Source organism: Streptomyces finlayi, from assembly GCF_014216315.1.
Lineage (GTDB): Bacteria > Actinomycetota > Actinomycetes > Streptomycetales > Streptomycetaceae > Streptomyces > Streptomyces finlayi_A.
Map to the genome: position 1 here is coordinate 620,081 of NZ_CP045702.1, position 56,982 is coordinate 677,062.

52 protein-coding genes and 2 pseudogenes (1 of these 54 running past the window's edge) are annotated in these 56,982 nt (G+C 70.6%); 25 read left to right on the forward strand and 29 right to left on the reverse strand.

The features are described from left to right. Positions 1-1,474: the 3' portion of an MDR family MFS transporter gene (locus tag F0344_RS03050; RefSeq protein ID WP_185297292.1), read on the forward strand. Its footprint begins 617 nt before the window's first position; 1,474 of the gene's 2,091 nt are visible here — the last part of the coding sequence; the start codon falls outside the window, past its left edge; its stop codon occupies positions 1,472-1,474. An 89-nt stretch (positions 1,475-1,563) separates the two neighbouring features. Here F0344_RS03050 and F0344_RS03055 read toward each other — a convergent pair whose 3' ends face one another. Together F0344_RS03055 and F0344_RS03060 are read right to left on the reverse strand one after the other, a co-directional pair. Continuing rightward, on the reverse strand, positions 1,564-2,169 hold the full coding sequence (locus F0344_RS03055) for a GNAT family N-acetyltransferase (protein ID WP_185297293.1): 606 nt from the start codon (positions 2,167-2,169) through the stop codon (positions 1,564-1,566). Between the two features lie 112 nt (positions 2,170-2,281). Further along, a complete protein-coding gene (locus F0344_RS03060; RefSeq protein WP_185297294.1) occupies positions 2,282-2,728 on the reverse strand; it encodes a YchJ family protein in 447 nt (148 codons plus the stop codon). Between the two features lie 77 nt (positions 2,729-2,805). On the opposite strand from F0344_RS03060, the gene F0344_RS03065 reads away from it, so the two are divergent. Next, positions 2,806-3,222, forward strand: coding sequence for a cupin domain-containing protein (locus F0344_RS03065; protein WP_185297295.1), 417 nt, complete (start codon positions 2,806-2,808; stop codon positions 3,220-3,222). A 25-nt stretch (positions 3,223-3,247) separates the two neighbouring features. After that, a pseudogene (locus F0344_RS03070) lies at positions 3,248-3,457 on the forward strand (membrane-associated oxidoreductase); the annotation flags it as partial. Positions 3,458-3,467: 10 nt separating this feature from the next. Here F0344_RS03070 and F0344_RS03075 read toward each other — a convergent pair. The 3 genes from F0344_RS03075 to F0344_RS03085 form a co-directional block, all read right to left on the reverse strand. Beyond that, positions 3,468-4,286, reverse strand: coding sequence for an SAM-dependent methyltransferase (locus tag F0344_RS03075; RefSeq protein WP_185297296.1), 819 nt, complete (start codon positions 4,284-4,286; stop codon positions 3,468-3,470). 73 nt (positions 4,287-4,359) lie between these two features. Then, a complete protein-coding gene (locus tag F0344_RS03080) occupies positions 4,360-4,596 on the reverse strand; it encodes a DUF397 domain-containing protein (RefSeq protein WP_185297297.1) in 237 nt (78 codons plus the stop codon). Then, on the reverse strand, positions 4,596-5,456 hold the full coding sequence (locus F0344_RS03085; protein WP_185297298.1) for a helix-turn-helix domain-containing protein: 861 nt from the start codon (positions 5,454-5,456) through the stop codon (positions 4,596-4,598). The genes F0344_RS03080 and F0344_RS03085 overlap by 1 nt, the downstream gene beginning before the upstream one ends. 206 nt (positions 5,457-5,662) lie before the next feature. Here F0344_RS03085 and F0344_RS03090 point away from each other — a divergent pair, with 206 nt between their 5' ends. From F0344_RS03090 to F0344_RS35365, 3 genes are all read left to right on the forward strand, one after another. Further along, on the forward strand, positions 5,663-6,121 hold the full coding sequence (locus tag F0344_RS03090; protein WP_185297299.1) for an ATP-binding protein: 459 nt from the start codon (positions 5,663-5,665) through the stop codon (positions 6,119-6,121). Further along, a complete protein-coding gene (locus tag F0344_RS03095) occupies positions 6,115-6,552 on the forward strand; it encodes a hypothetical protein (protein ID WP_185297300.1) in 438 nt (145 codons plus the stop codon). Before F0344_RS03090 ends, F0344_RS03095 begins: the two co-directional genes overlap by 7 nt. 224 nt (positions 6,553-6,776) lie before the next feature. Then, a complete protein-coding gene (locus F0344_RS35365; RefSeq protein WP_258049624.1) occupies positions 6,777-7,028 on the forward strand; it encodes a VWA domain-containing protein in 252 nt (83 codons plus the stop codon). Here F0344_RS35365 and F0344_RS03105 read toward each other — a convergent pair. From F0344_RS03105 to F0344_RS03130, 6 genes are all read right to left on the reverse strand, one after another. Then, the gene (locus F0344_RS03105; RefSeq protein WP_185297301.1) at positions 7,010-8,356 is read right to left on the reverse strand and encodes a 6-phospho-beta-glucosidase; all 1,347 of its coding nucleotides are present in this window, start codon (positions 8,354-8,356) and stop codon (positions 7,010-7,012) included. The two genes, F0344_RS35365 and F0344_RS03105, sit on opposite strands and share 19 nt — an antisense overlap. A gap of 66 nt (positions 8,357-8,422) precedes the next feature. Beyond that, the gene (locus F0344_RS03110) at positions 8,423-9,943 is read right to left on the reverse strand and encodes a cytochrome P450 (RefSeq protein WP_185297302.1); all 1,521 of its coding nucleotides are present in this window, start codon (positions 9,941-9,943) and stop codon (positions 8,423-8,425) included. Positions 9,944-10,104: 161 nt separating this feature from the next. After that, on the reverse strand, positions 10,105-10,719 hold the full coding sequence (locus F0344_RS03115) for a GTP-binding protein (RefSeq protein ID WP_185297303.1): 615 nt from the start codon (positions 10,717-10,719) through the stop codon (positions 10,105-10,107). Further along, on the reverse strand, positions 10,700-11,068 hold the full coding sequence (locus F0344_RS03120) for a DUF742 domain-containing protein (RefSeq protein WP_185297304.1): 369 nt from the start codon (positions 11,066-11,068) through the stop codon (positions 10,700-10,702). Before F0344_RS03120 ends, F0344_RS03115 begins: the two co-directional genes overlap by 20 nt. Continuing rightward, positions 11,065-11,472 carry a roadblock/LC7 domain-containing protein gene (locus F0344_RS03125; protein ID WP_185297305.1) on the reverse strand — a complete coding sequence of 136 codons (408 nt, stop codon included), beginning with the start codon at positions 11,470-11,472 and terminating at the stop codon, positions 11,065-11,067. The genes F0344_RS03120 and F0344_RS03125 overlap by 4 nt, the downstream gene beginning before the upstream one ends. Next, positions 11,469-13,106, reverse strand: coding sequence for a sensor histidine kinase (locus tag F0344_RS03130; RefSeq protein WP_185297306.1), 1,638 nt, complete (start codon positions 13,104-13,106; stop codon positions 11,469-11,471). The genes F0344_RS03125 and F0344_RS03130 overlap by 4 nt, the downstream gene beginning before the upstream one ends. A 459-nt stretch (positions 13,107-13,565) precedes the next feature. Here F0344_RS03130 and F0344_RS03135 point away from each other — a divergent pair, with 459 nt between their 5' ends. Beyond that, positions 13,566-14,363 (forward strand): IclR family transcriptional regulator, encoded by a 798-nt coding sequence (locus F0344_RS03135; protein ID WP_185297307.1) that lies wholly within the window; start codon positions 13,566-13,568, stop codon positions 14,361-14,363. A 27-nt stretch (positions 14,364-14,390) separates the two neighbouring features. Here the strand turns inward: F0344_RS03135 and F0344_RS03140 are convergent, their stop codons facing one another. Continuing rightward, positions 14,391-14,897 (reverse strand): MarR family winged helix-turn-helix transcriptional regulator, encoded by a 507-nt coding sequence (locus F0344_RS03140; RefSeq protein WP_185297308.1) that lies wholly within the window; start codon positions 14,895-14,897, stop codon positions 14,391-14,393. A 341-nt stretch (positions 14,898-15,238) separates the two neighbouring features. Between F0344_RS03140 and F0344_RS03145 the strand changes: the two genes are divergently transcribed. Then, the gene (locus F0344_RS03145; protein ID WP_185297309.1) at positions 15,239-16,003 is read left to right on the forward strand and encodes a VOC family protein; all 765 of its coding nucleotides are present in this window, start codon (positions 15,239-15,241) and stop codon (positions 16,001-16,003) included. A 178-nt stretch (positions 16,004-16,181) separates the two neighbouring features. Here the strand turns inward: F0344_RS03145 and F0344_RS03150 are convergent, their stop codons facing one another. Beyond that, positions 16,182-17,033, reverse strand: a complete 852-nt coding sequence (locus tag F0344_RS03150; RefSeq protein WP_185297310.1) for a phospholipid scramblase-related protein — start codon at positions 17,031-17,033, stop codon at positions 16,182-16,184. A gap of 71 nt (positions 17,034-17,104) precedes the next feature. Between F0344_RS03150 and F0344_RS03155 the strand changes: the two genes are divergently transcribed. From F0344_RS03155 to F0344_RS03175, 5 genes are all read left to right on the forward strand, one after another. Then, the gene (locus F0344_RS03155; RefSeq protein WP_185297311.1) at positions 17,105-17,533 is read left to right on the forward strand and encodes a hypothetical protein; all 429 of its coding nucleotides are present in this window, start codon (positions 17,105-17,107) and stop codon (positions 17,531-17,533) included. Positions 17,534-17,623: 90 nt separating this feature from the next. Next, on the forward strand, positions 17,624-18,286 hold the full coding sequence (locus F0344_RS03160) for a DUF3105 domain-containing protein (RefSeq protein ID WP_185297312.1): 663 nt from the start codon (positions 17,624-17,626) through the stop codon (positions 18,284-18,286). A 26-nt stretch (positions 18,287-18,312) separates the two neighbouring features. Further along, positions 18,313-18,936: a DUF305 domain-containing protein gene (locus tag F0344_RS03165; protein ID WP_185302486.1), complete on the forward strand. Its 624-nt coding sequence runs from the start codon at positions 18,313-18,315 to the stop codon at positions 18,934-18,936. 120 nt (positions 18,937-19,056) lie between these two features. Further along, on the forward strand, positions 19,057-20,313 hold the full coding sequence (locus F0344_RS03170; protein ID WP_185297313.1) for an ROK family protein: 1,257 nt from the start codon (positions 19,057-19,059) through the stop codon (positions 20,311-20,313). After that, positions 20,310-20,747, forward strand: a complete 438-nt coding sequence (locus tag F0344_RS03175) for a protein-tyrosine phosphatase family protein (RefSeq protein ID WP_185297314.1) — start codon at positions 20,310-20,312, stop codon at positions 20,745-20,747. The genes F0344_RS03170 and F0344_RS03175 overlap by 4 nt, the downstream gene beginning before the upstream one ends. An 89-nt stretch (positions 20,748-20,836) precedes the next feature. Here F0344_RS03175 and xylA read toward each other — a convergent pair whose 3' ends face one another. Continuing rightward, positions 20,837-22,006 carry a xylose isomerase gene (gene xylA, locus F0344_RS03180; RefSeq protein ID WP_185302487.1) on the reverse strand — a complete coding sequence of 390 codons (1,170 nt, stop codon included), beginning with the start codon at positions 22,004-22,006 and terminating at the stop codon, positions 20,837-20,839. Positions 22,007-22,222: 216 nt separating this feature from the next. Here xylA and xylB point away from each other — a divergent pair, with 216 nt between their 5' ends. From xylB to F0344_RS03200, 4 genes are all read left to right on the forward strand, one after another. Beyond that, positions 22,223-23,704, forward strand: coding sequence for a xylulokinase (xylB, locus tag F0344_RS03185; RefSeq protein ID WP_185297315.1), 1,482 nt, complete (start codon positions 22,223-22,225; stop codon positions 23,702-23,704). A 70-nt stretch (positions 23,705-23,774) separates the two neighbouring features. After that, positions 23,775-25,049 (forward strand): VWA domain-containing protein, encoded by a 1,275-nt coding sequence (locus F0344_RS03190; RefSeq protein ID WP_185297316.1) that lies wholly within the window; start codon positions 23,775-23,777, stop codon positions 25,047-25,049. After that, entirely contained in the window at positions 25,049-25,885 is an 837-nt protein-coding gene (locus F0344_RS03195) for a hypothetical protein (protein WP_258049625.1), read from the forward strand. The genes F0344_RS03190 and F0344_RS03195 overlap by 1 nt, the downstream gene beginning before the upstream one ends. Before the next feature lie 201 nt (positions 25,886-26,086). Continuing rightward, the gene (locus tag F0344_RS03200; RefSeq protein ID WP_185297318.1) at positions 26,087-27,475 is read left to right on the forward strand and encodes a cytochrome P450; all 1,389 of its coding nucleotides are present in this window, start codon (positions 26,087-26,089) and stop codon (positions 27,473-27,475) included. Between the two features lie 60 nt (positions 27,476-27,535). On the opposite strand, the gene F0344_RS03205 is transcribed toward F0344_RS03200, so the two are convergent. The 7 genes from F0344_RS03205 to F0344_RS03235 all read right to left on the reverse strand — a co-directional run bounded on the left by F0344_RS03205 (position 27,536) and on the right by F0344_RS03235 (position 40,264). Beyond that, the gene (locus F0344_RS03205; RefSeq protein WP_185297319.1) at positions 27,536-28,519 is read right to left on the reverse strand and encodes an ABC transporter substrate-binding protein; all 984 of its coding nucleotides are present in this window, start codon (positions 28,517-28,519) and stop codon (positions 27,536-27,538) included. A 1-nt stretch (position 28,520) separates the two neighbouring features. Next, a complete protein-coding gene (locus F0344_RS03210; RefSeq protein WP_185297320.1) occupies positions 28,521-30,503 on the reverse strand; it encodes an ABC transporter permease in 1,983 nt (660 codons plus the stop codon). Continuing rightward, positions 30,503-31,564, reverse strand: a complete 1,062-nt coding sequence (locus F0344_RS03215; RefSeq protein WP_185297321.1) for a quaternary amine ABC transporter ATP-binding protein — start codon at positions 31,562-31,564, stop codon at positions 30,503-30,505. The genes F0344_RS03210 and F0344_RS03215 overlap by 1 nt, the downstream gene beginning before the upstream one ends. Further along, positions 31,561-33,186: a GMC family oxidoreductase gene (locus F0344_RS03220; RefSeq protein WP_258049626.1), complete on the reverse strand. Its 1,626-nt coding sequence runs from the start codon at positions 33,184-33,186 to the stop codon at positions 31,561-31,563. Before F0344_RS03220 ends, F0344_RS03215 begins: the two co-directional genes overlap by 4 nt. Before the next feature lie 68 nt (positions 33,187-33,254). Continuing rightward, positions 33,255-34,757, reverse strand: coding sequence for an aldehyde dehydrogenase family protein (locus F0344_RS03225; protein WP_185297322.1), 1,503 nt, complete (start codon positions 34,755-34,757; stop codon positions 33,255-33,257). A gap of 324 nt (positions 34,758-35,081) precedes the next feature. Then, positions 35,082-37,370: an alpha-xylosidase gene (gene yicI, locus F0344_RS03230; RefSeq protein ID WP_185297323.1), complete on the reverse strand. Its 2,289-nt coding sequence runs from the start codon at positions 37,368-37,370 to the stop codon at positions 35,082-35,084. Then, entirely contained in the window at positions 37,367-40,264 is a 2,898-nt protein-coding gene (locus F0344_RS03235) for a glycoside hydrolase family 3 C-terminal domain-containing protein (protein WP_185297324.1), read from the reverse strand. The genes yicI and F0344_RS03235 overlap by 4 nt, the downstream gene beginning before the upstream one ends. 416 nt (positions 40,265-40,680) lie before the next feature. Between F0344_RS03235 and F0344_RS03240 the strand changes: the two genes are divergently transcribed. The 5 genes from F0344_RS03240 to F0344_RS03260 all read left to right on the forward strand — a co-directional run bounded on the left by F0344_RS03240 (position 40,681) and on the right by F0344_RS03260 (position 48,642). After that, positions 40,681-42,351, forward strand: coding sequence for an extracellular solute-binding protein (locus F0344_RS03240; protein WP_185297325.1), 1,671 nt, complete (start codon positions 40,681-40,683; stop codon positions 42,349-42,351). Position 42,352: 1 nt separating this feature from the next. Beyond that, a complete protein-coding gene (locus tag F0344_RS03245; RefSeq protein ID WP_185297326.1) occupies positions 42,353-43,375 on the forward strand; it encodes an ABC transporter permease in 1,023 nt (340 codons plus the stop codon). A gap of 2 nt (positions 43,376-43,377) precedes the next feature. Then, on the forward strand, positions 43,378-44,316 hold the full coding sequence (locus tag F0344_RS03250; RefSeq protein WP_258050233.1) for a carbohydrate ABC transporter permease: 939 nt from the start codon (positions 43,378-43,380) through the stop codon (positions 44,314-44,316). Between the two features lie 79 nt (positions 44,317-44,395). Further along, on the forward strand, positions 44,396-46,630 hold the full coding sequence (locus F0344_RS03255) for a sialidase family protein (protein ID WP_185297327.1): 2,235 nt from the start codon (positions 44,396-44,398) through the stop codon (positions 46,628-46,630). Between the two features lie 14 nt (positions 46,631-46,644). Further along, a complete protein-coding gene (locus F0344_RS03260; protein WP_185302489.1) occupies positions 46,645-48,642 on the forward strand; it encodes a beta-galactosidase in 1,998 nt (665 codons plus the stop codon). Positions 48,643-48,721: 79 nt separating this feature from the next. Here the strand turns inward: F0344_RS03260 and F0344_RS03265 are convergent, their stop codons facing one another. Continuing rightward, complete coding sequence (locus F0344_RS03265) at positions 48,722-49,735, reverse strand: LacI family DNA-binding transcriptional regulator (protein WP_185297328.1); 1,014 nt, start codon at positions 49,733-49,735, stop codon at positions 48,722-48,724. Between the two features lie 402 nt (positions 49,736-50,137). On the opposite strand from F0344_RS03265, the gene F0344_RS03270 reads away from it, so the two are divergent. Then, a complete protein-coding gene (locus tag F0344_RS03270) occupies positions 50,138-50,707 on the forward strand; it encodes an SMI1/KNR4 family protein (RefSeq protein ID WP_185302490.1) in 570 nt (189 codons plus the stop codon). 65 nt (positions 50,708-50,772) lie between these two features. On the opposite strand, the gene F0344_RS03275 is transcribed toward F0344_RS03270, so the two are convergent. From F0344_RS03275 to F0344_RS35370, 4 genes are all read right to left on the reverse strand, one after another. Beyond that, positions 50,773-52,020 carry a cytochrome P450 family protein gene (locus F0344_RS03275; RefSeq protein ID WP_374940059.1) on the reverse strand — a complete coding sequence of 416 codons (1,248 nt, stop codon included), beginning with the start codon at positions 52,018-52,020 and terminating at the stop codon, positions 50,773-50,775. Continuing rightward, positions 52,017-53,330 carry a cytochrome P450 gene (locus F0344_RS03280; protein ID WP_185297329.1) on the reverse strand — a complete coding sequence of 438 codons (1,314 nt, stop codon included), beginning with the start codon at positions 53,328-53,330 and terminating at the stop codon, positions 52,017-52,019. Before F0344_RS03280 ends, F0344_RS03275 begins: the two co-directional genes overlap by 4 nt. A 98-nt stretch (positions 53,331-53,428) precedes the next feature. After that, positions 53,429-53,692 (reverse strand): 6-carboxytetrahydropterin synthase, encoded by a 264-nt coding sequence (locus F0344_RS03285; protein WP_308460884.1) that lies wholly within the window; start codon positions 53,690-53,692, stop codon positions 53,429-53,431. A gap of 184 nt (positions 53,693-53,876) precedes the next feature. Next, positions 53,877-54,002: a hypothetical protein gene (locus F0344_RS35370; RefSeq protein ID WP_258049627.1), complete on the reverse strand. Its 126-nt coding sequence runs from the start codon at positions 54,000-54,002 to the stop codon at positions 53,877-53,879. A gap of 17 nt (positions 54,003-54,019) precedes the next feature. Between F0344_RS35370 and F0344_RS03290 the strand changes: the two genes are divergently transcribed. Beyond that, positions 54,020-54,388, forward strand: a complete 369-nt coding sequence (locus tag F0344_RS03290) for a hypothetical protein (RefSeq protein WP_185297330.1) — start codon at positions 54,020-54,022, stop codon at positions 54,386-54,388. Positions 54,389-54,712: 324 nt separating this feature from the next. On the opposite strand, the gene F0344_RS03295 is transcribed toward F0344_RS03290, so the two are convergent. Both F0344_RS03295 and F0344_RS03300 read right to left on the reverse strand, forming a co-directional pair. Then, positions 54,713-54,979, reverse strand: a complete 267-nt coding sequence (locus F0344_RS03295) for a DUF397 domain-containing protein (protein ID WP_185297331.1) — start codon at positions 54,977-54,979, stop codon at positions 54,713-54,715. Next, positions 54,976-55,855: pseudogene (locus tag F0344_RS03300) on the reverse strand (helix-turn-helix domain-containing protein). Before F0344_RS03300 ends, F0344_RS03295 begins: the two are co-directional and overlap by 4 nt. 148 nt (positions 55,856-56,003) lie before the next feature. On the opposite strand from F0344_RS03300, the gene F0344_RS03305 reads away from it, so the two are divergent. Continuing rightward, positions 56,004-56,519, forward strand: coding sequence for an ATP-binding protein (locus F0344_RS03305; RefSeq protein WP_185297332.1), 516 nt, complete (start codon positions 56,004-56,006; stop codon positions 56,517-56,519). 34 nt (positions 56,520-56,553) lie between these two features. Here F0344_RS03305 and F0344_RS03310 read toward each other — a convergent pair whose 3' ends face one another. Continuing rightward, positions 56,554-56,970 carry a hypothetical protein gene (locus F0344_RS03310; RefSeq protein ID WP_258049630.1) on the reverse strand — a complete coding sequence of 139 codons (417 nt, stop codon included), beginning with the start codon at positions 56,968-56,970 and terminating at the stop codon, positions 56,554-56,556. Between the last annotated feature and the right edge of the window lie 12 nt (positions 56,971-56,982).

The following is a 56,982-nucleotide window of genomic DNA, read 5'->3' on the forward strand; positions in this document are numbered from 1 at the left end:
AGCGGCCGGGCGGCCCGTCATCGACTACAAGGGCATCGCGCTCGTCGCCGTCGGCGCCAGCGCACTGATCCTCGCGACGAGCTGGGGCGGAAACGAGTACGCCTGGGGATCACCGGTCATCATCGGCCTGTTCCTGGGCGGCATCGTCGCACTCGCCCTGTTCTGCCTGGTCGAGGTGCGGGCCGAGGAACCGATGCTGCCGATGCGGCTGTTCCGGAATCCGGTGTTCACCGTCTGCTCGATCCTGAGCTTCATCGTGGGCTTCGCAATGCTCGGCTCCATGATCTTCCTGCCGACGTATCTGCAGTACGTGGACGGGGATTCGGCCACACTCTCCGGAGTGCGCACGCTGCCCTTGATCATCGGTCTGCTGATCGCCTCCATCTTCAGTGGCAACGTGGTGAGCAAGACCGGCCACTACCGGGTGTTCCCCATCGTGGGCTCACTGAACATGGCGCTGGGCCTGTACCTGCTCTCCCGCATGGGTCCCGACAGCGGCGTCTGGCTGGAGTCCGTCTACATGCTGGTGCTGGGGCTCGGCATCGGTCTGGCCATGCAGGTGCTGACGATCGCCGTACAGAACACCGTCGACTACGCGGACCTGGGCACCGCGACCTCGGGCGTGACGTTCTTCCGTACGCTCGGCAGCGCCTTCGGCACGGCGGTCTTCGGCACGATCTACGCCAACGCGCTGCGGCCGAACCTCGCCGCAGGCGTGGCACAGGCGGCGCGGGCCGGTGGGGATCCCGCCGTACTCGCGGCGGCTTCGCAGAACCCGCAGGCCGTGCACGCCCTGCCTCCCGAACAGTCCGCGCCGCTCGCCCAGGCCTACGCGGACACGCTCCACACCGTGTTCCTGTGGACCGTCCCCGTGGCCCTGATCGGCTTCGTCGTCGCCCTGTTCCTGAAGCAGGTGAAACTCCGGGACTCGGCGCGGGCCGGTTCGACGGACATGGGCGAGGGCTTCGCCCAGCCCGGTGCGGGGGACTCGGCGCGGCTGCTCGAGTTCTCCGTCGCCAGGGTCCTGCACGGCGCCGGTCCTGACACGGCGAGACGGATCGTCGCCGAATCGGACACCCGGCTCGACATGGCGGGGGCCTGGGCGGTCATGCAGGTGGACCTCTTCACGCGGATGGTCGGCCATGCGGGCCTCGGTCTGATCGCGACCCGGCACCGTATTCCGCCCGAGGTCCTGGTGCCGGTCTTCGACCGGATGATCGAGGAGGGATACCTCACCGGGGACGGCCGCCTCTTCGCCCACACCGCGGCGGGCCGGCGGGAGGCCGGGACGATCTCCGCCGCCTGGGCGAGCTGGCTCAACGAGCAGCTGGCCGAAGACGGCGCCCGCCCTGACGACCGTCAGCTGCGGGCGGCCGTCGACGTGATCGCCAAGCGGCTGCTGGCCGAGGACCTGGCCCAGGAGCTGTCACCCGCCCCGTCGGGAGGATCGAGGCGGGTGGGCGCCCCGGTCTGACCGTGCCTGACCGGTCGGGCGTGGTCCGCGTCATCAGGCCTGGGCGCGTGGCCGGCGTCGTGAGGCGTGGTCTGCATGGTCAGGCGTGGTCAGGCGTGGTCTGCGTGGTCTGCGTGGTCCCAGGACCTCGGGCGGTCCTGGGCCTCCCATTCGGGACGGAGCAGGGACAGGACCGCCATGTCGTGGCGGCGCCCCCGGTGCAGACAGGCGGAGCGGCGTACACCCTCGTGGACGAAGCCCGACCCGGCGAGGACCCGGAGGGCCGCGGCGTTGTCGGTGTGGGTCTGCGCCTCGACGCGCTGGACCGGCAGTTCACCGAAGGCCAGGTCCGTCAGGGCGTCGAGGGCGTCGGCGCCGTAGCCCCGGGCGCGGTGCTCGGGGGCCAGGACCAGATAGACATGCGCGGACCCCTCGGCCAGTTGCTGGTCGGTGAGGGCGGCGTGCCCGATCGGGGTGCCGTCCGGCAGGAGGACGAGGAAGTCGTCGCGGCCGCTGTCGTCGTGGTTGCGCTCGATGCGCTCGCGGAGCTCGTACAGCGAACCGGGCCAGCCGCCGGTCTCGTGGGCGTTCACCGGATCGAAGCGCCAGCGCTGGATCAGTTCGGCGTCGTCGGTCTCGACGGGGGTGAACGCGATACTCCGGCCGCGCCAGCAGGGCTCTCGTACGGTGTCCGGCTCATCCGTGTCCTCGGTCATGCGCGGAGCGTACGGGCCGGTGGGCGGTCCGCGACACCGGATTTCACCCGCCGGCGCTCATCCGGACGCGGTCACCCGGCTGCCGCCACTCGCGGGCCGCCACTCAGCGCTGTCATTCGACGAATACCGCCGCAGCGTAGACCCAGTCGCCCTCCTGGCGGACGAAGCGGCTCTTCTCATGGAGGGAGTCCGGGCGGCCGGCGTCCGTGTAGTGCGCGCGGAACGTGACCGTGCCCGTCGTGTGGAAGGGGCTGCCCTCCGTCGTCTCCAGGATCTCCAGGCCTGACCAGCGCATGCCGGGGTCGAAGTCGACCGCCGGCGGCCGGGTATCCGGGTGCCAGGTGCGGAGCAGGTACGCCGCGTCCTGGACGACGAACGCGCTGTACCGCGAGCGCATCAGCGCCTCGCAGGTCAGAGCGTTGCCACCGGCGTGCAGACGGCCGCAGCAGTCCGCGTACGCCGCGGGCAGGCCACACGGGCAGGGGGACTCCGCAGTGATCCGCGGTGCGGCTGGTCCGGTGCCGGTGGAGCGGCGCGGGCGGGGGGTGCGTCGGGACATGACTCCATTGTGACGTGCGGGCCGGCGGGGCCGGCCCCGCCTTCCCGGTTCGGGGACCAGGGCCGAGGATGGGACGCATGAGTGAAGACAACGCACAGACCCCGTCCGAACCGGTCCAGCTGGCCGACGCGCTCACGTCCTTCGACGCACTGTGGAGCCCGCGGGTCGTGACCCGGGTCAACGACTACGACGTACGCGTGGCCAAGGTCCAGGGCGAGCATGTATGGCACGTACACGAGGACACGGACGAGTTCTTCCTCGTACTCGACGGTTCCCTGGACATCGCGCTGCGCGAGGAGGGCGGGGAGCGGTCCGTCACGCTCGGCCGGGGTGCCGTGTTCGTCGTTCCGCGGGGCACCTGGCACAGGCCCCGCTCGGCGGAGGGCGCCTCGATCATGATGTTCGAACCGTCCGGGACGCTGAGTGTGGGCGATGCCCACGACGAGATCCCCGACCATGTCGATGCGACGACCGGGCATACCCTCAGCCTGTGAAATCCGCCCGGGCGAACCGCGCCATCCGCGTCCGCTGAAGGAGGACGAGGCACCGCCGTTCAGCCCGGTCTTCTACACACTGGACCTGCTGCTGCCGATCATCGACTTCGGCCAGGAGAAGGCGTTCAACCCGACAGGCTGGTCCCAGTGGCTGTCGTATCTGCTGATCGTGACCGGGTGGCTGCTCGCCACGACGATCGCCGCGGGCATCACCCGGTCCGTCAGCCGTCAGTGACCGCGCGCCGTCAGGGCTTGCGGGCGACGCCCGCGTACCCGGGGATCGGTTCGTCACCCGGGACGTCGATGACCTCGCCGAGCTCCGGGTGCCAGTCGGCGGAGAGCGAGACGCCCGGCTCCACCAGTTCGAGTCCGTCGAAGAACGTGGTGAGTTCGGCGCGGGAGCGCGGCCGCAGTGTCATCCCCCGGGCCTTGTACATGGCGCGCGCCTGGGCCGCGCCCTCCGGGTTGAAGTCACCCGTCGTGTGCGAGAGCACCAGATAGCTGCCGGAGGGGAGCTGCGCCACGAGCTTGTCGACCAGATCGGCGGCACCGTCCTCGTCGTCCAGGAAGTGCAGCAGCGCGAGCATCGACAGTGCGATCGGCTTGCTGAAGTCGAGTATCTTGCCGGCCTGCTCGAGGATCATCTCGGGCTCGCGCGCGTCGGCCTGGATGTACTCGGTGGCCCCTTCGGGCGTCGAGCGCAGCAGGGCCGCGGCGTGCGCGAGCACGATGGGGTCGTTGTCGCAGTAGACGATGCGGGCGTCCGGGGCGGCCTGCTGGGCGATCTGGTGGAGGTTGGGCTCGGTGGGAATGCCGGTGCCGATGTCGAGGAACTGGCGTACGCCGTTCTCGGCGAGCCAGCGTGTGGCGCGGTGCATGAAGGCCCGGTTCACGCGGGCCATGTCGCGGCCCCTGGAGTCCACGGCGAGCAGTTGCTGGGCCATCTGTTCGTCGACCGGGTAGTTGTCCTTGCCGCCGAGGAACCAGTCGTACATCCGCGCGGGATGCGGCTTGCTGGTGTCGATCTCGATGGCATGGCTGGCCTGCGGGTCGTGCCCGGTCATTGCGCGCTCCAATGGGTCGGTAGGTCGGCGATCACAGCTAACTGGTCGTGGTGCGAGGATATGTGCCGGTGCGTCAGGTGAGAAGGAAGTCGGCCTGACCTGCCTTGGCGCCCTGGATGAAGGCGGCTATCTCGCCGTTCGAGTAGATGAGTGCGGGGCCCTCGGGGTCCGCGGACTGACGTACGGCGACTCTGCCGTCGGCCAGCTTCATGGCCTCGATGCAGTTGCCGCCGTTGCCTCCGCTCCACGGCTTCGACCAGCCCTCGGAGCCGAGGTCGGCGGCCGGCATGCCGTTGTAAATGTCGCCCATCACAGCTCCTTGCGGAAGTCCCGGAGGATTTCCTTCGTGCGTTGTGCAGTCGCGGCCTGAGCCGCCATGCGGTCCATGACTTCGAGGTAGGAGGCGACCTCGGGGCGCGCGTCGAAGTAGACGGCACCGGTCAGGTACTCGCTGTAGACCATGTCGGGCAGTTCGGGGACGGCGAAGCGGAAGAGGACGAAGGGGCCGTACGTGCCCGGGTGGTGGCCGGTCTCGAACTCCGCGATCTGCAGCGTCACGTGGGACATCTCGGTGGCTTCGAGCAGCCGGTCGATCTGTGCCCGCATCGCCTCGGCGTTCCCCACCGGGCGGCGCAGGACGGTCTCGTCCATGATCACCCACAGTTTGGGGGCGTCCTCCCTGGTGAGCAGGGACTGGCGTGCCATCCGCAGGTCCACATGGCGCTCGATGTCCTCCGGCCTGGTCTGGCCGACGGCGCCGGTGCGCATGACGCAACGCGCGTAGTCCTCGGTCTGCAGGAGGCCGGGGACGAAGTGCGGCTCGTACATGCGAAGGAGGCTCGCGGCACCCTCCAGGCTCACGTACATGCTGAACCAGTCGGGCAGCACGTCGTGGTAGCGCTGCCACCAGCCGGGCTTGTTGGCCTCTTCGGTGAGCTCGACGAAGGAGTCGGCCTCCTCGTCCTCGATCCCGTACGCCTTGAGCAGCAGCTGCACGTAAGGGATCTTGAGCGCGACCTCGGCCGTCTCCATTCTGCGTATGGTCGCGGGAGCGACCCTGAGCACCTTGGCGGCCTGGTCGCGGCTCAGGCCCGCGCGCTCCCGCAGATCCAGCAGGCGCTTGCCGAGGACGACTTGGCCCACGGTCGGGGCGGACCGCGGTTCGCTCACTTCAGACCTCCCCATGCGCTGTTTGCGAGCAGTGTGTCATGCGGGCGGTGACAACGACACAGTCACTCTGCAATTTTCAGAGTGCCCCTTGCCAAGTGTGCGGGACAGAGGGAGAGTTGGGGGCAGTGAACCAGTTCGTATGGTCACGCCCGTCCTTTCCGTGAAAGTGCGAAGCGTGACGCACCCCCCACTGTGAGGAATCGGTCGTGGCACCTGGCAGTGCGCTCATCCCCCGGCTCGTGGACCTCAGCCCCGGGACGGAAGCGCTCCGTTACTGCTTCGCCCTGCCTGCGCAGCCGGAGTCGGTGGCCGGTGCGAGACGGCTGGCCCGTGTCCGGCTGGAGGCGTGGCGCCTCGGCGGTGACGCCTGCGAGGCGGCGGTCCTCATCGTCTCCGAACTGGTCACCAACGCCGTGGTGCACACCGTGAGCTCACGGGTCGTCTGCGAGCTCAGGCGTGTCGACCGGCGGCTGCGCATAGCCGTGCAGGACCAGGGGCACCAGCCCGACGGCCCGCGGCTGCGACGCGGCTCCGACGACGAACACGGACGCGGCCTGCTGCTCGTCGACGCGATGAGCTGCTGCTGGGGATCCCACGACGCCTCGGACGCCTCCGGCCGCATCGTCTGGGCCGAACTGCCGCACGGCACGGAGCAGCCATGCTGAGGAACGCCCTGTCCCAGTTGCGCGGACCGCGCCGCTCCGGGGTGCCCGGGCAGGGGGGCGGTGGCAGGGTGAGGCTTTCGCTGCCTCCGGCGCTCTCGGCCAGCCTGGGCTGTGACGCGGTGGGGGTACCCACGCGGTACGGCTTCCGGCTGATGTCCCATCTGCCGCGCACCGGGTGCGTGTTCGCCGATGCCGACCGTTGGTGGTGGATCGTTCCCGCGGGCTCGGACCTCGACCTGGACTGGCCGGAGCAGGTCACGTACGCCCCCGGGGCCTTCGTGCCGTCCGTCCGGCCCCGGCTCATCCACACGCCTGACAGCCGTACGCCCTACACCCCGCCCATTCCGCTGTTCCTCATGGTGTGCCAGGTGACCGGTGTGACGCCTTCGTGGGCACAGGCCGGGCCGCCGAGGGCGGTATCCGCCACCTGAACGGGGGCCCTGCCGGGGCCTTGCCGTGCCCGGGCCTTGCCGAGCCGGGGTCCCGTTCCAGACGTTCGATCGTGTCTTTCGGGCATCTGACCCAGTGGCCGCTGATCCTGCTGGTCGACCGGTCGGGACCGATGGCCGGTTCGCTGATCCACTCCGTGGTCACCGCCGCCTGCCTGTGAGGACCGCCGGGTCTCAAGACCCACCTCGTCGTCTTCGACGGCGACGTGGTGGACCTGACCCGGGCGAGCCTGGTGGAGCAGGGCAGTACGGTCCTCGGGCTCGCCGCGCTCGACGAGGAGGCCGATCCCGACAACGACCGGGAACTGGCCGGACAGCTCGCCGACGCGGCGGCTCATGTGGGTGCGATGACACCGGCGCGGCCGGCCGAGTTCGTCGCGGAGACGGCCGGGATGTCACAGCCCGGATCTCACGGCACGGGATCTCACGGCACGGGATCTCACGGCCGGTCGAGATAGCCGAGGCCCGGGTGCACCTTCGTGTACCCCTCCACCAGACGGCGGGCGACGGTGACCGAATCGACCAGGGGGTGCAGGGCGAACGCCTGGACCGCTGACGCGCGGGAGCCGGTCTCCGCCGCGTCGAGTACGGCGCGTTCGACGGCCTTGACCGCCGTGACCAGGCCCACCGCGTGGTACGGCAGGGGGTCGACGGCGACGGGACGCGCCCCGTTGGCGTCGACGAGGCAGGGCACCTCGATCACCGCGTCGGCGTCCAGCACCGACAGCGTCGTGCGATTGCGGACGTTCAGGACGAGGGAGGTCCGTTCATCGCGGGCGACGGCCCGCATGAGGGCGAGGGCGACCTGTTCGTACCCGCCGGACTCCAGGTCGCTCTCCTCTCGTTCACCGGCCCCGGCGGCCTCGCGGTTCTCCGACATGTACGTGGCCTCGCGCTCGGCGCGCGTCCGGTCCCAGGTGGTCAGCGGAGGGGCTGCCGGGTCCTTCATACGGGCGTAGAAGCCCTCCTGCTGTTCCCGGAGGAACGCGCCGCGGGTCTGCTCGGCGTCCTGGTAGGCGCGTACCGCCTCACGGTTGAAGTAGTAGTAGTGCAGATACTCGTTGGGAACGGCGCCGAGTGACCGCAGCCAGTCGGCGCCGAAGAGCCTGCCCTCCTCGAACGAGCCGAGGAGTTCCGGATCGGCCAGCAGGCGCGGGAGTTCGTCACGGCCGTCGACGTGCAGCCCGCGCAGCCATCCCAGGTGGTTCAGCCCCACGTAGTCGATCCGGGCCCGGTCCGGATCGGCGCCGAGGACTCGAGCGACACGACGGCCGAGTCCCACCGGCGAGTCGCAGATACCGATGACCCGGTCGCCGAGATACCGGGACATGGCCTCGGTGACCAGGCCGGCCGGGTTGGTGAAGTTGATGACCCAGGCGTCGGGGGCGAGCCTGGCGATACGCCGGGCGAGGTCCACCACGACGGGCACGGTGCGCAGTCCGTACGCGATTCCGCCCGCGCCGACCGTCTCCTGGCCCAGTACGCCCTCGTCGAGCGCCACCCGCTCGTCGGCGGCGCGGCCCGCCAGTCCGCCGACACGGATCGCGGAGAACACGAAGTCCGCTCCGCGCAGCGCCTCGTCCAGGTCGGTGGTGGCGACGACGGCCGGTGCGTCACCGATCCCCCCGGCCTGCTCGCCGAGGACCCGGGCGACGGCATCGAGCCGGTCCGCGTCCGTGTCGTACAGCGTCACGTGCCTCACGCGGCCTTCGGCGTGATCGCCGAGAAGTGCCCCGTACACCAGAGGCACCCGGAATCCGCCACCGCCAAGAATTGTCAGCTTCACGCTGCTCGATGGTACGGAAGCCGGCGCCCGCGCGGGCCGAGGACCGCGCGGGCGCCGGCAGCGCGGTCAGTACCCGTTCCACCAGCGCGACACGGCCTGCCACAGCCGGGCCGGTGCAGCCGCGCCGCGCTGGCCGGGGATCGCGGGTGCGCCGTCCCTCTGCGGGGAGGCGCCGGGGGCATGGACGGGTGGCGGCACTTCCGTGCCGTAGCCCGGCGCGGGCGCGGACCTGGCCGGGGACGACACCTCCCAGTCGTTCTGGGCCCAGGGGCGGCTCATCACCGTCAGCGGGTCGGCGTCGATCTCCTGCTGCGCGCTCGGCGCGAACTTGACGGGCAGCTCCACCAGATGCCGGGACATGATGTTCCCGATCCAGCGCAGCTCGCTCTCCTCGACGCTGAGCTCCATGTCCGGCAGGCGCATCAGCAGCGCGTCGACCCCGACGTCCGCGATGGCGCGCCCGATGTCCTGGCCGGGGCATTCGTGCGGGCCGCCGCTGAACGCCAGATGGGCGCGGTTGCCCTCCATGTCGGCGGTGAGGTCGGGGCGCACGTGCGGGTCGGTGTTGGCCGCCGCGATGCCGACGAGCAGGGCGTCACCCGCCCTGATCTGCTGACCGCCCAGCTCGGTGTCGCCCACGGCCCAGCGGCCGAACACGGCGGTGAACGGCGGTTCGTCCCAGAGGGTCTGTTCCACCGCTTCGGGGACCGTCATATGGCCGCCGCTGAGACGGGCCCTGAACCGCGGATCGGTCAGGACCATGCGCAGCACGTTGGCGATCAGGTTGGCGGTCGACTCGTACGCGGCGATGAGGATCAGGCGGAGATGCTCGGTGACCTCGACGTCGGTGAGCGAGGCGGGGTGCTCCAGCAGCCACGACGCCAGGTCCGGCTCGGGATCGGTGCGCCGGCGCTGGACGAGCCGGTTGAGTGCGCCGACCACATGGGCGTTGCTCGCGACGGCGGTCTCGGTGCCACGGGTCATGTCGCGGGCGGCCTGCACGAGCCGGTCGTCGTACTCCTCCGGCATACCGAAGATCGCGCACATCACCATCATCGGCAGATGCTCGGCGAACCGGGCGACCACGTCGGCGGTGCCCTGGAGGCAGAAATCGTTGACGAGCCGGTTACTGAAACGGTTGACGTGCCGGCGCACACCCCGGGTGTCGATGCGCGCCATGCTGTCGGTCACGGCGCCGCGCAGTCGCTCGTGGTTCGCCCCGTCGGCGAAGACGCAGACCGGCTGCCAGGTGAAGATCGGGGCGAGCGGGTGGTCGGGGGCGACACTGCCGTCCTGGAGGGCCCGCCAGCGCCGGGAGTCCCGGGAGAACTGCGAGGGGGTCCGGGTCATGTGCAGGTTCTCGCTGTGCCCCAGGACCAGCCAGGCGGGCACGTCCCCGTGCAGCAGGACCGGTGCCACCGTGCCGTGTTCGGCGCGCAGTTTGTCGTAGAGGCCCGCCGGGTCGCTCTCCGCCTCGGGGCCGTAGAACCGGCGCAGCCCGCCGGGGGCCATGCCGTGCGCGGGGCACTCGGGGGGCGGCACGGGCCCCGGGACCGTTCCGGGTTCGTGGTGGAAGGGCGTGGTCACAATCGCTCCAGGGGTCGGGCCGCCCGGTGTCCGGGCGAAGGGCGCGCAGGGTGCTGCCGCGCGCGTGGGAGGGCGCGCGGTGTGCGGCCGCGCGTTCGGGACGTGCGCGGACGGAAGGTGCGCGCGGGGGCGTACGCGGGCGCCGCGAGCGCGCACCTTCGTCAGGCGAGGGGAACGGCGAGGCTGTGCAGATAGCGCATCAGGGTCATCAGCACGTCACGGCTGGAGACCCGCAACCGGGCATCGCAGTCGATCACCGGTACCTCGTCCGGCAGGTCGAGTGCGGTACGCAACGCCTCGACCGGGTGATGCGGCGCGTCGGGGAAGGTGTTGACGGCGACGACGAACGGGACGCCGCGCTCCTCCAGACGGCCGATCACATCGAAACTGACCTGGAGCCGCCTGGTGTCGATCAGGACGACGGCCCCGAGGGCTCCTTCGAACAGCCCGTTCCACAGGAACCAGAAGCGTTCCTGGCCCGGGGTGCCGAAGAGGTAGAGGATCAGTTCCTCGCTGAGGCTGATCCGGCCGAAGTCCATGGCGACGGTGGTGGCGGTCTTGCTCTCCACTCCGGCGTTGTCGTCCACGCCGACACCGGCCTGGGTCATGGTCTCTTCGGTCGTCAGGGGCCGGATCTCGCTCACCGATCCGACCATCGTGGTCTTGCCGACCCCGAATCCGCCGACGATCACGACCTTCACCGCGGCTGTGGCCGTGGTGGGCAGGACGTCCTCGCTCCGGGGGCCAGTGATCGTGTCAGAGCTTCTGAAGTCCATGCATCACCGCTTCGAGAAGGGACCGGTCCGGGAGGGTGGCTCGGACGATGGGCGCACGCGATTCGATCTGTTCGCTCGCGAGCAGTTCGGTCAAAAGCGAGGTAACGACACTGAAGGGCAGGCTCAGATAGGCCGAGATCTCGGCGACGGACAGTGGCGCCCGGCAGAGCCGCAGGATCGCGGCCTGCTCGGGCTGGACCGTCGGCGAGGGTTCCGCCTGCGAGACCACCATCGTGACGAGGTCGAGCGCCGCACGCTCGCCGTCGGGATCGCCGGTGAGGACGTACAGCCGTTCCGGATCGCTCAGAGCCGGGTCGGCCGTCCGGCGTTCTCGTCGGGGAGCACTCATCCGGCCTGCCCTTCATGTCGGGGCGGGCTCGAGAGGTGGGCTCCGATCCGGACGACCATGTCGCGCATGCGTGCTCCCACCAGGCCGGCGTCGACCGTCTCATCGGCCAGGACCGCGAGGTACGAGCCCGCTCCCGCGGCCATCAGATAGAAGAAGCCGCCGTCGACCTCGATGACGACGAGCCGCATCATGCCGTCGCTGTAAGGGATTTCGGAGGCGACCGCGGCGGCCAGGCTCTGCAGTCCGGCGCAGGCCGCCGCAAGCCGGTCGGCGACGTCCGGGTCGCCGCCGTGCCGGGCGATGCGCAGGCCGTCCGATGAGAGCACCACGATCTGGTGAATGCTCGGCACGTCGTCGGCCAGTTCCCTGAGCATCCAGTCCATGTTCCCGCGCTGCTGGATCACTTCAAGTCTCCCTTGTCCCACGCGTCATCAATGTCCTCGTCGTTCTTCGGTTCCTGGGGCACACCGTTGACGGCCTGGGTGAATGCCTCGAGCCAGAGCCCGGGCGGCGGCGGTGCACCGTTGCCCCGAGCGCCGTTGTGCCCGTTGTGCGCTCCCGCGGCGGGGACGGCGGGCTGCGCCGTCTGCTGGGGGAGGTTGTGCGAACCGAGGGGGGCGCGGCCGCGGCTGCGGCGCTGCGGGAGTCCGCCCGCGGTCCATTCGGTCACCACGGGCTCTTCGTCCAGGGCGGCTGCCAGGGCTGCCGGGCCGGCCGCGGCGGACGGCTTCTCCGTGTAGCCGGGCATACCGGCGGCCACCGAGGGCGGCAGTTCCGTGGAGACGGGCCGGGGCTTGCGCTTGCCGGGCGGCGGGACTACGTGCTGGAGCTGCGACATGTCGAGCGAGCTCTGGGGCCGCGAGGTGGCGCCGATGCCGTGGGCGATACCCGGTGCGGCACCCGTGGTGAGCATCTCGCGCGGCACGATGACCACGGCACGCACCCCGCCGTAGGCGGACTGCCGCAAGGAAACCTGGAGTTGGTACATCCGGGAGATCCGGCCGACGACGGCCATGCCGAGGCGGGGGGACTCCCCGAGGTCATTCATGTTGATGCCGGCCTGTGCCTGGGCCAGCATGTTCTCGGCCCGGGCGCGGGCCTCCTCGCTGAGGCTGACGCCGCCGTCCTCGATCTCGATGGCGATGCCGGTCTGGACCTCGACCGCGGTGACGTGCACACGGGTCTGGGGCGGCGAGTAGCGCGTCGCGTTGTCCAGGAGTTCGGCGCAGGCGTGGATGAGCGGTTCGACCGAGGTGCCGACGATGGCGACCTTGGCGATCGAGTGCAGATCGACGCGCTGGTATTCGAGGATCCGGGACATGGCGCCGCGCAGCACGCTGAACAGCGGCACGGGCTTGGGCCATTGACGGCTGGGGCGGGCTCCGCCGAGCACCGCGATGGAGTCCGCGAGCCGCCCGATCAGCGCGGTGCCGTGGTCGATACGGAGCAGGTCGTCGAAGACCTCGGGGTTGCGCCCGTGGTGGTCCTCCATCTCCCGCAGCTCACTGGCCTGACGGTGGACGATGGCCTGGACGCGACGGGCGACGCTGACGAACGCGCGCTGCGCGGAGTCGCGCATCGCCTCTTCGTTGTCGATGATGTCGAGGATCTGGAAGACCAGACCGCGCAGGGCCTTGGGGAGATTGCGGTACGACTCGTCGGCGTCGACGATGTCGCGCATCACCTCTTCGGGCGAGTTACTGGCACGCAGTCGGCGGATCGCGGCCGGAAGCAGCTCCTTGGTCATCCGCACGGTCTCCGCGTCCTGCGCGGCGATGCGGTGTTCCAGGTGGGCGATGCGCTGTTCGTAGTGCGCACGCTGGACGTTCATCGCGCGGCGACGACGGTTGAGTACGACGGTGAGCGCGGAGACCACGAGCGTGGCGATCGCACCGCACCAGACGACTGGTATCCGCGCGGGCTCGGTCACCAGCGCCGCACCGGCTGCGGTGGCGCCGGCCATCAGCACAAGGGGCAACAACAAGGCACGGACTACTGGGATTTCTCGGTCAATCGGCGGTGATTCAACACGAACCATCTAAACCCTCTGGCGGTTGATTCGGGGTGTATTCGGAAGTTCTGCGGATCTACGCACTCGTGATGACAGTCGTGAACAAGTGCTCGAATTCATATCAACTCGACTTCGATGCGCGTGAGCTTAGCCAGATCAGAACACCGCTTCGGCATATTCACCCAACCCCCTGCGCGAGCACTCCGGCAGTAATACACTCACCAGTTTTTGCACTGAACGGCGTCGAGCGTGCGCAGGGAGTAATCGACTGCGCCGGGGGCGGGCGTGGCACTCCGGCGTCCCGCAGTGCGGGATGCTGAACCGCGGCGCGCGCGCCGTGGCTTGACGGACCATCGGGAGCGACCCAAGGAGAGCCGCACCGAATAGAGAACATAGGCGACCTATTCGATTCCTGAGCGATTATTTCTGTCCCTCACGGCGGGACAGAGGCACAGGTGATCGAGCCGGATCGAAAGGAGCAGATTCATGACCGAAGGACTGATTCACCGAAAAGAAGCCATCGCTGCGACGCGGGGCTGCACCATCGAGTCACTGGACACCGGCCTCCGGCTGATGCGGCTCTTCCTCACACACGACACGCTCACCGTCTCCGCCGCCGCCGAGCTGCTGTCAGTCGGCCGGTCCACCGCGCACCGGGTGCTCTTCACCCTGGAGGGGCGTGGCTTCGCGACCCGGGACCCCTCCGGCAGCGGATACTCCGCCGGCCCCGAACTGATCCGGCTCGGCCGGCCCGCCGGCCTCGGTGGGGCGCTGCGGGCACGGCTCGCAGACGTACTGGAGGACGCCGCCCGGCGCACCGGCGAGACCGTGCAGAGTGCCGCGCTGATCGGGGACCGCGTCATCGTCACGGACGGCCGTGAGTCGTCCCGGCCGGTACGGGTGGTGCTGGAGACGTGGCGCACGCACCCCGCCCACGCCACGTCGGGGGGCAAGCTGCTGCTCTCGCGGATGACGGCCGACCAGGTGTGCGTCCTCTATCCGCGCGAGACGCTGCCCGCGGCCACCCCGCGCACACTCACTTCGCGCGCGGCGCTGCTGGACGAACTGGCGGAGGTCCGCGAGCTCGGCCACGCGGTCAGCCGCGGCGAGTCCGTCCAGGGCATGAACGCCGTCGCCGTCCCGCTCGGCGGGGCGGGTCCCCGCGACCGGCTGGCCCTGACCGCGTCGGCCCCCGGCGATCGCGGGGACGACGCGGCGCTGGTGGAGTGCGCACGGCAGTTGCGACGGTCGGCCTCGCTGCTGGAGCCGGCGGACGCGTCCTGACACCAGGGGCCGGGGCAGGGCCCGGGATCAGCGGCGGGCGCCGTCGATGCGGCCTTCCAGCTGTACGAGCAGTTCGCTGAGCTGGGCGCTCAGCCGGCTGCGGGCCCCGTCGTCGAGGCCGGAGAGGACCGCGCGTTCGTACGCGAGCTGCTGGGGCAGCAGCCGGTCGACCAGGACGCGGCCCTGCTCGGTCAGGCCGACATGGGCGACCCGGCGGTCACGGACGTCGCCGCGGCGGTCCACGAGGCCGCGTTCCTGGAGGGCGCGGAGGCGTTTGGTGACGGCGGCGCCCGACGAGAACGTCTCGCGGGACAGCTCTCCGGGTGTGAGTTCGCGGTCCGTACGGCGGATCGCGCCGAGCAGGTCGAATTCGGCACGCGTCAGACCGGCGGAGCGCAGCGGCGCGTCCTGCGCCTGTTGGAGAAGCGCGGCACAGCGGTTGATACGGCCGATGAGCTCCATCGGGCCGGTGTCGAGCTCCGGATTGACGGCCTGCCACTGCCGAACCACCGAGGCCACGATGTCGTCGGTCACACCGCTCCGTTCCGTCCGTTCCGAGGAGGCGGGAGGGCTGCCGGCCCCTGCCTCCGTGCTGTTGCGGCGAGCGTACGGTGTCCGGCCCGCTCGGCCGCGACGAGCCGTTCCTCCGGCAGGGCGCGCTGCCACCATTCGCCGGCCGCGGCGTCTGCTGCCAGGCGGAGTTCGACGAGGGAGCCGGTGAGTACGCGCCGCGCTCCGTCAGGCGCGGCGCGTATTTCACCTGTAAATGGTTTCCGTCCGGTGCGGCTCGATGGCTGACGGGCCCTGCCGGTCATAGCGTGCGGGGAGACATGGGTGGACGGCCGGGCGCCCGGCATGATCACAGAAGGAGTGGGATGAAGTTCTCCGAACCGCTGGACGGCGGTCCTTGCTGGGTCGCGCTGAGCACGTCGGACATCCCTGCCGCCAAGTCGTTCTACGCCGCGCTCTTCGGCTGGCGATGCGAGACCGATCCGCGCGCGGAAGCCGGCGGCTCCACCGTGGCGCGGCTCGGCGAGGCCGCGGTGGCCTCGCTCGGCCCGGTCCCCCGGACGGACAGGTCCCCCGCGTGGACCGTCTTCTTCTCCACCGGGGACACCGACACCACCGTCGAGAGGGTGACATCGGCGGGCGGGACGCTGCTGGCCGGCCCGATGGACGTCTTCGAACAGGGCCGGTCCGCCCTGGTCGCCGACCCGGAGGGCGCCGTGTTCTCGCTCTGGCAGCCGCGTACGTTCGCGGGCGCCGAACGTCTCAACGATCCGGGCGCCCTGGGCTGGGTCGAGCTCTCCACCCGCGACACGGTGGAGGCCCTCGCCTTCTACCCGTCCGTCCTCGGCTGGACGGTCAACGCAGCGGAGTCCTACACGCACTGGGGTGTGGACGGTGCCGATTTCGGCGGCATGATGGCGATGGACGAGCGGTTCGAGCCGGAGGTGCCCCCGTACTGGCTCCCCTATTTCGTCGTCACGGACGTCGACTCCACGGCCGCCACGGCGCTGAGCGCCGGCGGCGACCTCCTGCTGGCGCCCATCAGCATCCCCGACGGCCCCCGGATCGCGGTCCTCCGTGACCCGCAGGGCGCCACGTTCGGCATCCACAAGTCGTACGGCGAGGACTGAGGCGCCCGACAGCGTCCGGCGCGCCGCGCGAGCCCGGCATGGGTGCGCACGCCGTCTCCGTCAGGCGCAGCGGGGAGCGTCGCCCGTCGTCCGGGTCGCGCACCTTGAGCTGGAGTGTTGCGACGACGACTGGAACTCAAGGTCCGTGCGGGGCCTCGTCGGGGCGCCGGGGCGGGGCTCAGCCCAGGCCGCGGGCGTCCTGCTTGAGTGCGGTGTCGACCGTCAGGGCCGCGGCGACGACGAGGCTCAGCAGCGGCTCGGGCAGCTGGTAGTGGATCTGGAGCACGTAGTTGTCCGCCGTGGTGAACATGGTCTTCGCGAGACCTTCCCAGGTCTTCGTGATCCGGGCTATCTCGGCGTCGTTGTGGTCGACGATCGCGAAGTTCCAGGCGCGCCAGTTCTCCGCCTTGATGGCGCCGACCTTCCGGCCGTCGACCATGATGGCGAAATTGATCTTGCCGATGGCGTTCTGCTGGACGATCTCACCGACCGGCTGCCCGTCCGGGCGCTGGACGACGACCCGGGACTTGATGAACTTGGCCGGCCGCGTCAGCAGCAGTTGGGGCTGACCGTACGCGTCGCGGATCTCCAGCCGGTGCGTCAGATACTGGTCGATGCTCGCGACGAACCGGAGCACCTTGCGCAGTGCGCTCTGGCCGACCTGCACGACCGAACCGATCGTGTTGCCCTGCTGGTCGAAGACCTTGTACTCGGTCGTGACCTCGATCAGCTTGGCCTTCTGGTTCACGACCAGGACCTGCTGGTTGAAGAGCGACGCCCCACCGGGGACGACCTGCTGGGGATGCGCCGGCTGCTGGGGGTTCGCCGGCTGCTGGGCCGCCACCGCCTTCTGAGGAACCTGCGCCGGTGTCTGCGCGGGAACATGAGCCGGGGACTGCGCCGGGGCCTGCCCGCCCTGTGCCGGGTTCGTGTGCTCGGTCCACCGGGAGCCGTCCCAGTAGCGCAGCAGCTGAGGCGCGCCGTGAGGGTCCGGATACCAGCCCGCAGATACGTTCGAATGCGTGATCACCTGGGCACACTATCCCGCGAACCTGCGACCCTATAGTCCTTGAATCTTCATACACCATTACGATGGCGGCGATGACCAGGCTGAGCGTGCGGACGGACCGGCGACGGAGCGGCACACCCGTGCCCGCCGCTGTGGGCTGGGTCCTGGTCCTCCTGGCGACGGTGTTCTGCTGCTCGCTGAGCACCGCGGCGGCCTCGTCACCGTCGGGCGACGTCCGGCTCACCGCGGCGGCCCGTGCCATGACCCCGGCGCCGGAGACCGCCGCCTCGCTCGTGATGGCGCACGCGCCGGACAGGGGAGGCGTGGGCAGTTCCTGCCACGGCGCCTCGGACCACTCCTCAGCCGTCGTGCTGCCCGGTCCTCCCGCACTCTCCGGCCTTCCCACCGTGCTCGCCCCGGCCCAGGCCGTCCCGCTCACCGGAGGGGCCGCGATCCGCGGCCCCTCCAACGACGGTGTGGGAGCCGTCGACCGTCTCCGACTGCAGATCCAACGAATCTAGAGGCCCGTCCCCGCCTCTGCTCCTGCCCTCACGTCCCCACGCGCCGCGCATGCCCGCGCGCTCGCGTCCCGTTGAACTCGAGGATCTGCCATGGCTTCCGCCAAGAACAAGGACCAGAACCAGAACACCCCCGCCGGGGCCCGCCGGGCCAAGCTCGACGAGGCCCGCCGCAAGGAGCGGGCACGCGAGCGCCGCGTCCGCATCGCCACCATCAGCGCCTCCGTCGCCGTGGTCGCCGCACTCGTCGCCGGAGGCGGCTACCTGATGGCCGCGGCCGACGACAAGGACAAGGCGGAGGAGCAGGCCAAGACCTCCCCGGTCACGGGCGAGCGGACCTGGGACAAGCTGAAGCAGAACCATGTGGGCACCAAGGTCGACTACCCGATGAACCCGCCCGTCGGCGGCGACCACAACCAGGTGTGGATGAACTGCGACGCCGACGTCTACACCGCGGAGATACCGAAGGAGAACGCGGTCCACTCGCTGGAGCACGGCGCCGTCTGGGTCACGTACAACGAGAAGGCGAAGGACACCGACATCAAGGCGTTCAGCAAGCGCGTCTCGAGCACCCCGTACTCCCTGATGAGCCCCATCGCCGACCAGAAGGACCCGCTGATGCTCAGCGCCTGGGGCAAGCAGGTCACGGTGAAGAGCGCCACCGACCCGCGCGTCGCCCAGTTCTTCACCAAGTACGTCCAGGGCCCGCAGACGCCTGAGCCGGGTGCCGCGTGCTCGGGCGGGCTGGACAAGTGACCTCCGCCGTCCGCGTCCCCCGCCCCATGGTGCTGGCGGGCGCCGTGGTGTTCCTGCTGGCACTGGGACTCGTGGTGCTGACGATCGGGCAGCCGTCATCGGCGGCCTCGTCCGCCTCCGGTACGTCCTCCTCCGCGGCGCCCGCGGAGACCTCAGCGGATGTGGGCTTCGCCCGCGACATGGCGGTCCACCACCAGCAGGCCGTGGAGATGTCCTTCGTCGTCCGGGACCGGACGGACGACGCGGACGTACGCCGGCTCGCCTACGACATCATCAACACCCAGGCGAACCAGCGCGGCATGATGCTGGGCTGGCTGGAGACATGGGGCCGGCCGAAGAGTTCGGAGCGGCCGCCCATGGCGTGGATGGGCCACCCGGTCACGCCCACGGGCGACGGTTCGCTGATGCCGGGCATGGCCACCGACGCGGAGATGGACGAGCTGCGAAAGGCCGGGGGCACGGCGGCCGAGATCCTGTTCCTCCGCCTGATGACCGTCCACCACCGGGCGGGCGCCGAGATGGCGCGGGCGGGGGCCGGTGCGGCGGGCACGGCGGAGATCAAGAACCTCGCGGCCGGCATGGTCCGTGGCCAGGAGTCGGAGATCGGGCTCATGGCGGACATGCTCAAGGAGCGGGGCGCCGGCGCCTGACGGTGGCGGATCATCCCGGAAAGGGCCGCCCCGCCGCCCCGGTCCGCCGGGCGGCTGGGCGGCCCTTCGCGCTGTTCGGGGGCCTGCGGCGGACGGCCGGACGATAGGGTCGACGACTATATGAAGAGCAACCTCACACCTCTGGGGCCCAAGGCGGACAAGGACACCGTGCGACGTCACAACCTGAGCCTCGTGCTGCGGGCCGTCCGGGACGAGGGCGCGGCCGGGGAAGCCACGAGGGCGGGGGTGTCCGCCCGGGTGGGGCTGACCCGGGCCGCCGTGTCCTCGCTGGTCGAGCAGCTCCTCGACAGCGGCTTCCTCACCGAGTCCGGCAAGACCTTCAGCGGGCAGGCGGGGCGGCCCGGTACGGCCCTCAAGGTGGCGCGTACGGGCCCGGCGGGACTCGGCGTGGAGATCAATATCGACTACGTCTCCGTGTGCGTCGTGGATCTGGCGGGCACGGGGCGGGTCCGCCAGACCGAGCACCTCGACAACCGGGGCGCGCCCCCCGGCGAGGTGCTGACACGGGCGGCGGGGATCGCCGCCCGCGCCCTCGGATCGGCGCGCGAACAGGACCTGCACCCGGTCGGGGCGGCGCTCGCGCTGCCCGGCCTGGTGTCCGGCGGTTCGGTGCGCCAGGCGCCCAACCTCGGCTGGAACCAGGTGCCGGCCGAGGAGCTGTTCGCGCACGCGCTCGCCGGGCTGCGCCCCGGCCGGGCGGCGCTGCCGGTGAGCTCGGAGAACGAGGCCAATCTCGCGGCACTGGCCGAGCTGTGGTTCGGCGGTCTCGGCAGGACGCGCAGCTTTCTCTACCTGACGGGCGAGATCGGCGTCGGCGGAGCCCTGGTGCTGGACGGCGAACTGCTGCGCGGTGCGCACGGTTTCGCCGGGGAGATCGGGCATGTGGTGGTGGACCCGGCAGGTCCGGAGTGCCGTTGCGGTTCCCGTGGCTGCCTGGAGCAGTACGCGGGACAGGCCGCGCTGCTGCGGGCGGCGGGCATCGACGAGACCGCTCCCGGTCCGGTGGCCGAGCTGGAGCGGCGTGCCCGGGCGGGCGACGCGCGGGCGGTGGCGGCGGTGGCGGAGGCCGGGCGGATGCTGGGCAGGGTGCTGTCGGGCGCGGTGAATCTGATCGACCCGGAGGCGGTGGTGCTCGGCGGGATCTACCGGAGCCTGATGCCGTGGCTGGCGCCGCCCGCCGACGGGGAACTGACGGGGCGCGTGGTCTCCGGCCTCTGGTCCCCGGGCAGCGGACGGCTGCGCGCCTCGTCCGTCGCGGGGGACGCGGCGCGGGGTGCGGCGGCCCTGGTGATGCAGGACGTGCTGGCCGACCCGGTGGCGTACGCCGGGCGCGACGAACCGGAGGTGTCACGGTGACCGCGACCTGGGACCCCGCGGGCGCGGGTGTGCTGACGTTGCCTTCCGGCCTGCTGGTGCGGGGCCGGGGGCTTCGCCGTCCACTTCCGGTCGGGGCCGTGCCGGTGTTCGGGGTGTATCTGCTGGGCAAGGAGCCCGAGCCCGTCGCCTGGGAGTCGCGGTGGGTGCGCTGGCCCGACTTCCGGCTCCCCACGGACCGGGTGCGGGCCCGGGAGGTCTTGGGTGCGGCGCTGGCGCGGGCGGCGACGGACCGGGTGGAGGTGGTGTGCGGCGGCGGCATCGGGCGTACGGGGACGGCCCTGGCCTGCATGGCCGTACTGGACGGGGTCCCGCCGGACCGGGCGGTGGCGTTCGTCCGCCACGGCTACCACCACCGCGCTGTCGAAACCCCCTGGCAGCAGCGGTTCGTACGCCGTTTCGGCGCCCTGGTGTGAGGCGGACGGGCGCGGGTGCGTACGGCGTGGGCCAGTCCCCCACCGTTACGCGGGACCCGCTCCCGCGCCCGTCAGGTACGTCGCCCGGGTCAGCGCACCCCGAGCAGGTGGTCCATCGCCAGCTGGTCCAGGACCTCGAACGCCATACCGCGCTCGGCGGCCGCCGTGATGTCGAACTCCTCGAACGCCGAACGGTCGGCGAGCAGTCCCGCGACCCCGTCCTCGGCGGTGGGCTGGGCGAGCTCGTCCAGACGGGAGGCGAGGAGCGCCTCCTGCACGGCGGGGTCGGCGCGGAAGGCCGCGGCGCGCTCCTTGAGGATCAGGTAGTTGCGCATGCAGCCTTCGGCCGAGGCCCAGACGCCCGCGTAGTCCTCGGTGCGCGGCGGCTTGAAGTCGAAGTGGCGCGGCCCTTCGTAGCCGCCGCGCTCCAGCAGGTCCACCAGCCAGAACGCCTGGCGCAGGTCACCGGCGCCGAAGCGCAGGTCCTGGTCGTACTTGATGCCGGACTGGCCGTTGAGGTCGATGTGGAAGAGCTTTCCTGACCACATCGCCTGGGCGATGCCGTGCGGGAAGTTGAGCCCGGCCATCTGCTCGTGCCCGGTCTCCGGGTTCACGCCGACCAGTTCCGGGCGTTCGAGGCGCTCGATGAAGGCGAGGGCGTGGCCGATCGTCGGCAGGAGGATGTCGCCGCGCGGCTCGTTCGGCTTGGGCTCGATGGCGAAGCGGAGGTCGTAGCCCTGCTCGGTGACGTAGTCGCCCAGCAGGTCGAAGGCCTCCTTCATCCGGTCGAGCGCGACCCGGACGTCCTTCGCGGCGCCGGACTCGGAGCCCTCGCGGCCGCCCCACGCGACATAGGTGGTGGCGCCGAGCTCGACGGCGAGATCGATGTTGCGGAGGGTCTTGCGGAGTGCGTACCGCCGTACGTCCCGGTCGTTCGCGGTGAAGGCCCCGTCCTTGAAGACCGGGTGGGTGAAGAGGTTCGTCGTGGCCATCGGCACCACGAGCCCGTTGGCGTCCAGCGCCTGCCGGAACCGCTTGACGAGCCCCTCCCGCTCCGCGTCCGTCGAGCCGAACGGGATCAGGTCGTCGTCGTGGAAGGTGACTCCGTACGCGCCGAGCTCGGCGAGCCGCCGCACGGACTCGACCGGGTCGATCGCCTCGCGGGTCGCGTCACCGAACGGGTCGCGCCCCTGCCAGCCCACCGTCCACAGACCGAAGCTGAACTTGTCCTCCGGTGTGGGCGTGAAGCGTTCCGTCATCGTCTGGCCGCCTTCGAGTGCTGTCGGGTCCGGTACCGGCAGCACCGGCCGACCCTATTTGTTCACTGTCATGACTAATCATGCACGGGGCACCCCTGTGACGTAACCCCCCACCCTCCACGAATCCGAATCACCCCCTGGCCGGGGGCGCGACGATCACGTAATTTGTTTCCCGCACGATCAAATCCTGTTTCCCCCGGCGAGAAGAGGTAGCCCATGCCGCCGCGCAGTGTCGTCATCGGCGTGGACAGCTCCACCCAGTCCACCAAGGCGGCGGTGACCGACGCCGTGACCGGCGAGCTGCTCGCCGTCGGCCGCGCCCCGCACACGGTCACCGGCGAGGGCGGGGCCCGCGAGAGCGACCCCGAGATCTGGTGGCAGGCACTGCGCCTGGCGGTGGCCGCCGGGCTGAAGGAGTCCGGAGCCGGCGCCGCGGCCGTCACCGGGATCGCCGTCGCCGGGCAGCAGCACGGCCTCGTCGTGCTGGACCGTGAGGGCCGGCCGCTGCGCCCGGCCCTGCTCTGGAACGACACCCGGTCCGCCCCTCAGGCAACCGCTCTCACCGCGGCACTGGGCGGACCCGACGCCTGGACCGCGCGGACCGGCTCCGTACCGGTCGCCTCCCTCACCGCGACGAAGTGGCAGTGGCTGCGCGAGAACGACCCCGGCAGCGCGGCGGCGGCCGCCGCGGTACGACTCCCGCACGACTTCCTGACCGAGCGGCTCACCGGTACCGCGTTCACCGACCCCGGCGACGCCTCGGGCACGGGCTGGTACTCCACGGCCACCGGCTCCTACGACGCCGGCCTGCTCGCGCTCCTCGGCCTGGACAGGTCACTGCTTCCGGAGGTGGCCGCCACCGGCGGGACCCGGACCGGCTCCCTGACCACGACCGCCGCCGAGGCGCTCGGGCTGCCGGCCGGAATCGCCGTCGCCGCGGGCACCGGCGACAACATGAGCGCCGCCGTCGGCCTCGGCCTGGGCGGCGCCGGGCTCCTGGACCACCCGGTGCTCAGCCTGGGCACGTCCGGGACGGTGTTCGCCGCGTCCCGGACCCGGCCCGTCCCGGCGGCCCTCTCCGGCTTCGCCGCGGCGGACGGTACGTACCTTCCGCTGGCCTGCACCCTCAACTGCACGCTCGCCGTCGACAAGGTGGCCGCCCTGCTGGGCCTGCACCGCGACGACGCCACCCCAGGCGGCGAAGCGGTCCTGCTGCCCTACCTGGACGGCGAGCGCACCCCCGACCTGCCCCTGGCGTCCGGTCTGCTCACCGGGCTGCGGCACGACACGACCCCGCAGCAACTGCTGGGCGCCGCCTACGAGGGAGCCGCCTTCACCGTGCTGCGCGCTCTCGACGGACTGCTGCGCGCCTGCGGTCTCGACCCGGCCGATCCCGCCGTCGCGGCCCGTCCGCTGCGACTGATCGGCGGCGGGGCCGGCGGCCGTACCTGGGTGGAGACCGTGCGCCGGCTCTCCGGGCGCCCGCTCGTCGTGCCCGCGGGTGGTGAACTGGTCGCCCGGGGCGCCGCGGCGCTGGCCGCGTCGGCGGCCGGCGGCGGGGACCCGGTGGCCGTGGCGGCCTCCTGGAACACCGGCCTGGATGACCGTCAACTCCCACCGGTCGAACGGGACATGGACACCTGGGAACGCGTCGGTTCGGTGCTGGAGCGGGCCGCGGTGCCCGTACTCGGAGGCTGAACCGGGGTCGCTGACGAACGCTCACCGCACGCGTTTTGGGATGCCACCGGATCTTCAATAGGATCCGGCGATGATCATAAGAAGACGGCTGCGGGCCGGGGTGTGCGTACTGCTCGCCACCCTGGCCGCGTGGCTCGGCACCGCCCTCCCGGCCGCCGCCGACGAACCCACCGGCACCCCATCCCCCAAGGTCGAGCTCGTTCTCGACGTCAGCGGATCCATGCGCGCCCGCGACATCGACGGCCAGTCACGGATGGCCGCCGCGAAGCGGGCGTTCAACGACGTGCTGGACGCGGTGCCCGAGGAGGTGCAGCTCGGCATCCGGACGCTCGGTGCCGACTACCCGGGCGACGACCGCAAAACCGGCTGCAAGGACACCAAGCAGCTCTACCCCGTCGGCCCGCTCGACCGCACCGAGGCCAAGACGGCGGTCGCCACGCTGGCTCCGACCGGCTGGACGCCGATCGGCCCCGCGCTGCTCGGCGCGGCCGACGACCTGGAGGGCGGCGAGGGCACCCGCCGGATCGTCCTCATCACCGACGGCGAGGACACCTGCGGGCCGCTCGACCCGTGCGAGGTGGCCCGTGACATCGCCGCTCGCGGAGTGCACCTCGTCATCGACACGCTGGGTCTGGTGCCCGACGCCAAGATCCGTCAGCAGCTGACCTGCATCGCCGAGGCCACCGGCGGCACCTACACGGCCATCACACACACCGACGAACTCTCCGGACGCGTCAAGCAGTTGGTGGACCGCGCCGCCGAGCCCGTCGTCACTCCGGTGGCGGCCGAGGGCGCCGACCGCTGTTCCGCGGCCCCGGTCCTCAAGGCCGGCCTCTACACGGACCGCGAGAAGTTCGGCGAGCACCGCTGGTACCGGGTGGACGTACTGCCCGGTCAGGAACTGCGCGCCTCGGTGAGCGTGGCGGCCGACCGTGCCGTCAACAACGACTACGGGGTCCTGCTGCGGGCCCTGACCGTGCACGGCCGCGAGATCGTCCGCGGTTCCGAGGCCGGCACGGGCCGCACGGACGTGATCTCGTCCGGGCTGCGCTATCCCAAGGCCGGACAGGACGGCACGGACGACGAGGAACCGACCCCCGAGGCCGTCTGTCTCCAGGTCGGCAACTCCTTCTCGGCGCCCGCGTCGGTGAAGACCTCGCCCGGCCTTCCGGTCGAGCTGACCATCGACGTGGTGGACGCTCCGGACGAGGCTGGCGACGTGGCCGCGTTCGGCCTCGGCCGCGGCTGGTGGCTGCTCGGCGTGCTCGTCCTCACCGGACTGGTCGCGGGCCTGCTGGCCGGCTGGATCTCGCGCTGGCGCGTCGCCGTATGGAGGACCAACTGATGCGTACGACACGTGCACTGGCGAGCGGCCTGCTGGCCGGACTCGCCCTGCTGACCTCGGCGGGCTCCGCGACGGCGATCGCCCCGTCGGCCCCGAGGACCGACGCGAGCCCGAGCGCCGGCCCCGACGCCGACGACCGGACGGGGCCCACGGAAGCGGGCACCACCTTCCGTACCGCCACCGCCGTCCAGCAGGGGCAGCGGGCCACCGCCGAGGCGTCCACGGGCGACTACCTGTACTGGGTCTTCCCCGCCGACGCCGGTCAGCGGGCCACCGTCCGGGCGAAGGTCACGCTTCCCGAGAGCGCGGCCCGGCACGGCGCGTCCACCTGGCAGATCGACGTGTACGACGGACTGCGGCGGCGCCAGGCGTGCATGTACGGCCATCAGACGCGCAAGGCCGCAGCCGAGGCGGCCTCGGTCGAGCTGACCTGTGTGCTGCGCACCGTCCGTGCCTGGTCGGAGCCGTGGGCCAACGATCCGCTGCCCGGCAGCTACTACGTACGCCTCACCGTCCTCGGGCTCCCCGCCACCGACCTCGGGCTGCCGGTGGGGACGGAGCTGGAGGTCACCTCCGTGGACGGGGGCGGTGCCCATGACGTGGACGGCGCGCTCGCCGAGCCGCTCGTGCCCGGCGCCTCTTCGCTGAAGCAGGCCTCGGACGACGGGGCCGCGCGGGACCCCGGTGAACCGGAGGACGGCTGGGCCTCCGGCTGGTGGACGGACCGCTGGCTGTGGACCGTGGGCGGCGGCGTGCTCGGTGCGCTGGCAGCCGTCTTCGGCTACTCCCTGACGCGCGGCAACGGCCGTCCGTCCCGGGTGCCCCAGGGCGTCTGAGCGACCGCCGCTCAGGACGGGTGCGGCGCCGTGCCGGACCCGGCCTGGGCGGCAGGCATCCGCAAGATCCGGGCGGGCGCACGTCCCCCGTCGCCGTCGTCCCCCTCCTGCGCTCGCCGGGAATCCTGTTGTCCGCGTTCGAACAACTGACCTCGTGGAGCTACGCTCGACAACTCACGTACCAGGGAGCGGAGTTCTTTCATGTCCAGCGATGCGGATACGGAAACGGGTACCGACAGCGGCACGGCCGTCGGCGACGCGCGGCGCCACACCGTCGTACCGGGCCCCAGAGGGTTGCCGTTCCTCGGCAACCTGCCCCGGTTCGCGAAGGACCCCCTCGCCTTCTTCGAGCAGCTTCGCGGTCACGGGGACATGGTGAGCTGGCGCTTCGGCCGTAACCGCTGTGTGTTCATCTCCGATCCCGCGTGCATAGGCGAGCTGCTCACCGAGACGGAGCGCACCTTCGACCAGCCGGCGCTGGGCATCGCGTTCCGCACGGTGATGGGCAACGGTGTCGTCGTGGCACGCGGGACGGACTGGCGGCGCAAGCGGTCGCTGGTCCAGCCCTCCGTGCGGCCCAAGCAGGTGAAGTCGTACGCCTCGACGATGGCCGAGTGCGCGGTGGAGCTGGCCGACACCTGGTCGGGTGGTGAACGCGTCGACATCAAGCGGGAGATGGCGGCCCTGACGCAGAGGATCGCGGTGCGCACCATCTTCGGCGTGGACACCCCGGCCGACGCGCAGGCCATGGGCCGGGCCATGGATGTCGCCCAGCAGGAGATCGGCAAGGAGTTCAGCGGTATCGGCGCGATCCTTCCCGACTGGGTGCCGACACCGGGCCGGGCCAGGATCCGGAAGGCGGCCGCCGTCATCGACGCCGAGGTGGCCCGGGTGGTGGCCCGGCACCGCGACGGCGACGGGGAGCGGCCCGACCTGCTGAGCCGGCTGCTCACCGCGGTCGACGAGACCGGCGCGCACCTCTCCGACGAGGAGATCCGCGACGAGACGGTGACCCTCTACATCGGTGGCCACGAGACGACGAGTTCGACGCTGGTGTGGGCCTGGTATCTGCTGTCGCGCAATCCGGAGGCGCGCGCGGTCCTCACCGAGGAACTGGACCGGGTGCTCGGCGACCGCGAGCCCGGATTCGACGACTACGCCCAACTGACGTACGCGCAGTCGGTAGTGAAGGAGACTCTGCGCCTGTATCCGACGATCTGGCTGGTCACCGGGGTGGCCAAGGAGGGGGCGCGGATCGGTGGCGTACCGATGCCGGAGGGCACCCGGGTGTGGAGCAGCCAGTGGGCGACCCAGCGCGACGCGCGCTGGTTCCCCGAGCCGGAGGCCTTCCGGCCGGAGCGCTGGGACCCGGAGGGCGGTGACGAGATCGAGGAGTACGCGTGGTTCCCGTTCGGCGGTGGCCCGCGCGTCTGTCTCGGTACGCGCTTCGCGATGGTGGAGGCGGTGCTGATCCTGGCCGTGCTGGCGCGCCGCTTCGACCTGGACGTGGACCCGGGCGAGATCGGGCACGTGCCGTCGCTGACCCTGCAGCCCGACCGGGACGTGACGGCGACGGTGCGGGCCCGCTGAGGATGCGGCAGGTGCTGCCGGGGACGGCCGTCACCGGCAGCACCTCACCTCAGCGCTGCCCTACTTCCGCAGCCACTTCTTCCACACCCCGGGGTTCTTCCCGATCCAGCGCTCGGCCGCCTCCTGCGGGGTGAGCTTCTCCGAGGCGATCATCCTGGACACCTCGTTCTGCGCGTCCTCGGTCCAGTTGAACTTCTTGAGGAAGTCGGCCGCCTCGCCGCCGCGCTGGGAGAAGTCCGCGTTCAGGTACTTCTGCAGCGGTGTCGTGGGGTAGGCGCAGTCGATGTCCGCCGGGTCCTTGGCGGCGCACGCCTCGGTGTACTCGGGGAGCTTCACCTCCACCATCGGCACCTCGTTGAACAGCCACTGCGGCTGGTACCAGTAGCTGAGGAAAGGCTTCTTCTCCTTGGCGAACTGCTGGATCTGGGTGATCTGGGCGGCCTCGGAGCCCGCGAAGACGACCTTGTAGTCGAGGTCGAGGTTCTTCACCAGTGCGGTGTCGTTGGTGACGTAGGACGGTGAACCGTCCATGAGCTGGCCCTTGCCGCCGCTCTCCGGGGTGCGCAGCTCGTCGGCGTACGTGTCGAGGTTCTTCCAGTCCGTGACGTCAGGGTGCTCGTCCGCCCAGTACTTCGGCACGTACCAGCCGATGTGGCCGGTGACGCCGAGGTCACCGCCGCGGACGATGGTCTTCTTGTCCTCGACGTACAGCTTCTCCTGGTCGGGGTGGCCCCAGTCCTCCAGGATCGCGTCGACGCGGCCCTGGCTGAGGGCGTCCCATGCGGGGACCTCGTCGGTCTGGACGAGGTCGACGCGGTAGCCGAGTTCGTCCTCCAGGAGCTTCTGGGCGACGGCCACGTTGGCCTGCGCGCCGACCCAGGACTGCACGGAGAGCGTGACGGTCCTGATGCCCGCCGGTGCGGCGAACGGTGAGGTCTGCTTCGTCATGTCAGCCGCGCCGCAGCCGGTGACGGCGAGCAGGGCTGCGGCCGACGACGCGGCCGCGAGGACGCGGGTACGGGTCCGGATCGGCGTACGAGCCATGTCAGCTCTCCTTCGGCGCGGTGCGCGTGGTGGGCTGGGTGACCCGGTCGAGCATCAGCCCCAGGCAGACGATGGCGGCGCCGGCCACGAGACCGGTGGCCAGCTGGCCCTGGGCCAGGCCCAGTACGACGAGGTATCCGAGCGCGCCCGACCCGACGAGTGCCCCGATGATGACCACGGCGAGGACGAGGACGACGCCCTGGTTCACGGCGAGCAGCAACGCCGGCCGGGCCAGCGGCAGTTGTACCTGGCGCAGCTGCTGGCCGCTGGTGGCGCCCAGGGAGCGGGCGCACTCCATGGCAGCCGGGTCGACGCCCCGCAGCCCCTGGGTGGTGATGCGGATGACGGCCGGGAGCGCGTACACGATCGCCGCGGCCGCGGCCGGGGCGCGGCCGATGCCGAAGAGGGCGACGACCGGGATGAGGTAGACGAACTGCGGCAAGGTCTGGAAGACGTCCAGGAGGGGGCGCAGCAGGCGTTCGAACCGTTCGCTGCGGGCGGCGCCGATGGCGATGCCGAAGCCGAGGACCAGGGTGACGGCCACGGCGGCGACGACCTGGCCGAGGGTGTCCATCGAGGGCTCCCAGACACCGAGGACTCCGATGGCCGCCATGGCGAGCACGGCGGTGAGCGCGGTGCGCCAGGTGCCGATGGTCCAGGCGAGGGCGGCGACGATCAGCAGCACGGACCACCAGGGCAGGCCCTGGAGCCCGCTGCGGAGCGGGTTGAGTATCCAGCTGGTGAAGTGGGCGGCCCAGTCGGCGGTGCCGCCGACGACCGGGACCCCGGTGTAGATGTGGTCGACCATCCACTCCTTGGCGGTGTTGACCGGCCCGGCGATGGCGACGATCGCACCCTCGGGCCAGATCCGGCCGCCGGTGAACCGGCCCACGACCGCGACGACCGCCACGAGCACGGCCGCCAGGCCCCAGCCGCGTGCGCCCCGGAGGGCGGCGGGGCCGGTCGGCTCCGTGCCGATCCGGCGGCCGGCGGCCTCGGTCGTGCGGTCCAGGACGACGGCGAGCAGCACGATCGGGATGCCGGCGGCGAGTGCGGCGCCGACATCGACCGAGGACAGTGCCTGGTAGACGCGGTCGCCGAGGCCACCAGCGCCGATCACGGAGGCGATGACGGCCATCGAGAGGGCCATCATGATCGTCTGGTTGAGGCCGAGGAGCAGTTCCTTGCGGGCCAGCGGGAGCCTGGCCGTGAGCAGCCGCTGCCTGCCGGTCGCGCCGAGGGAGGTGACCGCTTCCATGACGCCCGGGTCGGCGCCGCGCAGACCGAGCGCGGTGAGCCTCGCCATCGGCGGAGCCGCGTAGACGACGGTCGCGAGGACCGCGCCGGGCACCCCGATGCCGAAGACCAGGGCGACGGGCAGCAGATACGCGAAGGCGGGCAGCACCTGCATGGTGTCGAGTACGGGGCGCAGCGCCCGGTACGTACGGTCCGAGAGTCCGGCCGCGAGGCCCAGGAGAACGCCCAGGGCCACCGAGGCGAGCACGGCGACGACCATCAGGGCGAGGGTCTGCATCGTCTGCACCCACATGCCGAGCAGACCGCAGACGAGGAAGGAGACCGCGGCGGTGAGCGCGAGCCGCGGTCCGGCGGCCCGCCAGGCCACGACGGCGGCGACCGCCGTGACTCCGGCCCAGCCGAGGGCGAGCAGCAGCAGGTAGACGCCGCGCACGGAGAGGACGACGGCGTCGCTGACGTGGCCGAAGAAGTAGAGGAAGAGGGGGTGGCTGTCGCGGTTGGCGACGATCCAGTCGTTGACCTCGCCGAGCGGCGCGGTCAGGTCGACGGTCAGCGCGCCGGGCCAGGCCGCACCGCCCCAGCGGGCCTGCACGACGGGTACGGCGACAGCGGCGATCAGTGCGAGGACCAGCAGCTTCGCGAGAGAAGGGCGGCGCAGGAGCGCCAGGACCTGGCGGCGGCCCGGCGGTCCTGACACGGCGGGGGTGGCGGCTTGGGCGGTGGCCATCAGGCGGTCACCTCCTGGGTCCCGACGGCTGCCGTGCCCGCGACGACCCCGAGCAGGCCCGCGTGGTCTACGACACCGACGAGCCGGCCGTGGTCCACGACGCGGGCCGCCGGGTCCCCGGAGCGTGCGACGGCTTCGATGGCCTCGGAGACGGTGGCGTCGGGGCGGAGGGCGGGACCGCGGTCGGCCTCGCCCGCGGCCGGGGGCCGCATCGCGCCGGCGACCGTCAGGACCTGTTCGCGCGGCACGTCGCGGACGAACTCGCGTACGTAGTCGTCGGCGGGCGAGCCGACGATCTCCTCGGGGGTGCCGAGCTGGACGATGCCGCCGTCCCGCATGAGCGCGATGCGGGTACCCAGGCGCAGCGCCTCGCTCAGGTCGTGGGTGATGAAGACCATGGTCCGGCCCTCCTCCTGGTGCAGTCGGACGACCTCGTCCTGCATCTCCCGGCGGATCAGGGGGTCGAGAGCGCTGAACGGTTCGTCGAAGAGCAGCACGGACGGGTCGACGGCGAGTGCGCGGGCCAGGCCGACGCGCTGCTGCTGACCGCCGGAGAGCTGCGAGGGGCGACGGTCCTCGAGCCCGGCGAGCCCGACCTTCTCCACCAGTTCGGCTGCCTTGAGCCGTCGTTCGCGCTTGCTGAGGCCCTGGATCTCCAGGCCGTAGGCGACGTTGTCGAGGACGGTGCGGTGCGGCAGCAGTCCGAAGTGCTGGAAGACCATGGCCGCATGGTGGCGGCGCAGTTCGCGCAGGCGCGTGCGGTCCATCGCGAGGACGTCCTCGCCGTCGATGGCCACGGTACCGCTGGTCGGTTCGATCAGCCGGGTCAGACAGCGTACGAGGGTCGACTTCCCGGAGCCCGACAGGCCCATGACGACGAAGACCTCGCCCTTGCGGACGTCGAAGGAGACGTCCCGTACGGCGGCGGTACAGCCGGTGCGTTCCCGCAGTTCCGCCGGGGGCAGCTCCGCGTGCTCGCTGCCGGGAACGCGGTCGGCCTTGGGGCCGAAGACCTTCCAGAGGTTCCTGACGGCGAAGACAGGGGTATCGGTCGCGTTCATCGGACATCGCCTCCGGCGGTCGTACCGAACGGGGTCGTACCGAGCGGGGTCGTACCGAGCGGGGTCGTAGCGAGCGGGGTCGTAGCGAGCAGTTCCGCGCACTTCTCGCCCACCATGAGGACGCCGATCATCGGGTTGACGGCGGGCATGGTCGGGAAGACGGAGGCGTCGGCGATCCGGATGGATTCGAGCCCCCTGATGCGCAGATGGGGATCGACCACGGCCGCGGCGTCGTCGGCCGCACCCATCCGGCAGGTGCCCGCCGGGTGGTAGACGGTGTGCGCGACCTTGCGGGCGTACTCGCTGATGTCCTCGTCCGAGGTGACCTCGGGGCCGGGGCACACCTCGCGCTTGAGCCAGCGCGCGAGCGGTTGCGTCTTCGCTATCTCGCGGGCGAGCTTGATCCCGTCGACCAGGGTGCGGCCGTCGTAGTCGTCCTCGTCGGTGAAGTAGCGGAAGTCCAGGGCTGGTTTGACCTCGGGGTCGGCGCTCGTGAGGAAGAGGCGGCCCCGGCTGCGCGGCTTGGGAATGTTGGGCGTCATCGACACACCGTGCTCGGGACGCTCGTAGCCGAGGCGCTCCGGGTTGTCGGTGAAGGGGATCTGGTAGAAGTGGAACATCAGGTCGGGGCCCCGGGAGCCGGGGTCCCGCCGCACGAAGAGGCCCGCGTCGGAGTCCATCGCGGAGTTCTCCGGGATCGGCCCGTCGGTCTCCCAGACGATGACCGATTCCGGGTGGTCGAGCAGGTTCTCGCCGACGCCCGGAAGGTCGTGGAGCACCGGGATGCCGAGCGCCTCCAGGTCCCTCTTCGGGCCGATTCCGGAGTGCATCAGCAGCCGGGGGGTGTCCACCGCGCCCGCGCAGACGATCACCTCACGCGTGGCGCGCAGCAGCAGCTCCTCGCCCTCCTTGGTGCGCACGTGCACACCGGTGGCGCGGTTGCCGTCGAACTCCAGCCGGTGGGCCCAGGTCTCCAGCAGGATCGAGAGGTTGGGGCGGTCCCCGGCCTCTATGTGCGGGTGGAGGTAGGCGACGGAGGCGGAGGAGCGCTTGTTGTTCTCCGGGTGGTAGGCGAGGTCGAAGAAGCCGACACCCTCGTGGAACGGCTGCCTGTTGAAGCCTTCGACGCGCGGGACCGCGGCGGCGGCCTGCGCCGCGTCGACGAAGTCGCGCGCGATGGCGTTCCGGTCCTTCTCGTCGACCGGCACGATGTGGTTGCGCAGACGGGCGAAGTACGGGTCCATGGCGGCCGCGTCCCAGCCTTCGGCACCTGCCTCGGCCCACTCGTCCCAGTCGCCCGGCAGGGGCTTGAAGCTGATCAGGGTGTTGTGCGAGGAGCAGCCGCCGAGCACCCGGGCGCGGCTGTGGCGGATGTGGGAGTTGCCGCGCGGCTGTTCCGTGGTCGGGTAGTCGTAGTCCAGGTCACCGCCGAGCAGTCCGAGCCAGCGGCGCAGGGTGAGCACGTCGTCGCGGTCGATGTCGGTGGGACCGCCCTCGATCACGGTGACGGTGACGTCGGGGTCCTCCGTGAGGCGGGAGGCGATGACCGAGCCGGCCGTGCCGCCTCCGACGATCACGTAGTCGACCGGTTCAGGCCTGGCTTGGCGGGGAGTCGGGTACATCGGTCACTGCTCCTTCTACAAGGTTCGTGCGTGTACGGGGTGCCGCGAACAGGTGGTCGGCAGTCGGGTCAGCCGGCGAACCAGCGCTGGGGGCGGGGGTTGAGGTTCTGGTAGATGTGCTTGGACTCGCGGTACTCCGCGAGTCCCGTGGGGCCGAGCTCACGGCCCGTGCCGGACTTGCCGAAGCCGCCCCACTCGGCCTGCGGGAGGTAGGGGTGGTAGTCGTTGATCCAGACCGTGCCGTGGCGCAGCCGTCCCGCGACCCGGCGGGCGCGGCCCGCGTCGGTGGTCCAGACGGCGCCCGCGAGGCCGTAGTCCGTGTCGTTGGCGAGGGTGATCGCTTCTTCCTCGGTACGGAACGTCTCGACGGTGAGGATCGGGCCGAAGGTCTCCTCGCGGACCACCTTCATCTCCCGGTGGCAGCCGTCCAGGACCGTGGGCCGGTAGAAGTAGCCGTTGGCGGGCCGTACCGGGGAGGGTCCGGGGCGGGCCCCGCCGGAGCGGACGACCGCGCCCTCCTCGCGCGCGGAGGCGACGTACGCCTCTACCTTGGCGAGCTGCTGGGCGGAGACGAGCGGTCCGCATTCGACGCCGTCCGCGGTTCCGCGGCCGAGCCTGATGGCGTCGGCGCGGCGGGCGAGCTCGGTGACGAAGCGTTCGCGGACCGACTCCTCGATGATGAGCCGGGCGCCGGCGGAGCAGACCTGGCCGCTGTGGAAGAACGCGGCGTTGAGGGCCTGGTCGACGGCGGTGTCGAAACCGTCCTCGGTGGCGCAGGCGTCGGCGAAGACGACGTTGGGGTTCTTGCCGCCGAGCTCCAGGGCGACCTTCTTGACGGTGGGCGCCGCGGCCTGTGCCACCTTCGTACCGCTGGCGAGTCCGCCGGTGAAGGAGACCAGGTCGACGTCAGGGTGCTCGGAGAGCCGCGCGCCCACAGGGTCGCCCGCGCCGGTGACGAGGTTGGCCGCGCCGTCGGGCAGTCCGGCCTCGGAGAGCAGCCGGATCAGGTGGACGGTGGAGAGCGGCGTGACCTCGCTGGGCTTCAGGACGAAGGTGTTGCCGGCCGCGAGCGCGGGCGCGATCTTCCAGCTGGCCTGGAGGAGGGGGTAGTTCCAGGGGGCGATCAGGGCGCAGACGCCCACCGGCTCGTGCACGACGATGCTGTGGACGTCGGGGTCGCCGGCGTCGACGACCCGGCCGCCGCTCTCGTTCATCACGAGGTCGGCGAAGTAGCGGAAGGCGTTGGTCACGTCGTCGACGTCGACGCGTCCCTCTTCGAGGGTCTTGCCGGTGTCCTGGCTCTCGACGAGGGCGATCTCCTCGCGGTCGCGCTGGAGGAGGTCCGCGACACGGCGCAGCAGCCCGGCACGTTCGGCGACGGGCCGGTGCGGCCAGGGGCCGTCGTCGAAGGCGCGGCGCGCGGCGGCGACGGCCCGGTCCGTGTCCTCGGTGCCCCCTTCGGCGACGAGCGCGAGGACGGTGGCGTCCGCGGGGTCGATGATCTCGCGCGTCGCGCCTGATGCGGCGGCCTGCCACATGCCGTCGATATGAATGGTGTCGAGCGCCGCCATGTTCTGTATCTGCCTTCCATGCCGAAATGCTCCCCGCCGGGTCGGCCGGGGAGCGTCTGCGCGGGCGGCCACGATTCGGTCGCACCGGCGACCTGGCTACCTCCCCGGTCCGGCGGAATGTATGCCAGGAATTTCACGCTGAGTGACGCGACTCACTCTGCGCAGCCCTCGGCATCCCGGAAACACGGCGGCCCGCCGGAGGTCCCTGGTGCGGGACCCACGGCGGGCCGGCGGCGTCCCGTGAGCGGTCAGGCGCTCCCGGTACGGCTCTGCGGTGGATCGAACGGCGACGGATCGAACGGCGACGGAACAGGCGGCGACGGATCAGACAGCGACGGTGACCGTCCCGGACCCCTCCCCCGTCCTGCCCGTTCCCCCCGTCGTTCCCGGGCCCTCCACGCTCACGCGGTACACCCGGTCCGTCCCCCGCGCCGTCACCCGCACGGTGCCGTCCTCGCGTACGACGCGGAAGACGGCGGCCGGAGCGCCCGAGAGGTCCGGTACGCAAACGGTCCGCTCGGCGGCGGCCGGGCCGAACACCCTCAGAGTGAGGCCGTCCAGCCAGTCCCCGTCCGGCCGCTGGTCGTCGGCGCCCCAGGGCAGTACGGCTCCAGGCCGGACGAGCAGCGGCAGGCTGTCGAAACCATGCCTCTCCTGGTGCCATCCGGGGCCGGTGATCAGCTCGCCGGTCAGCAGGGAGGTCCAGGTGCCCTCGGGGACGTAGAACTCCACCTCGCCGTCGGCGGAGAAGACCGGGGCGACGAGCACGTCGGGGCCGAGCATGTACTGGCGGTCCAGCGTGCGGGTGGCCGGGTCCCCGGGGAACTCCACCAGCATGGGACGCATCACCGGGACCCCCGTGCGGTGTGCCTCGGCTGCCACCCCGTACAGATACGGCATCAGCCGGTGCTTGAGGAGGGTGAACCGCCGTGCCACGTCCACCGCTTCCTCGCCGAAGGCCCACGGCACCCGGTAGGACACGTTGCCGTGGAGCCGGCTGTGCGAGGACAGCAGCCCGAAGGCGAGCCACCTCTTGAAGACCTCCGGATCGGGAGTGCCCTCGAAACCGCCGATGTCATGGCTCCAGAAGCCGAACCCGGACAGGCTCAGCGAGAGCCCGCCGCGCAGCGACTCCGCCATCGCGGTGAACGAGGCGAAGCAGTCGCCGCCCCAGTGCACCGGGAACTGCTGGCCGCCCGCCGTCGCGGAGCGGGCGAAGAGCACCGCCTCGCCGTGACCGCGCTCCTTCTCCAGGAGTTCGAAGACGGTGCGGTTGTAGATCTGCGCGTAGTAGTTGTGCATCCGCTCGGGGTCGGAGCCGTCGTGCCAGACCACATCCGTGGGCACGCGCTCACCGAAGTCGGTCTTGAAGCAGTCGACACCCTGGTCGAGGAGGACCCGCAGCTTGCTGTCGTACCACTCGCGCGCGTCGGGGTTGGTGAAGTCGACGAGCGCCATGCCCGGCTGCCACAGGTCCCACTGCCAGACGTCGCCGTTCGGCCTGCGCACCAGATAGCCGTGCTCGGCGCCCTCCGCGAACAGCGCGGACTTCTGTGCGATGTACGGGTTGATCCACATGCTGATCCGCAGTCCGCGCTCCTTGAGCCGGGCCAGCATGCCTTCCGGGTCGGGGAACACGTCCGGGTCCCAGAGGAAGTCCGACCACTGGTACTCGCGCATCCAGAAGCAGTCGAAGTGGAAGACGGTGAGCGGGATGTCACGCTCGGCCATGCCGTCGACGAAGGAGGTGACGGTCTCCTCGTCGTAGGAGGTGCAGAACGAGGTGGTCAGCCACAGGCCGAACGACCAGGCGGGCGGCAGCGCGGGCCGGCCGGTCAGCGCCGTGTAGCGGGACAGCACCTCCTTGGGTGTCGGACCGGCGACCACGTAGAACTCCAGCGACTGGTCCTCGACGCTGAACTGCACCTGGCCGACCGACTCGGAGCCGACCTCGAAGGCGACCTTGCCGGGGTGGTTGACGAAGACGCCGTAGCCGCGCGAGGAGAGGTAGAACGGGATGTTCTTGTAAGCCTGTTCACTGCTGGTGCCGCCGTCCGCCTGCCAGATGTCCACGCTCTGCCCGTTCTTCACGTACGGCGTGAAGCGCTCGCCGAGGCCGTAGACGTTCTCGCCCACCGCCAGAGCGAGTTGGGCGATCATGTGGTGGGCGCCGTCGGGTGTGGTGGCGAAGGCCGTCCCCTTGGTGTCGACTCCCGTGAGACGTCGCCCCTGGTCGTCGAGGAACGTCATTCCCCACGGGCCCTCACCGTCCATGCGCAGGGTCAGCGGACCGCTGGTCAGTTCGGTGACCGCGCCGTCACGGTGGACACGGGCGGCGGATGCGGCGTCGGGGCCGGGCAGGAGGGTGAAGTCGGGCCCGCGTCTCGCCTTTCCGGCGTGGTGGGTGGTGCGTACGCCGATGACTCCTTCGGCCGGCGAGAAGCACTCCACGGTGATCAGAGGGGTGTTGAGGGTGTCTCCGCGTTCGGCGACGTGTTTGACCGCCGCGTAGGCGGTGAACCGGTCGTCCTCGACGCGCAGATCACGGATCTCGGTCGCGTGGCAGGCGCGGACGCCCTCCCGCATGAGCCAGAAGCCGTTGGTGAATTTCATGAGGACTCCTTGCCGGGGACGAAGGCGAGGTGGGCGAGGCGTACGCCGCCGCGCAGTGCGACCCGTACGTCATGGACTCCGCGGACGGTGAGCTCCGCTTCATGGGTGCGGACGTCGTACGGTCCTTCGCCGCCCGGGACGGCGAGGTCCACCGACCTCCCCTCCACCGTCACCATGACGGACCCCTGACCGGCCGCCGACACGGTGACGGCGCGCGCGCCCTCACCGAAGTCGCACCTCCTGAAGAGGAGCTCACCGCACTCACCGGCGGGGGACACCGCGTCCCCGTCGGTCTTCGAGCGGTCGACGATCACCGTGTGCCGCTGCTCGTCGTAGTCGGCCGCCTCGATTCCGCGTTCCAGGACGGCCCGGGGGCCGGACGGTTCACCCTCGACGACCACGGTGGCCGTGCCCCTGATGTCGGCGCTGGAGGCACCGGCCCGCAGTTCGTACAGGCCCGGCTCGACGGTCCAGCGGCCGTGTGCCACATCCCAGTGGCCGAGCTCGGTCACCGGCACGAGGAACTCGAGACGCTCGCCGGCGCCCGCCGCCAGGTGCACCCGGCGGTGACCGATCAGCTTGCGCAGCGGCAGGTCGTCAGCCGGTTCGACGGCCCTCGCGTAGAGCTGGGCCACCTCGTCGGCGTCGGCCGCACCGGTGTTGGTGACGGTGAGCGAGACCCGGATCACGTCCCGTTCGCGTGCGGCGCTCGGAGCGGAGTAGGTGAAGTCGCTGTACGTGAGTCCGTGGCCGAACGGGTAGAGCGGGGTTCCCTCGAAGTAGAGGTAGGTCTGCCGGGAGCCGATGATGTCGTAGTCCAGCAGGTCCGGCAGGTCGGCGTCGGACGCGTACCAGGTCTGCGGGAGGCGGCCGGCCGGGGAGACGTCACCCGCGAGGACACGTGCGAGTGCGGTTCCCGCGGCCTGGCCACCGTGCGCGGTCCACAGCAGGGCGGGCAGGGTGGCCGCCGCCTCCGTGACCGCGTACGGGTAGGCGGAGGTCAGCACCAGGACGGTGCGCGGGTTGGCCGTGTGCGCGGCGCGCCACAGCCGCTCCTGCTGAGGCGGCAGGTCGAGCGTCGCACGGTCCTCGGTCTCCCGGCCGTTGATGTGCGGGTCGTTCCCCGCGACGACGATCACGGTGTCGGCAGCCGCCGCGGCACGCGCCACGGCGTCCTCGCCGCGCTCGGTCACCTCGACGTCGAAGACCGTACCGAGTGCGGCGGAAACTCTTTCGCCGGCGTCGGCAACCTTTACCCCGTCGGCGGCGACAGTCACGTACCCACCTGTCCCGACGTGCAGAAGGCGGTGTCCGCGGTCGTGTCCCGCCAGCCCCTTCGGTCCTCCCACCGCTTCCACCGCTTCCAGGCGGAACGTCTCCTGGACGACCCAGCCGCCCGGTTCGTCGGCGGACGCCCGTACGTATCCGTCGTCCGCGACCGACAGATAGCGGCCCTCGGCTGTACGCAGCGTGAGGACACCGCCGCCCCAGTCGACCAGGGCGAGTTCGGTGGCCCGCTCCCCGCAGGTGAGGGGCGGCAGGTCGGTGCGGCCCGCGAGCAGCGCCGGGTCGAGGGCGCCCTCGGCGCCGCGCGCCGTGTCCGCCTCCCCGTCCGCGTCGGGGACCTGGAGCCAGCCGTCGGCGCACTTCAGCCGGACCCGGTCCGCGCCCTCGGCGAACACCACGTTCTCGGCGCCGTACCGTTCCCGCAGCCCGTCGAGCGGGCTGGAGCGGTGCAGGAGCGTGCCGCTGTACCAGTCGAGCTTGCAGGCGTCCGCGAGGAGCCCGACGACGGCGACGGTCCGGCCGGCCTCGGGTGCGAGGGGCAGCAGCCCGTCGTTCTTGAGCAGGACCACGGCCTGCTCGGCGGCCTCCTGGGCGAGCGCGCGATGCTCCGCCGTGTCGAAGTCGGCGGCGCCCGCGTACGGGTCGAGGTCCGGGTCGAACTCGCCGAGCGAGAAGCGCAGGGCGAGCAGCCTGCGTACGGCGGTGTCGATGTCGCTCTCGTCGATCAGGCCCTTGGCGAGCGCGTCACGGATGCGCCCGGTCATCACGGCGGAGTCCTGGCCGTGATCGGTGAAGCTGTCGACACCGGCCTTCAGCGCGGCGGCGGTCGCTTCCTCGTGGGTGTCGAAGTAGTGCTCGGAGTCGACCAGGTTGGAGGGCGCCCCGGCGTCCGAGCAGACGACGAGGGACTGCTCGGTCCAGCGGCGCAGCTGCTGGTCCAGGAGCGGCGATACGTGGTTGGGGCGGCCGTTGACCAGGTTGTACGCCGGCATGACACCGGCGACGGCACCGGCCCGCACGGCGTCGCGGAAGGCCCGCAGGTCGTACTCGTGCAGGACGCGCGGGCGGACCGACGAGGAGGCGGTGTCGCGGTCGGTCTCGTTGTTGTGCGCGAGCCAGTGCTTGAGCACCGGGGCCGTCCGCCAGTAGCGCGGGTCGTCGCCGCGCAGCCCCCGGGTGTACGCGACGGCGATGGCGGAGGTCAGCGCCGGGTCCTCGGCGTAGCCCTCCTCGCTCCGGCCCCAGAGGGGATGGCGCAGCAGGTTCACTGTCGGGGCCCAGACGTTCAGGCCGACGCGGTCGTCCTCGGCGCGCTTGGCGCGGACCTCGTTGCCGACGGCTTCGCCGATCCGGCGCACCAGCTCGTCGTTCCAGGTGGCGCCGAGACCGACGGCCTGCGGGAAGACGGTCGCGGTGCCCATCCAGGCGACTCCGTGGAGTGCTTCCTGTCCGGTGCGGAACGCCCCGAGGCCCAGTCGCTCCACAGGAGGCGCGAACTGGTGGAGCATCGCGATCCGTTCGTCGAGCGTGAGCCGCCGGAGCAGATCGTCGGTGCGCCGGGCGAAGGGCAGCTGCGGGTCGCGGAAGGGCAGCGAATGGTCCGTCACGTGCGGGTCCCCTTGGAGAGGTGGGAGGTCTGAGCGCTCCGGTCGAGGCGCAAGCCGGAGAAGATCTTTCGAAGCGCTTCGATGCTCCGTGCCGAACCCGGCAGGTGTCAAGGGTGCGGCACCCCTCAGCCGCGCCCTGACGCTCCATCGAGGCCTGGCTGCCGCCCGCAGCACAAGGGAAACAGAACGGAAACAGCTCCGAGGAATCCGCGATCGGACTCTTGTGCGGCTGGATGGCTTCACTTAACCTCGCTGCAACATCGAAGCGCTTCGACAGTGCTTCGACAGTGCTTCGACACCGCTGTGTATCACGCCGGTTCATCCGGTCCGGTCAGTAACGCCCCACCTCAGACACAGGAGCCGATCGGCGGTCGCCCGCCGTGTGTCGTCCTGGTGCGCCTCGAAGGGTTGACGCAATGACGCCGAATTCCTCCTCTTCCCCGAGCCGGAGAAGCTTCCTCGCCTCCACTGCGGTCGTGGTGGCCGCCGTGGGAGGCGGGATACCTCTGCTCGCCGCGTGCGGCGGCTCGGGCAACGAGAAGACCGAGGGCACCACGACCGGCAAGAAGCTCAAGGGCCTGCTGCCGGCGTACGTCCCGTCGCAGGCGGTCACCCCGGACATCCCCTCCAAGAACGGCTCCGCGATCGGCTTCACCACCGCGAAGCCCGCCGGCCAGCTGGCCGTGTCCGTACCGAAGAAGCTGGGCAAGGGCGGCGAGGTGAGCATCATGGCCCCGCTGTGGGGGACCTCGCCGGGCACCGGCAACGCGTACTGGACCGCGATGGACGAGGCGTCCGGTGTCAAGGTCAAGTGGCAGAACCAGGACGGCAACGTCTACGGCCAGAAGCTGGGCGCGGTCCTGGCCTCCAGCAACGTCCCCGACGCCGTGGTCGTGCCCGGCTGGGAGCTGAACGGCAAGATCCCGAGCGCGATCGCCAACAAGTTCGCCGACCTCGGCCCTTATCTGGCGGGCGACAAGGTCAAGGCGTACCCGAACCTCGCGGCCATCCCGACCGGCGCCTGGCAGCGGGCGGTCTTCGGCGGCAAGCTGCGCGGGCTGCCCATGCCCGCCGAGTCCACGCCGAACATCGCGCCGTTCTACTCGCCCGGCTTCTTCGAGGAGAAGGGGTACGAGGTCCCCACCACCACCCAGGAGTTCTTCGACCTCTGCAAGGAGATGAACGCTCCGAAGAGCAAGGTGTGGGCCTGCGGTGACATGACCTGGTCGGCGTTCGCCTTCTTCGGGGCGCTGCCCGAGAAGCCGCACTACTGGCAGCTCGTGGACGGCGAGCTCGTCAACCGCTACGAGACCGACGAGTACCTCGAGGCGCTGGAGTGGTCGCGCTCGCTGTACTCGGCCGGTTTCGTCCACCCCGACGTGAAGGCCGAACAGGGCGACCAGAAGAACCTGTTCTCCTCGGGCAAGCTCCGGATGTACAACGCCGACATCTCCGACTGGTACGGCGCGACGGCCGTCCAGCGGCTGGCCGACCCGAAGTTCTCCATGGCGGCGATGGACATCTTCGCCCACGACGGCGGCAAGCCCAGGCTGTACGCGGGATCTCCCTCCAACATCTGGTGCTTCATCAGCGAGAAGGCCGACAGGAAGAAGATCGAGGAGGTCCTCGCCCTCGCCAACTTCACCGCGGCCCCGTACGGCACCAAGGAGCAGCGTCTGAAGGCGTACGGCGTGGAAGGTGTGCACCACACGGTCAAGGACGGTGTGATCACCAAGACCGAGGACGGCAACAACGAGGTCTTCGCGACGTACGAGTACATCGCGAGCCCGGCGGCCTTCCGCGCCTTCCCCGACCACCCGGACGTCGCCAAGGGCATGGTCGAGTGGCAGCAGCGTCAGGGCGCTCACACGCAGAAGCCGCTGTTCCACGGCATGCAGGTCCAGGAGCCGGCCCGCTACGCGGAGCTGAACGCCCAGTTCGAGGACCTGGAGAAGGACATCGTCCGCGGCCGCAAGAAGATCAGCGACATGCAGCGACACGTCTCCGACTGGCGCTCGCGCGGCGGCGACAACCTCCGTGACTGGTACAAGAAGCTGCTCGACGAGACCGGCGACTCGGCCTCCTGACATGGTCGACACCGAACCCCGCACCAAGGCCGGGGCACCCCGCCCGGCCGCGAAGAAGAAGCGGGCCGAGGCCGTCAGGGCCGTGAAGTCGGCAGGCGGGATCACGCTGCGGCACCGGCTGCGGCGTGATCGCACGCTGATCCTGATGACGCTCCCGGCGATCCTCCTGCTCGTCGTCTTCGCGTACATCCCGCTCGCCGGAAACGTCGTGGCCTTCCAGGAGTACGACCCGTACGTCGCCGACAACGCCTTCCAGGCGATCCTGCAGAGCCCCTGGGTCGGCTTCGACCAGTTCCAGCAGATGGTGAACGACAGGCTGTTCTGGTCGGCGCTGCGCAACACGCTCGCGATCTTCCTGATTCAGCTGACGCTGTTCTTCCCGGTCCCCGTCCTCCTGGCCCTGTTCATCAACAGCTTCGTCCGGCCGCGCGTCCGGGCCGTCGCCCAGGCGGTCCTCTACCTCCCGCACTTCTTCTCCTGGGTGCTCGTCGTCACCGTCTTCCAGCAGATGTTCGGCGGCGCCGGCCTCATCGCGCAGACCCTGCGGGACCACGGCCACGACGGCATCGACCTGATGACCGACCCGGGTCTGTTCAAGTTCCTGATCACCTTCGAGATGATCTGGAAGGACGCCGGCTGGGGCGTCATCGTCTTCCTCGCGGCCCTGGCCTCCGTCAGTCCCGACCTGTACGAGGCGTCCGCGATGGACGGGGCGAACCGGTGGCGCAGGATGTGGCACATCACGCTGCCCGCCCTGCGCCCCGTCGTCGCCCTGTTGCTGGTCCTCCAGGTCGGCAACGCGCTGACCGTCGGTTTCGAGCAGATCCTGCTGCAGCGGACGGCGGTCGGCCCCGGCGCATCGGAGGTTCTGGACACCTACGTCTGGAACGTCGGCATCACCAACGGCGGCTTCAGCTACGCGGCGGCCGTCGGCATCGTCAAGGGAATCTTCGGCCTGCTGCTCGTGCTCGCGGCCAACAAGGTCGCCCATCTCATGGGCGAGCAGGGGGTGTACAAGAAGTGAGCCTGCTCGCAGGGAAACTGAACGGACGGCAGCAGCAGGGCCCGCTCGTGCGGGGCAGGCTGCGGCCCGTATGGGAGGAGGAACCGACCAGGGCGGGGCTCGCGACCAAGGGCGTCGTACTGGTCGGGGTCTGCCTGGCGGTCCTCTTCCCGCTCTGGGTGGTGATCGTCACGAGCCTGTCCTCGGTGAAGACCATCACCGAGACCGGCGGACTGGTCGTGATCCCCCGGGGCATCACCTTCGTCGCCTACCAGGAGCTGCTGGGCGGCGGCCAGGTGACCCGGGCCACCATCGTCAGCCTCTGTGTGACCGTGGTCGGCACGCTGTTCAGCATGACCGTGTCGGTCATGTGCGCGTACGGGCTCTCGCGCAGCGGATCGGTCCTCCACCGGCCGTTCCTGTTCATCCTGCTCGCCACGATGTTCTTCGGCGCGGGGCTCATCCCCACCTACCTGGTGGTACAGGGCCTCGGCCTCACCGACTCCTATCTGTCGCTGATCCTGCCCAGCGCCCTGAACGTCTTCAACATCCTGGTCCTGCGCGCGTTCTTCATGAGCACCGCACAGGAACTCATCGAGAGCGCCCGGATCGACGGGGCCGGCGACTTCCGCATCCTGTGGCAGATCGTCATGCCACTCTCCCGGGCCGTCATCGCGGTGATCACACTGTTCTACGCGGTCGGCTACTGGAGCGCCTGGTTCAACGCCTCGATCTACATCAGCGATCCGGACATGCTCCCGTTGCAGAACATCATGAACCAGCTGGTCCTCAAGCAGGAGCGGCCGGTCGGCCTCGCCCAGGCGATCAACACCGGGGGACTCTCCCCGCTCGCCATCCAGATGGCCGTGATGGTGCTGGCCCTGCTGCCCGTCGCGGTGCTGTCTCCCTTCGTCCAGAAGCACTTCAAGAAAGGCATGCTCACGGGCGCGGTCAAGGGCTGAGCCCGCCCCGCGCCCTCCGTCTCCTCCCCGTGCCCCGCACCGTGCGACCCCGCCCCTCCCCCACCGGAAGGTGTTCGTCATGCGCGATTCGTCCCTCCCCATGCCCCGCCGCCGTACCGTCCTGGCCGGAGCGGCCGTCGCGGCGGCGGCCGTCACCCTGCCGGTCGCGTCGCCCGCCGCGGCCACGTCCCGGCGCGAAAGGGCCACGACCCAGGCGCACCGCTGGCGGACCGCCGCGATCGGCGGCACCGGCTTCGTGACCGGCGTCCTGTTCCACCCGGCCGTCGCCGGCCTGGCGTACGCCCGTACGGACATCGGCGGCGCCTACCGCTGGAACGCGGCCGAGGCCCGCTGGACCGCGCTCACCGATCACCTCGGCTGGGACGACTGGAACCTGCTGGGCGTCGAGGCGATGGCCGTCGACCCGGCCTTCCCCGACCGGCTGTACCTCGCACTCGGTACGTACGCGCAGTCCTGGGCGGGCCCCGGTGCGGTGCTCAGATCGAACGACCGGGGCGCGACCTGGGCCCGCGCGGACCTCACGGTGCGCCTCGGGGCGAACGAGGACGGCCGGGGTGCGGGCGAGCGGCTCCTCGTCGACCCGCGCGACAGCGAGACGCTCTGGCTCGGCACCCGGCACGACGGTCTGCTGCGCTCCACCGACCGGGGTGCCACCTGGGCCCCTGCCTCGTTCCCCGCCACTCCGTCGGCAAGCGGCCAGGGGGTCACGCTGCTCGTCGCGGCGGACCGGACGGTGTACGCGGGCTGGGGCGACGGCGGCACCGCGCTGTACCGCACGGACGGTTCGGGCGGCTGGCAGGCGGTGCCCGGACAGCCCTCCGCCGGCGCGGCGGCGACGAAGTTCCCGGTCCGTGCCGCGTACGACGCCGGCACGCGGGCCCTGTACGTGACCTACTCCGACGGCCCCGGCCCCAACAACCAGTCCAACGGCTCCGTCCACCGGCTCGACACCGTGACGGGTGCCTGGTCCGACGTCTCTCCCGTCGCGCCCACGAGCGGCGACACCTTCGGTTACGGCGGCGTCGCCGTCGACGCGAAGCGCCCCGGCACGGTCGTCGTCTCGACCAACAACCGCTGGGGAGCCGTCGACACCCTCTTCCGCTCCACGGACGGCGGAGCGAGCTGGACCTCGCTGAAGGACTCCGCGGTCCTGGACGTGTCCGAGACCCCGTATCTGCGCTGGGGCGGGAGCGACGCGAAGTTCGGCTGGTGGATCCAGGCCCTGGCCGTCGACCCGTTCGACTCGCGGCACATCGTGTTCGGCACGGGTGCCACGATCTACGGGACGCGGGACCTGGTGCACTGGGCTCCGGAGATCAGGGGCCTGGAGGAATCCGCGGTACGGCAGCTGCTCGCCCCGCCGGCCGGTGGCGCCCAACTGCTCAGCGGTCTGGGCGACATCGGTGTGATGTACCACGACTCGCTGACCGCTTCCCCGTCGCGCGGCATGGCGTCCAACCCGGTCTTCGGCTCGGCCACCGGGCTCGCTCTGGCCACCCTCAAGCCCTCGTACGTCGTACGGGCCGGCTGGCCGTCCGGCGGCGCCGCCGGGGCGTACTCGAACGACGGCGGCGCGAGCTGGCAGCCCTTCGCATCCCAGCCGTCCATCGCCGCCTCGGCTCCCGGCCCGATCGCCGTCAGCGCCGACGGCCGGACGCTGCTGTGGTCGTTCATCCACTGGGACGGCACGAAGTACGCCGCCCACCGCTCCACGGACAGCGGTGCCACCTGGGCGGAGGTCGCCACCTTCCCGAAGGGGGGCACGCCGGTCGCCGACCCGCTCGACTCCACCCGCTTCTATGTGTACGACACCGGCACGGGTGCGGTGTTCGTGTCGAAGGACTCGGGCGCCACCTTCAGCCGCGGTGCCACGCAACTGCCTTCCGGCGACGTCCAGTTCCGCATCGTGGCGGCCCCCGGCCGCTGCGGCGACCTGTGGCTGTCGGCGAAGGACAATGGGCTGTTCCGCTCGACGGACGGCGGCCTCACCTTCACCGCGGTGGCGGGCTGCCAGGCCTCGCACGCCCTCGGCTTCGGCAAGGCGGCACCGACGGCGGGACGGCGCCCCCGGGCCGGTTACCCGGCGATCTTCCAGACCGGCCGGGTCTCCGCCACGTACGACGGCGTGGCGGTGCTGCGCTCCGACGACGCGGGAGCCACCTGGATCCGGATCAACGACGACGCCCATCAGTGGGGCTGGACGGGCGAGGTCATCACCGGCGATCCCCGTGTCCACGGCCGTGTCTACCTCGGCACGAACGGCCGCGGCATCCAGTACGCGGACCCCGCGTGAGAAACGAGACGTTCATGCCGTCCCTCCGGGACGCCACCCGAGGCCGCATCCTCTTCGGAGGCGACTACAACCCCGAGCAGTGGCCCGAGGAGGTGTGGGCCGAGGACGCCCGGCTGATGCGGGAGGCGGGTGTCAACTCCGTCACCGTCGGCGTCTTCTCCTGGACCATGATCGAACCACGCCCGGGGGCACGCGAGTTCGACTGGCTCGACCGGCTGATGGATCTGATGCACGCCCACGGCATCGGAGTCGTACTCGCCACGCCGACCTCGTCGCCACCGCCGTGGATGGGTGCGCGGCACCCGGAGACACTGCCGCGCGCCGAGGACGGCTCAGTGATCTGGTACGGCTCCCGGCAGCACTTCTGCGCCAGTTCGCCCGTCTACCGGCGTTACGCCGCCGCGCTCACCGAGGACCTGGCGGCGCGGTACGCCGACCATCCGGCGCTCACCGTGTGGCACATCAACAACGAGTACTGCACCCACTGCTGGTGCGATGCCACCGCCGAACACTTCCGTCGCTGGCTGGCGGGCCGCCACACCACGGTGGCCGCGCTCAACGAAGCCTGGGGCACGGCCTTCTGGAGTCAGCGCTACGACTCCTGGGCGGAGATCCTGCCGCCGAGGAAGGCCCAGTACCTGCACAATCCGGCGCAGCTGCTCGACTTCAGACGGTTCACATCCGACGCCCTGATGGAGTGCTACGTCGCCGAGCGGGACATCGTCGCCCGGCACAGTCCGCACATCCCGGTGACCACAAACTTCATGCCGCTGTGGTCGGGGCAGGACGCGTGGGCGTGGTCGGCCGAGGAGGACATCGTCTCGGTCGACATCTATCCCGATCCGCGCGACCCGCAGGGCGGCCAGTACAACGCGATGCTCGCCGACATGACGCGTTCGCAGGCCGGCGGGCCGTGGATGGTGATGGAGCAGGCGGCGGGCCCGGTCAACTGGCGTGCGGTCAACCACCCCAAGCCGAAAGGGCTCAACCGGCTCTGGTCCTTGCAGGCCGTGGCCCGGGGCGCCGATGCCATCTGCTACTTCCAGTGGCGGCAGTCCCGGCAGGGCGCCGAGAAGTTCCATTCGGGGATGCTCAGCCACGCGGGCGAGCGGGGCCGGACCTTCGGGGAGGTCAAGCGGCTCGGAGCGGAGCTCGAACTCATCGGCCCCGAGGTGAGCGGCTCAGCCGTGACCGGTGACGTGGCGATCCTGCACGACTGGGACGCGTGGTGGGCGGGCACGCAGGAGGGCCGGCCGTCCTCGCTCCTCTCGTACCCGGAGGTCGTCCAGTCCTGGCACCGCGGCCTCTGGGAGAGCGGTGTCACGACCGGTTTCGCCCGACCGGAAGCCGACTTGAGCGCGTACAGGATGGTCGCCGTCCCCCATCTCTATCTGCTCACGGCCGCGGCGATCGACAATCTGGTCGCGTACGTACGGGGTGGTGGCACGCTCGTCTGCGGTTTCTTCACCGGTATCGCCGACGAGGACGACCGCGTCAGGCCGGGCGGGATGGACTCCCGACTGCGCGAGCTGTTCGGCATCCGTACGGTCCACGAGTGGTGGCCGCTCGACGCGGACGAGGCGGTGGAGTGCGAGGGCTCTCCGGGGATCGAGGGCTTCGAGGGCCACGTCTGGTCGGAGGAGCTGGAGCCGGACGGCAGCGCCGAGACCGTCGCCACCTACCGCGGCGGCGAGCTGGACGGCCTGCCGGCGGTGCTGCGCAAGGACACCGCGTGGTACGTCTCGACCCTGCCCGCCCCGGAGGCCCTGCGTGCACTGCTGGGCCGCGCGGCCGGGGAGGCGGGCGTCCGCCCCGTGGTGGCGGACCTGCCCGCCGGTGTGGAGGCGGTGCGCCGGGGCGACGTGCTGTTCCTGCTGCACCACGGGCGGGGCAGGGTGACGGTCACCCTGCCGGGCCCGCACATCGATCTGCTGACCGGCACGAAGACGGACGGCACCGTCGAACTGGACCGGTACGGAGTCGCCGCGCTCAGGAGCGTCACGGCGGCATGACCGGCGGCGTGGTGCACCGGCTCCCGCTCCCCCGGGGGCCGGTGCACCATGGCCGACCGTACGGGGTACCGGCTCCCGCTCACACTCCTGCGGGGGCCGGTCCCGTGCTGGCTCTGACGGTCAGCTCCGGTGTCAGCAGTTCGACTTCGTCCGTACCGCGTCCGGCGAGTTCGGCCACGACCTGCTCGACCGCCCTGCGGCCCATCTCCTGCGCCGGTATGGCGACCGAGGTGAGCCGCACCGACGCCTGGGAGGCCACCTGGTCGGGGCAGATCGCGACGACGGACACGTCCTCCGGCACGGCGCGGCCCTGCTGCTGCAGCAGGTTGAGCAGCGGCTCGACGGCGGCCTCGTTCTGCACGATGAAGCCCGTGGTGTCGGGCCGCTCGTCGAAGATGCGGGCCAGCGTGCCGGCCATCGCCGCGTACCCGCCCTCGCAGGGCCGGTGCAGCACCCGGACGCCGGTGTCGCGGGCCATGGCCCTTACCCCGTCCACGGTGCGCTCGGCGAAACCGGTGTGCCGCTCGTACACGGCGGCGGCCTCTCCGATCACGGCGAGTTCACGGTGTCCGAGCCCGGCGAGGTGTTCCACGCACAGCGCCCCGGTCGCTTCGAAGTCGAGGTCCACACAGGTCAGTCCGGCCGTGTCGGCGGGCAGCCCGATGAGCACGGCGGCCCGGTCGGTCTCCCGGAGCAGCGGCAGCCGCTCGTCCTGGAGCTCGACGTCCATGAGGATCATGGCGTCCGCGAGGGAACTGCCCGCGATCCGCCGCACGGCCGCGGGACCTTCCTCCCCGGTGAGGAGGAGGACGTCGTACCCATGGGTGCGGGCGGTGGTGGCGACGGCGATGGCGATCTCCATCATCACGGGCACATACATGTCGGTGCGCAGTGGCACCATCAGGGCGATGATGTTGGAGCGACTGCTGGCGAGGGCGCGGGCACCGGCGTTGGGGTGGTAGCCGAGCTTCTGGATACTCTGCTCCACCCGCTCGCGGGTGGCGGCCGAGATGGAGCGCTTCCCGCTGAGGACGTAGCTCACCGTGCTCGCAGAGACTCCGGCATGCTGGGCGACCTCGGCAAGCGTGACCATTCAGCTCTCCATTACGGGACGACGAATGACAGAATCTTCGAAGCGCTTCGACACATGCCTCAGCAACCTTTGACCATCCGACATGCACAGATACCCGGAAGCCTATTGCTCTCTGGACGACCTGTCCAGACAGCCATCGAAGCGCTTCGACACCTCGCCGTCCCTGTGGGTCCTGCTGGTCGGGCTCACCGGAGCGCGGGATACGGGTACCGGCGACAGTCCATAGTCGCCGCCGACGGCGAAAAGGTTGCCATGCATTCCCTTCCCGTACACGTTCGCTCGGAGTAGGTGACCCTGCGGGTGACTCGTCCGCCTGTCGTGGCCGCCAGACCAACGGCGGCGCCGACGGCTCGGACGGGGGCCGGAAGCGACTGTCGGAGGTGGGTGGTATCGATGATCCCCATGAACACCGAGCACGCCTCCCCAGCCGGCCTCGCCATCCTGCGCGCCGCCTTCGACGTCGACGACCACGGCGCGTCAGCGCTGGGACTGCCCGCGGTCCGCGCCTACGAGGCCGAGCACGGCGTCGTCCTGCCCGAGCCGTACCGGACCTTCGTGGCGGAGATGACCGACGGCTCCTACGCCGGGCCTCCCGACTTCGGCCTCCTCGCACTGGCCGAGCTGCCCGGCGACTGGGGGGACGGCCGGCCGGCGCGCCGGCTGGACCTGCCCTTTCCGCTCACCGAGGCATGGCTGTGGGAGGACGAGGACGACGATCCGAGGTCGGAGGAGGAAGTGGACGCGCTCCTGGACCGGGTCTTCGACCATGGCTCGATCGTGCTGGGCACGGACGGCTGCGGCATGAACTGGCACCTCGTCGTGACCGGACCGCACCGGGGCCACGTCTGGAACATCAGCGGCGAGGGGGCCACCCCGTTCGGAGCCGAATTCGGCTTCACGACGGGCAGCGCGGGCTTCGCCGGCTGGGTCGAGCACTGGGCCGCGAACAAGCCGTGGTTCGACGCGCCCTGAGGCACCGGCTGCCTGTCGGCCCGCCCCGGACCACGGCGTGCGCCCAGCTCTCCAGGACGACAGGATCAGCTCTCCAGGACGACGGGGAAGGACTCCATGTCGTTCTGCGTCATCACGGGCAGCTTACGGATCTCGTCGTCCGCGACCACGAGCCGCAGCCCCGGGAAGCGCCCGAACAGCGCGGGCAGCGCGATGGCCGCTTCCACCCGGGACAGCCCGGCTCCAGGGCAGATGTGCGGACCGTGCCCGAACGTCATGTGGCGGATGGGAGCGGCCCTGGTGATGTCGAAGGCGTCCGCGTCCGCCCCGTGCTGCACGGTGTCGCGGCCGATCGCCCGGTACGAGATGACCAGGCCCTCACCCTTCGCGATCACGTCGTCGCCCACCTGGATGTCCTCCGTGGCGAAGCGCATGAGCAGATGTGTCGTGGGGGTGTCCCAGCGCAGCGTCTCCTCGATCACGGTCTCCCAGGAGACCTCGCCGCCCAGCACCATGCGGAGCTGGTCGGGGTGGGCGAGCAGCGCCCGTACGGCGTTGAGGATCAGCCCGATCGTCGTCTCGTGCCCGGCCGCGACCATCGCCTTGAGGTTGCCCACCACCTCTTCCTCGGTGAGCGGCTCGCCCCCCTCGTCGGCGAGGATGAGCCCGGTCGTGAGGTCGTCCGTGGGCCTGGCCGCCTTCTCCCGTACGAGCCTGGTGTAGAAGACGTCCAGCTCGGCGAGCAGCGCGAGCCGTTCCTCCTGCGGAGTGAGCATGGAGAAGAACGCCTTGTACCGCTGGGTCAGCATCGCGTGCTCGGACTCGTCGACACCCATGAGCAGTCCGACGACCCGCATGGGCAGCGGCTGGGCGAATACACTCTTGAGGTCGACCGTGGCGCCGTCCTGGCCCTGCGCGGCGAGGTCGTCCAGCAGCTCCTCGGTGAATCTCTCGATGTCCGGACGTATCTCCTCCAGCCGGCGCGGGGTGAGCGCCTGGGAGGTCTTGGTCCGCAGCCGCCGGTGCTCCGCCCCGTCCACGGTGAACATGGAGCGCCCCGCGTCGATCATGCCGATCAGTGGCCAGGCGTGTGTCACCGCGCCGCTCTGCCAGAGTCCCCAGGCGTCGAGGTCCTTCACCAGCCGGGTGTCGAGGAGCAGGCTGCGCGCCTCGGCGTGACGGGTGACGGTCCAGGCCGGCACACCGAGCAGTTCGATCCGCGCCAGCGGCCCGGCGTCACGCAGCAGCCCGGTCTCACCGTCGAGGTCCCGCACCATCGGGTCGATGACCACAGGGGCGGCGGCGTCGGTGGCGGCGGCATGGGGGCACTTCACAACGAGTCTCCTGTCGGACGTACGGGTGTGAACCGGACGGGAAGTGACGTCATCCCGCGCAGAAAGGCGGAGGGCCGCCGTACGAGATCCTGTGCGGCGATCCCGAGCTCGAGGTCGGGCAGCCGGTCGAGCAGCACCTCGATTCCGGTACGGGCGATGATCTCGGCGATCTCCTGCGCGGGGAACGGGCAGCGGTACTCACCATGGCTGAAGGCGAGGTGCGCGCTGTTTCCGCCCTGCCCCGACGGACTTCCGGCGGTGGAGAGCCGCTGGCGCATGTGAGGGTCGGCGTTGGCCGCCCCCAGTCCGAGCAGCAGCATGTCACCGGCCTGGATGGACCGGCCGCCGAGCTGGGTGTCCCTGGCCGCCCAGCGCCCGGCGAGGATCTGGGTGGGTCCGTCCTCCCAGAGCACCTCGTTCATGGCCTCGGCAACGCTGCGCCGCCCGCCCGCGAGCGCCTCGGCGAACTCGTCGTCGGTGAGCATCAGCCGCATGGAGTTGCCGATCCAGTCGGCGGTGGTGAGATGTCCGGCGGCCGTGACGGCCATCAGGTCGAGTACGTACTCCTCGTCGGTGAACGCGCCGGGGTGGGCCAGCATCCGGGACGTCACGTCGTTCCCGGGATCGGCCCGCCGGGCGGCGAGAAGCCGCTGCATGTGCTCACCGAACCGGATGTTCGCCGCCTGCGCCCCGGGCCCGCCGTCGGCCAGCTCCTTGAGTACCTGCGCGATCCGCAGCCCCTCGTCGTCCGGAAAGCCGACGAGGCGGGCGAGGACGAGCACCGGCAGGGGCTCGGCGAAGTCGGCGATCAGGTCGGCGGTACCGCGCCGGCACACGTCGTCGATCAGCCGGTCCGCCAACTCCTCACAGTGGTTGCGCAGTTCGTGCGGCTCCACACCTTCGAGGGCGGTCCCCACCATCTCGGCGTGCCGCCGGTGCTCGGCACCGGCGGTGAAGTAGATGGACGGCATGGGCCGCCCGACCATCGGCAACAGCGGCCAGTCCTCCGGGAGACGGCCCCACTGGTTCCACAGCCCGACATCCCTGGGGAACAACTCCCCGTCGCTGGTGACCTGATGCAGCTCCCGGTACCCGATGACCAGCCAGGCCGGAACACCCCCGACGAGCTCCACGGGCACGACGGCCCCGTGATCGCGGCGCATGGTGCGGTAGAGAGCCTGCGGCTCGGTATGAAACCCGGGTCCGCTCAAGGCCACGGCGGCGGACCCGGAACGCACGGGGCAGCCGCTCGTGGAGCTGCTCCCCGGCGGGGAATCGGGAGATGGCACGGTGGTTGGGGGGTGCTTCATCGTCCTGACTCCTGTGGCGGAAGCTTCACGCGTTCAGATCATACGATCAACGCGGGTCCACTATAGGGAGATTGCGTGCAGCCGCGGCCACCACTTCGTCATCCTGGTTGATATACCACCCAGGTCTTCGGAGTCTCGGACACCTTCACCGCGCTGAGCTCCGGCAGGCCCTCGCACCAGTGGTCGTAGATCCATTTCGCAAGGTTCTCTGCCGACGGAGAGGTAGTCTCCATCACCTCATTGAGGTGCCGGTGGTCGAGGGTGGCGTCCACCCACTTCCTGAATACGGCAAGATCCCGGAAGTCGCGCACGAATCCGCTCTCTGCACGGGCGTCGTCATGTGCGGACAGCTCCAGGACCACGATATAGTTGCCCGTGCATGCGCGCGCACGGATGCCCGCCCGGGAGGCGGTCCAGTACGTGGCCGGCCGAGAAGTGCAACTCATTGCTGATGGTGAACATGGCCGCTCCCGCCTTCCTCGCCCGGGGCTCGCCGCTCGCCGCAGCACCGTCGCACCCGTTGCCTTTCTTCCCGGCGACGCGCCATCAGGCCTCGGGCCGGGCCTCGCCCGGATGCAGGATGCGGGCGAGAAAGGCCTTGGTGCGGGGGTGTTCCGGTCGGGCCAGCACATCCTCCGGGGCGCCTTCCTCCACCACGAGGCCGTCGTCCATGAGTTGAGGTGAAATCCGTGACAGTGCAGTTCGAGGTCTGGAATCCGGGGCGCACCGAGAAGTCGATCGGCCTCGACGAGGTGCGGGAGGCGTATCGCAGCCTGCCGGACGGGGTATCGGCCATCTTCACGTGGAACGACTGTGAAGAGGAGTGCCTCATCGTCGCTGTCGAACCCGAATTCTCCGTCGTGACCATGGGTCGTGACGCGTCGTTCTGGAATCTCAAGATCTCCGACGACACGGAGGAGGTCGAGATCAGGATGGGGGCCGACGACTTCACGTGGCTCCGCGGCTGTCTGTTGCCACGGGACATGGGGGTGGAGGTCCTGCTCAAGGCCAAGGATTTCGACTCGTTGTTCTGGGAGTACTCATGGGCTGACGGATGAGTCCTCCTGACACACGGATCACAGCCTGACCGCTGACACCACCGGTAGCCGGGCAACCCCCGCGCAGGTTCCCCTGCGGGGCGGTTCTCTGTAGGCCACTCGTACGCCGAATTGAGGGGTGGCCGTGTCTGCAACCCTGTGTGCCACGGTCATGTCTTGGGCTTGGTGGCGAGTTCGTGGACGTGGGTGGAGACCAGCGCGAAGGCGCTGCGAGCTCACCGCAGGCTGCGCACTCGACGACGCGGCGTGACGGGTGATGGCCGGACGCACGCGTGGGACATGTCGCTGGTGGTTCGCCGCAGGTCCCACGTGGTTGCGTACAGCTCAGATCGGCCGGTCTGCCGCCAGCCCGACGAACCCGGCCCATACGTGGGGCGAGACAGTCAGGACCGGTCCAGCGGTGACCTTCGAGTCCCGGATGTGTACGGCTCCGGGGGCGGCGGCCACCTCTACGCACTCGCCACCACCACCAGTGCTGTAGCTGCTCTTGAACCAGGCGACCTCTACACAGTCGCCCCCCTCAGCACCGCTGTAGCTGCTCTTGAACCAGGCAAGTTCCGGAGCTGCGACCGAAGTCTCTGCGATGTTCATAGCTCTCCCAGCAACTTCTCGACGAATCTCAGGGTCTCGCGCGGAGTAAGAGCCTGGGACCGGATGATCCCATAGCGCGCTGCCGCGAGACGGACCTCTTCGCGGTTCGTCAGCAGGCTACTTCGCGCTTGGACCTCCATGTACGTGAGCTGCTCTCCGCCCTTGCGCATGATGACCGTGAACGGGCCATCCACGCCCGCGTTGTCCTCGCGGTCGAGGGGCATGACCTGGATCTCGACATTGCGCTTCTGACCGATGAAGGGCAGCTGTTCGAACTGCCCTCGCAGCACCGCTCTTCCGCCAAGTGGCCGACGCAGAACGGTCTCTTCGAGCACGAAGCTGAGCAGCGGCGCAGGCCAGCGGTTGAAGATCTCCTGCCGAGCGAGACGGCCTGCCACGCGCAGCTCGATCGTCTCTCGTCCAGCAGCGGGCGCCGCATTGCGAGCAACGCCCGCATGTACGCCTCCGTCTGCAATAGCCCCTTGACCACGTGCGTGTCATAGGCGCTCAGCTCGACCGCCTCCGCCTCCAAGCGCGCCATATCCCGGAAGAACGCGGGGTACTGCGCCCGCCCCATCTCCTCCTTCAGCGCCTTGAGCCCCCCCCGGCACCCAGAACCTCATCCGCCAGGTCGATGAACGTCGGCGGCGGAATGCGGCGCCCCTGCTCGAACGAAGCGATCGACTGCGCCGCGAATCCCACCCGCTTCCCGAACTCCGTCCGGTCCAAACCCGCCCGCACCCGCAGCAGCTTCAGCTGCCTCCCGAACGCGGTCACCACGCCCGAACCCGGCTCGTCCTCCGTACGTGACCCGGCGTCATGCTGCTCGCCCGGCTCGCCCCGTTCGCCCAGCCCCGTCGGCTCCGAAGTATCCATCGGCCTCACCACCTCACCGGCCCAACGCCGCGCCCCGGACACCGTCACGCGGCATGCCACGTACATACCGCACACCATCACGTACAACCAGCACTCGACGGTGCGTCACTACTGGTCACGCTACGCCACCGAGCGTCACCGTGAAGGCATGACGAGCAAGCAGCCACTCCCCGTACGCCCCACCCGCACCACCCAACCCCTGTTCCCCTGGCACCACTTCACGATGCGCTTCAGCTCCACCCCACGCGGCGCCCGTCTCGCCCGACGCCTGGCCGGAGAACAACTCGACGCCTGGGGCATCCCCTACGCGAGCGATGCCCATGACGTGCTGACGCTGATCGTGGCTGAGCTCAGCGCGAACGCCGTACACCACGGGCACGTACCCGGACGTGACTTCCGCCTTCGGCTGTCCGCGGAGGGCCGGGCCATCCGCGTGGAGGTCACCGACACGCGCGGCGAAAGCGTCCCCGTCCTCGCTGAACCGTCGGACGATCTGGACGGAGGCCGCGGCCTGCTCCTGGTGGCCGCTCTCACCGACCGCTGGGGCTGGTACCCGTGCGTCGACGGGCCCGGCAAGACGGTCTGGGCGACATTCACCGTGACCGGTCACATCGAAGCGCACTGCGTCACCGGCGACGGCTGCAATCCGCCGGCCGAGTCGTAGGCCGCCCCGCCGGGATCGCGATTGGCGCGCAAGTTCAGAACGCCTGCATGTACACCCGAGTGCTGTCGGCGTCCAGTTCAAGAACGTGGATCTCGATCCACCCGACCCCACCCCGTCGCTTGTCACCCACGCAGGGCGGACACACCCCCGCCCAACGGGCGCCCTTCTGGGTCTGAGGCTCAGGTAGACCGAGGTGCCCGAAGAGTTCGGTCGCGGGCGGAAGGTCGTGGTTCCTGGTCCGCAGTGGCTTCTCGGGACGGAGACCTTCCGCGATCCCCACGGCAGACTTCTCGTCGGTGACGAACGAGAGCAGGTAGATGTCTTCCTGTGGGTTGACCTGAACGGCGCCCTTCACCTCCTCCGCGCCCTCGGGCACCTTCACCTTCATGAACGCGGACGCCTCGGAAGCACCCATACCCTTCCCCCAGCGCGCGGTACGTCCATCGGCCACGCTCGGATCGTC

Coding starts and splice junctions, on each gene's coding strand:
- F0344_RS03055 (WP_185297293.1), bottom strand. CDS start 2,169: ATGACCGAGGACACGGATGAGCCGGACACCGTACGAGAGCCCTGCTGG.
- F0344_RS03060 (WP_185297294.1), bottom strand. CDS start 2,728: ATGTCCCGACGCACCCCCCGCCCGCGCCGCTCCACCGGCACCGGACCA.
- F0344_RS03065 (WP_185297295.1), top strand. CDS start 2,806: ATGAGTGAAGACAACGCACAGACCCCGTCCGAACCGGTCCAGCTGGCC.
- F0344_RS03075 (WP_185297296.1), bottom strand. CDS start 4,286: ATGACCGGGCACGACCCGCAGGCCAGCCATGCCATCGAGATCGACACC.
- F0344_RS03080 (WP_185297297.1), bottom strand. CDS start 4,596: ATGGGCGACATTTACAACGGCATGCCGGCCGCCGACCTCGGCTCCGAG.
- F0344_RS03095 (WP_185297300.1), top strand. CDS start 6,115: ATGCTGAGGAACGCCCTGTCCCAGTTGCGCGGACCGCGCCGCTCCGGG.
- F0344_RS03115 (WP_185297303.1), bottom strand. CDS start 10,719: ATGGACTTCAGAAGCTCTGACACGATCACTGGCCCCCGGAGCGAGGAC.
- F0344_RS03120 (WP_185297304.1), bottom strand. CDS start 11,068: ATGAGTGCTCCCCGACGAGAACGCCGGACGGCCGACCCGGCTCTGAGC.
- F0344_RS03130 (WP_185297306.1), bottom strand. CDS start 13,106: ATGGTTCGTGTTGAATCACCGCCGATTGACCGAGAAATCCCAGTAGTC.
- F0344_RS03135 (WP_185297307.1), top strand. CDS start 13,566: ATGACCGAAGGACTGATTCACCGAAAAGAAGCCATCGCTGCGACGCGG.
- F0344_RS03145 (WP_185297309.1), top strand. CDS start 15,239: ATGAAGTTCTCCGAACCGCTGGACGGCGGTCCTTGCTGGGTCGCGCTG.
- F0344_RS03155 (WP_185297311.1), top strand. CDS start 17,105: ATGACCAGGCTGAGCGTGCGGACGGACCGGCGACGGAGCGGCACACCC.
- F0344_RS03160 (WP_185297312.1), top strand. CDS start 17,624: ATGGCTTCCGCCAAGAACAAGGACCAGAACCAGAACACCCCCGCCGGG.
- F0344_RS03165 (WP_185302486.1), top strand. CDS start 18,313: ATGGTGCTGGCGGGCGCCGTGGTGTTCCTGCTGGCACTGGGACTCGTG.
- F0344_RS03170 (WP_185297313.1), top strand. CDS start 19,057: ATGAAGAGCAACCTCACACCTCTGGGGCCCAAGGCGGACAAGGACACC.
- xylA (WP_185302487.1), bottom strand. CDS start 22,006: ATGACGGAACGCTTCACGCCCACACCGGAGGACAAGTTCAGCTTCGGT.
- xylB (WP_185297315.1), top strand. CDS start 22,223: ATGCCGCCGCGCAGTGTCGTCATCGGCGTGGACAGCTCCACCCAGTCC.
- F0344_RS03190 (WP_185297316.1), top strand. CDS start 23,775: ATGATCATAAGAAGACGGCTGCGGGCCGGGGTGTGCGTACTGCTCGCC.
- F0344_RS03195 (WP_258049625.1), top strand. CDS start 25,049: ATGCGTACGACACGTGCACTGGCGAGCGGCCTGCTGGCCGGACTCGCC.
- F0344_RS03200 (WP_185297318.1), top strand. CDS start 26,087: ATGTCCAGCGATGCGGATACGGAAACGGGTACCGACAGCGGCACGGCC.
- F0344_RS03205 (WP_185297319.1), bottom strand. CDS start 28,519: ATGGCTCGTACGCCGATCCGGACCCGTACCCGCGTCCTCGCGGCCGCG.
- F0344_RS03210 (WP_185297320.1), bottom strand. CDS start 30,503: ATGGCCACCGCCCAAGCCGCCACCCCCGCCGTGTCAGGACCGCCGGGC.
- F0344_RS03215 (WP_185297321.1), bottom strand. CDS start 31,564: ATGAACGCGACCGATACCCCTGTCTTCGCCGTCAGGAACCTCTGGAAG.
- F0344_RS03220 (WP_258049626.1), bottom strand. CDS start 33,186: ATGTACCCGACTCCCCGCCAAGCCAGGCCTGAACCGGTCGACTACGTG.
- F0344_RS03225 (WP_185297322.1), bottom strand. CDS start 34,757: ATGGCGGCGCTCGACACCATTCATATCGACGGCATGTGGCAGGCCGCC.
- yicI (WP_185297323.1), bottom strand. CDS start 37,370: ATGAAATTCACCAACGGCTTCTGGCTCATGCGGGAGGGCGTCCGCGCC.
- F0344_RS03240 (WP_185297325.1), top strand. CDS start 40,681: ATGACGCCGAATTCCTCCTCTTCCCCGAGCCGGAGAAGCTTCCTCGCC.
- F0344_RS03245 (WP_185297326.1), top strand. CDS start 42,353: ATGGTCGACACCGAACCCCGCACCAAGGCCGGGGCACCCCGCCCGGCC.
- F0344_RS03255 (WP_185297327.1), top strand. CDS start 44,396: ATGCGCGATTCGTCCCTCCCCATGCCCCGCCGCCGTACCGTCCTGGCC.
- F0344_RS03260 (WP_185302489.1), top strand. CDS start 46,645: ATGCCGTCCCTCCGGGACGCCACCCGAGGCCGCATCCTCTTCGGAGGC.
- F0344_RS03265 (WP_185297328.1), bottom strand. CDS start 49,735: ATGGTCACGCTTGCCGAGGTCGCCCAGCATGCCGGAGTCTCTGCGAGC.
- F0344_RS03270 (WP_185302490.1), top strand. CDS start 50,138: ATGAACACCGAGCACGCCTCCCCAGCCGGCCTCGCCATCCTGCGCGCC.
- F0344_RS03280 (WP_185297329.1), bottom strand. CDS start 53,330: ATGAAGCACCCCCCAACCACCGTGCCATCTCCCGATTCCCCGCCGGGG.
- F0344_RS35370 (WP_258049627.1), bottom strand. CDS start 54,002: ATGGACGACGGCCTCGTGGTGGAGGAAGGCGCCCCGGAGGATGTGCTG.
- F0344_RS03295 (WP_185297331.1), bottom strand. CDS start 54,979: ATGAACATCGCAGAGACTTCGGTCGCAGCTCCGGAACTTGCCTGGTTC.
- F0344_RS03305 (WP_185297332.1), top strand. CDS start 56,004: ATGACGAGCAAGCAGCCACTCCCCGTACGCCCCACCCGCACCACCCAA.